The sequence below is a fragment of the Cytobacillus praedii genome, from assembly GCF_001439605.1.
Taxonomy (GTDB): Bacteria; Bacillota; Bacilli; order Bacillales; family Cytobacillaceae; genus Cytobacillus; species Cytobacillus praedii.
In genome coordinates this window covers 1-54,582 of record NZ_LMBX01000033.1, presented here as the reverse complement: position 1 = coordinate 54,582, position 54,582 = coordinate 1, and the positions used below count along the sequence as shown (strand labels likewise).

At 37.2% G+C, this 54,582-nt stretch carries 47 protein-coding genes, 1 tRNA gene, 1 rRNA gene, 1 pseudogene and 1 other annotated feature; of the genes and pseudogenes, 18 read left to right on the top strand and 32 right to left on the bottom strand.

Features of this window, described 5'->3' with window-relative positions:
* The first annotated feature begins 355 nt into the window (after window positions 1-355).
* Window positions 356-733 (top strand): DUF488 domain-containing protein, encoded by a 378-nt coding sequence (locus ASU02_RS22985; protein ID WP_057767761.1) that lies wholly within the window; start codon window positions 356-358, stop codon window positions 731-733.
* 512 nt (window positions 734-1,245) lie between these two features.
* On the opposite strand, the gene ASU02_RS22980 is transcribed toward ASU02_RS22985, so the two are convergent.
* Both ASU02_RS22980 and ASU02_RS22975 read right to left on the bottom strand, forming a co-directional pair.
* The gene (locus ASU02_RS22980) at window positions 1,246-1,806 is read right to left on the bottom strand and encodes a GNAT family N-acetyltransferase (protein WP_082631914.1); all 561 of its coding nucleotides are present in this window, start codon (window positions 1,804-1,806) and stop codon (window positions 1,246-1,248) included.
* Window positions 1,796-2,722, bottom strand: a complete 927-nt coding sequence (locus tag ASU02_RS22975; protein WP_057767760.1) for a DMT family transporter — start codon at window positions 2,720-2,722, stop codon at window positions 1,796-1,798. The genes ASU02_RS22980 and ASU02_RS22975 overlap by 11 nt, the downstream gene beginning before the upstream one ends.
* 201 nt (window positions 2,723-2,923) lie before the next feature.
* On the opposite strand from ASU02_RS22975, the gene ASU02_RS22970 reads away from it, so the two are divergent.
* Window positions 2,924-3,619: an MgtC/SapB family protein gene (locus ASU02_RS22970; RefSeq protein ID WP_057767759.1), complete on the top strand. Its 696-nt coding sequence runs from the start codon at window positions 2,924-2,926 to the stop codon at window positions 3,617-3,619.
* 43 nt (window positions 3,620-3,662) lie between these two features.
* Here ASU02_RS22970 and ASU02_RS22965 read toward each other — a convergent pair whose 3' ends face one another.
* The 6 genes from ASU02_RS22965 to ASU02_RS22940 all read right to left on the bottom strand — a co-directional run bounded on the left by ASU02_RS22965 (window position 3,663) and on the right by ASU02_RS22940 (window position 10,932).
* A complete protein-coding gene (locus ASU02_RS22965; protein WP_057767758.1) occupies window positions 3,663-5,129 on the bottom strand; it encodes an alanine/glycine:cation symporter family protein in 1,467 nt (488 codons plus the stop codon).
* A 147-nt stretch (window positions 5,130-5,276) separates the two neighbouring features.
* A complete protein-coding gene (locus tag ASU02_RS22960) occupies window positions 5,277-6,761 on the bottom strand; it encodes an aldehyde dehydrogenase family protein (protein WP_057767757.1) in 1,485 nt (494 codons plus the stop codon).
* A 38-nt stretch (window positions 6,762-6,799) separates the two neighbouring features.
* The gene (gene dapA, locus ASU02_RS22955; protein ID WP_057767756.1) at window positions 6,800-7,696 is read right to left on the bottom strand and encodes a 4-hydroxy-tetrahydrodipicolinate synthase; all 897 of its coding nucleotides are present in this window, start codon (window positions 7,694-7,696) and stop codon (window positions 6,800-6,802) included.
* Window positions 7,697-7,781: 85 nt separating this feature from the next.
* Entirely contained in the window at window positions 7,782-8,723 is a 942-nt protein-coding gene (locus ASU02_RS22950; RefSeq protein ID WP_057767755.1) for a proline racemase family protein, read from the bottom strand.
* Window positions 8,720-9,760: a proline racemase family protein gene (locus ASU02_RS22945; RefSeq protein WP_057767754.1), complete on the bottom strand. Its 1,041-nt coding sequence runs from the start codon at window positions 9,758-9,760 to the stop codon at window positions 8,720-8,722. The genes ASU02_RS22950 and ASU02_RS22945 overlap by 4 nt, the downstream gene beginning before the upstream one ends.
* Window positions 9,757-10,932, bottom strand: coding sequence for an NAD(P)/FAD-dependent oxidoreductase (locus tag ASU02_RS22940; protein WP_057767753.1), 1,176 nt, complete (start codon window positions 10,930-10,932; stop codon window positions 9,757-9,759). The genes ASU02_RS22945 and ASU02_RS22940 overlap by 4 nt, the downstream gene beginning before the upstream one ends.
* 207 nt (window positions 10,933-11,139) lie before the next feature.
* Between ASU02_RS22940 and ASU02_RS22935 the strand changes: the two genes are divergently transcribed.
* From ASU02_RS22935 to ASU02_RS22920, 4 genes are all read left to right on the top strand, one after another.
* On the top strand, window positions 11,140-12,795 hold the full coding sequence (locus ASU02_RS22935) for a sigma-54 interaction domain-containing protein (protein WP_057767752.1): 1,656 nt from the start codon (window positions 11,140-11,142) through the stop codon (window positions 12,793-12,795).
* A gap of 70 nt (window positions 12,796-12,865) precedes the next feature.
* Window positions 12,866-13,141 carry a (2Fe-2S)-binding protein gene (locus ASU02_RS22930; protein WP_057767751.1) on the top strand — a complete coding sequence of 92 codons (276 nt, stop codon included), beginning with the start codon at window positions 12,866-12,868 and terminating at the stop codon, window positions 13,139-13,141.
* Window positions 13,134-13,466, top strand: a complete 333-nt coding sequence (locus ASU02_RS22925) for a (2Fe-2S)-binding protein (protein WP_057767750.1) — start codon at window positions 13,134-13,136, stop codon at window positions 13,464-13,466. Before ASU02_RS22930 ends, ASU02_RS22925 begins: the two co-directional genes overlap by 8 nt.
* Complete coding sequence (locus tag ASU02_RS22920) at window positions 13,463-14,707, top strand: NAD(P)/FAD-dependent oxidoreductase (protein ID WP_057767749.1); 1,245 nt, start codon at window positions 13,463-13,465, stop codon at window positions 14,705-14,707. Before ASU02_RS22925 ends, ASU02_RS22920 begins: the two co-directional genes overlap by 4 nt.
* Window positions 14,708-14,842: 135 nt before the next feature.
* Here ASU02_RS22920 and ASU02_RS22915 read toward each other — a convergent pair whose 3' ends face one another.
* The 4 genes from ASU02_RS22915 to ASU02_RS22900 all read right to left on the bottom strand — a co-directional run bounded on the left by ASU02_RS22915 (window position 14,843) and on the right by ASU02_RS22900 (window position 18,488).
* Complete coding sequence (locus ASU02_RS22915; RefSeq protein WP_057767748.1) at window positions 14,843-15,328, bottom strand: tetratricopeptide repeat protein; 486 nt, start codon at window positions 15,326-15,328, stop codon at window positions 14,843-14,845.
* Between the two features lie 519 nt (window positions 15,329-15,847).
* Window positions 15,848-17,293: a serine hydrolase domain-containing protein gene (locus ASU02_RS22910; protein WP_057767747.1), complete on the bottom strand. Its 1,446-nt coding sequence runs from the start codon at window positions 17,291-17,293 to the stop codon at window positions 15,848-15,850.
* Window positions 17,294-17,363: 70 nt separating this feature from the next.
* Window positions 17,364-17,918, bottom strand: coding sequence for a TetR/AcrR family transcriptional regulator (locus tag ASU02_RS22905; RefSeq protein WP_057767746.1), 555 nt, complete (start codon window positions 17,916-17,918; stop codon window positions 17,364-17,366).
* 162 nt (window positions 17,919-18,080) lie between these two features.
* On the bottom strand, window positions 18,081-18,488 hold the full coding sequence (locus ASU02_RS22900; protein ID WP_057767745.1) for a carboxymuconolactone decarboxylase family protein: 408 nt from the start codon (window positions 18,486-18,488) through the stop codon (window positions 18,081-18,083).
* A gap of 121 nt (window positions 18,489-18,609) precedes the next feature.
* On the opposite strand from ASU02_RS22900, the gene ASU02_RS22895 reads away from it, so the two are divergent.
* Window positions 18,610-19,050, top strand: coding sequence for an Lrp/AsnC family transcriptional regulator (locus ASU02_RS22895; protein WP_057767744.1), 441 nt, complete (start codon window positions 18,610-18,612; stop codon window positions 19,048-19,050).
* Window positions 19,051-19,182: 132 nt separating this feature from the next.
* Here the strand turns inward: ASU02_RS22895 and ASU02_RS22890 are convergent, their stop codons facing one another.
* Together ASU02_RS22890 and ASU02_RS22885 are read right to left on the bottom strand one after the other, a co-directional pair.
* A complete protein-coding gene (locus ASU02_RS22890) occupies window positions 19,183-20,205 on the bottom strand; it encodes a DUF3231 family protein (RefSeq protein WP_057767743.1) in 1,023 nt (340 codons plus the stop codon).
* A 149-nt stretch (window positions 20,206-20,354) separates the two neighbouring features.
* Window positions 20,355-21,461 carry a M24 family metallopeptidase gene (locus ASU02_RS22885; RefSeq protein WP_057767742.1) on the bottom strand — a complete coding sequence of 369 codons (1,107 nt, stop codon included), beginning with the start codon at window positions 21,459-21,461 and terminating at the stop codon, window positions 20,355-20,357.
* 200 nt (window positions 21,462-21,661) lie between these two features.
* Here ASU02_RS22885 and ASU02_RS22880 point away from each other — a divergent pair.
* A tRNA-Ala gene (locus ASU02_RS22880) sits at window positions 21,662-21,734 on the top strand.
* Window positions 21,735-22,002: 268 nt separating this feature from the next.
* Here the strand turns inward: ASU02_RS22880 and ASU02_RS22875 are convergent.
* The gene (locus ASU02_RS22875; protein WP_057767741.1) at window positions 22,003-23,127 is read right to left on the bottom strand and encodes a hypothetical protein; all 1,125 of its coding nucleotides are present in this window, start codon (window positions 23,125-23,127) and stop codon (window positions 22,003-22,005) included.
* Window positions 23,128-23,319: 192 nt separating this feature from the next.
* On the opposite strand from ASU02_RS22875, the gene ASU02_RS22870 reads away from it, so the two are divergent.
* Window positions 23,320-23,802, top strand: coding sequence for a hypothetical protein (locus ASU02_RS22870; RefSeq protein ID WP_057767740.1), 483 nt, complete (start codon window positions 23,320-23,322; stop codon window positions 23,800-23,802).
* A 552-nt stretch (window positions 23,803-24,354) separates the two neighbouring features.
* On the opposite strand, the gene ASU02_RS22865 is transcribed toward ASU02_RS22870, so the two are convergent.
* The 6 genes and pseudogenes from ASU02_RS22865 to ASU02_RS22845 all read right to left on the bottom strand — a co-directional run bounded on the left by ASU02_RS22865 (window position 24,355) and on the right by ASU02_RS22845 (window position 32,591).
* Window positions 24,355-25,932 carry a SagB family peptide dehydrogenase gene (locus tag ASU02_RS22865; RefSeq protein WP_057767739.1) on the bottom strand — a complete coding sequence of 526 codons (1,578 nt, stop codon included), beginning with the start codon at window positions 25,930-25,932 and terminating at the stop codon, window positions 24,355-24,357.
* Window positions 25,933-25,953: 21 nt separating this feature from the next.
* Window positions 25,954-27,900, bottom strand: a complete 1,947-nt coding sequence (locus tag ASU02_RS22860) for a TOMM precursor leader peptide-binding protein (RefSeq protein WP_057767738.1) — start codon at window positions 27,898-27,900, stop codon at window positions 25,954-25,956.
* The gene (locus tag ASU02_RS22855; protein ID WP_057767737.1) at window positions 27,897-29,852 is read right to left on the bottom strand and encodes a putative thiazole-containing bacteriocin maturation protein; all 1,956 of its coding nucleotides are present in this window, start codon (window positions 29,850-29,852) and stop codon (window positions 27,897-27,899) included. The genes ASU02_RS22860 and ASU02_RS22855 overlap by 4 nt, the downstream gene beginning before the upstream one ends.
* Before the next feature lie 90 nt (window positions 29,853-29,942).
* Window positions 29,943-30,188, bottom strand: a complete 246-nt coding sequence (locus ASU02_RS27450; RefSeq protein ID WP_408607308.1) for a hypothetical protein — start codon at window positions 30,186-30,188, stop codon at window positions 29,943-29,945.
* A pseudogene (locus tag ASU02_RS27445) lies at window positions 30,115-30,270 on the bottom strand (heterocycloanthracin/sonorensin family bacteriocin); the annotation flags it as partial. The gene ASU02_RS27450 and the pseudogene ASU02_RS27445, both read right to left, overlap by 74 nt.
* A gap of 587 nt (window positions 30,271-30,857) precedes the next feature.
* Entirely contained in the window at window positions 30,858-32,591 is a 1,734-nt protein-coding gene (locus tag ASU02_RS22845; protein WP_057767735.1) for a methyl-accepting chemotaxis protein, read from the bottom strand.
* 474 nt (window positions 32,592-33,065) lie between these two features.
* On the opposite strand from ASU02_RS22845, the gene ASU02_RS22840 reads away from it, so the two are divergent.
* From ASU02_RS22840 to ASU02_RS26565, 4 genes are all read left to right on the top strand, one after another.
* Window positions 33,066-33,578: a MarR family winged helix-turn-helix transcriptional regulator gene (locus tag ASU02_RS22840; protein WP_232426327.1), complete on the top strand. Its 513-nt coding sequence runs from the start codon at window positions 33,066-33,068 to the stop codon at window positions 33,576-33,578.
* A gap of 14 nt (window positions 33,579-33,592) precedes the next feature.
* Entirely contained in the window at window positions 33,593-34,279 is a 687-nt protein-coding gene (locus ASU02_RS22835) for an SDR family NAD(P)-dependent oxidoreductase (RefSeq protein ID WP_057767734.1), read from the top strand.
* Window positions 34,280-34,588: 309 nt separating this feature from the next.
* Window positions 34,589-34,741 (top strand): hypothetical protein, encoded by a 153-nt coding sequence (locus ASU02_RS26755; RefSeq protein ID WP_165571620.1) that lies wholly within the window; start codon window positions 34,589-34,591, stop codon window positions 34,739-34,741.
* Between the two features lie 1,061 nt (window positions 34,742-35,802).
* Complete coding sequence (locus tag ASU02_RS26565; RefSeq protein ID WP_157684559.1) at window positions 35,803-35,964, top strand: hypothetical protein; 162 nt, start codon at window positions 35,803-35,805, stop codon at window positions 35,962-35,964.
* Window positions 35,965-36,256: 292 nt separating this feature from the next.
* Here the strand turns inward: ASU02_RS26565 and ASU02_RS22825 are convergent, their stop codons facing one another.
* Window positions 36,257-40,678, bottom strand: coding sequence for a S8 family peptidase (locus ASU02_RS22825; protein WP_057767732.1), 4,422 nt, complete (start codon window positions 40,676-40,678; stop codon window positions 36,257-36,259).
* Window positions 40,679-41,531: 853 nt separating this feature from the next.
* Between ASU02_RS22825 and ASU02_RS22820 the strand changes: the two genes are divergently transcribed.
* Window positions 41,532-42,059, top strand: a complete 528-nt coding sequence (locus ASU02_RS22820; RefSeq protein WP_057767731.1) for an RNA polymerase sigma factor — start codon at window positions 41,532-41,534, stop codon at window positions 42,057-42,059.
* Complete coding sequence (locus tag ASU02_RS22815; protein ID WP_057767730.1) at window positions 42,043-42,654, top strand: hypothetical protein; 612 nt, start codon at window positions 42,043-42,045, stop codon at window positions 42,652-42,654. The genes ASU02_RS22820 and ASU02_RS22815 overlap by 17 nt, the downstream gene beginning before the upstream one ends.
* Window positions 42,655-42,704: 50 nt before the next feature.
* Here ASU02_RS22815 and ASU02_RS22810 read toward each other — a convergent pair whose 3' ends face one another.
* Both ASU02_RS22810 and ASU02_RS22805 read right to left on the bottom strand, forming a co-directional pair.
* Window positions 42,705-43,058 carry a hypothetical protein gene (locus ASU02_RS22810; RefSeq protein WP_057767729.1) on the bottom strand — a complete coding sequence of 118 codons (354 nt, stop codon included), beginning with the start codon at window positions 43,056-43,058 and terminating at the stop codon, window positions 42,705-42,707.
* 362 nt (window positions 43,059-43,420) lie between these two features.
* A complete protein-coding gene (locus ASU02_RS22805; protein WP_057767728.1) occupies window positions 43,421-44,224 on the bottom strand; it encodes a hypothetical protein in 804 nt (267 codons plus the stop codon).
* A 303-nt stretch (window positions 44,225-44,527) separates the two neighbouring features.
* On the opposite strand from ASU02_RS22805, the gene ASU02_RS22800 reads away from it, so the two are divergent.
* The gene (locus tag ASU02_RS22800; protein ID WP_095396756.1) at window positions 44,528-44,746 is read left to right on the top strand and encodes a hypothetical protein; all 219 of its coding nucleotides are present in this window, start codon (window positions 44,528-44,530) and stop codon (window positions 44,744-44,746) included.
* Between the two features lie 416 nt (window positions 44,747-45,162).
* Here ASU02_RS22800 and ASU02_RS26560 read toward each other — a convergent pair whose 3' ends face one another.
* Together ASU02_RS26560 and ASU02_RS22795 are read right to left on the bottom strand one after the other, a co-directional pair.
* Window positions 45,163-45,321 carry a hypothetical protein gene (locus ASU02_RS26560; RefSeq protein WP_157684558.1) on the bottom strand — a complete coding sequence of 53 codons (159 nt, stop codon included), beginning with the start codon at window positions 45,319-45,321 and terminating at the stop codon, window positions 45,163-45,165.
* A 42-nt stretch (window positions 45,322-45,363) separates the two neighbouring features.
* Complete coding sequence (locus tag ASU02_RS22795) at window positions 45,364-46,245, bottom strand: helix-turn-helix domain-containing protein (RefSeq protein ID WP_057767727.1); 882 nt, start codon at window positions 46,243-46,245, stop codon at window positions 45,364-45,366.
* A gap of 325 nt (window positions 46,246-46,570) precedes the next feature.
* Window positions 46,571-46,825 (top strand) — a binding site (T-box leader).
* 55 nt (window positions 46,826-46,880) lie between these two features.
* On the opposite strand from ASU02_RS22795, the gene ASU02_RS22790 reads away from it, so the two are divergent.
* Complete coding sequence (locus ASU02_RS22790) at window positions 46,881-48,233, top strand: amino acid permease (protein WP_057767726.1); 1,353 nt, start codon at window positions 46,881-46,883, stop codon at window positions 48,231-48,233.
* A 109-nt stretch (window positions 48,234-48,342) separates the two neighbouring features.
* Here ASU02_RS22790 and ASU02_RS22785 read toward each other — a convergent pair whose 3' ends face one another.
* Window positions 48,343-49,809 carry a methyl-accepting chemotaxis protein gene (locus ASU02_RS22785; RefSeq protein WP_057767725.1) on the bottom strand — a complete coding sequence of 489 codons (1,467 nt, stop codon included), beginning with the start codon at window positions 49,807-49,809 and terminating at the stop codon, window positions 48,343-48,345.
* Between the two features lie 262 nt (window positions 49,810-50,071).
* Here ASU02_RS22785 and ASU02_RS22780 point away from each other — a divergent pair, with 262 nt between their 5' ends.
* Window positions 50,072-51,391: a short-chain fatty acid transporter gene (locus ASU02_RS22780; RefSeq protein ID WP_057767724.1), complete on the top strand. Its 1,320-nt coding sequence runs from the start codon at window positions 50,072-50,074 to the stop codon at window positions 51,389-51,391.
* 27 nt (window positions 51,392-51,418) lie between these two features.
* Here ASU02_RS22780 and ASU02_RS22775 read toward each other — a convergent pair whose 3' ends face one another.
* From ASU02_RS22775 to rrf, 5 genes are all read right to left on the bottom strand, one after another.
* Window positions 51,419-52,318 (bottom strand): acetamidase/formamidase family protein, encoded by a 900-nt coding sequence (locus tag ASU02_RS22775; RefSeq protein ID WP_057767723.1) that lies wholly within the window; start codon window positions 52,316-52,318, stop codon window positions 51,419-51,421.
* Between the two features lie 203 nt (window positions 52,319-52,521).
* Window positions 52,522-52,944, bottom strand: a complete 423-nt coding sequence (locus tag ASU02_RS22770) for a hypothetical protein (RefSeq protein ID WP_057767722.1) — start codon at window positions 52,942-52,944, stop codon at window positions 52,522-52,524.
* A gap of 107 nt (window positions 52,945-53,051) precedes the next feature.
* Window positions 53,052-53,198 (bottom strand): hypothetical protein, encoded by a 147-nt coding sequence (locus ASU02_RS26555; RefSeq protein WP_157684557.1) that lies wholly within the window; start codon window positions 53,196-53,198, stop codon window positions 53,052-53,054.
* 228 nt (window positions 53,199-53,426) lie between these two features.
* Complete coding sequence (locus ASU02_RS22765; RefSeq protein ID WP_057767721.1) at window positions 53,427-53,732, bottom strand: aspartyl-phosphate phosphatase Spo0E family protein; 306 nt, start codon at window positions 53,730-53,732, stop codon at window positions 53,427-53,429.
* 773 nt (window positions 53,733-54,505) lie between these two features.
* Window positions 54,506-54,582: ribosomal RNA gene (gene rrf, locus ASU02_RS27460) — 5S ribosomal RNA — on the bottom strand; the annotation flags it as partial.

The window sequence follows — 54,582 nt, the reverse complement described above, 5'->3', positions numbered from 1 at the left end:
TAAGATTAGCTCTTAAGTTTTAAAACTTGTTTTAAACGTTGACGTTTTTTGTTCGTTCAGTTTTCAAAGAGCAATAATATTACATTAACCCGTCGCCCAAAAGCGACTTTATTAATATAACACACATCCTTGTTTTTAGTCAATAACTTTTTTGCAGTTATTCATTTGTTAATCTTGTTGTTTTTATAAGGACGAGTCCTAATATAACATGGATAAAAAATGTTTGCAATATAATTTTCCTCTTTTTCTCCCCCTTTTAATAAAAAAGCGGGCTGTAACCTTCTTTTCCAGGTTCAAGTTTATGGAATATACTATAAAAACAAGCTCCCATGTTCTATCAATTCAGGAGGTAAGTATGGTGGAGATCAAATTAAAAAGAATTTATGAACCGTATGATCAAATGGATGACTGTCGTATCTTAGTCGATCGTCTATGGCCAAGAGGGATATCTAAAGAGAAGGCAAAATTAACAATGTGGGCAAAAGAATTAGCCCCAAGCCATGAACTTCGAAAATGGTTCGGTCACAGAGCTGCATTATATGAAGAATTCCGTATCAAGTATCTCCAGGAGCTTAAAACAGATCCTATCAAGTCTAAATCCTTTGAAGAAATATATCAGATGGCTTTAACAAGAAAAATCACTCTACTATACGCTGCAAAGGACCCGTTTTATAACAATGCGTATATTTTAAAAGAAGAATTTCTCAAGATGGATGAAAACCGATTCAAGTAAATATTAATTAACCATAACAGATTTCATTTACCGAGGGGATAATTACTCCCATATCTCAAAACACTTATATTCACAAACTTATTAACAATTAAAATATGAAAAGAAAAGTAATCCACTGTTTTATTCACAGGTTGTGGATATCATTATCCTACTTATCCACAAAAAAAAAGATAAATACACTAAAGCTATCATACTTTTCCACTTAAACAAGATAGGTATAGGAATACAAGTTCTAGCATATGCTCTACTAACTCTATCTTTGGAAAGGTGTGATTCCTACTGGAAACAGCAGCATTATATATGTCTGTAATAATGGCAGTCTTCTTATTCTCCTATTCATATATAGAGGGAATGAAAATAGCTAACTCAGAAGGAAAGGTATATGGAGGAACTTTCATACTGTCAGTAACTGCTGCATGTATATTTACAGGTCTTTCTCATGTTTTTATATAATGAATTCAAAAAAGCTTGAGGGTACGGAGCACCCTCAAGCTTTACTAATTTCCAATAATTTAACGAAGATTTTCATTTAATATTGCAGAAATAGCAGCATCAACAAATTTTCCATTTTCAAAATATCGCTTCTTTAATACTCCCTCAACCTCAAAGCCATTTTTCTCAAGAACTCTTCTAGACGATTCGTTCCTGGGATCATAGAAGGCTTCAATTCTATTAAGCTGCATATGATTGAATCCATATTGGATGATTGCTTCAATTACTTCAGTCATAATCCCTTGCCTCCAAAAATCAGGATGCAGTTCATAACCTATTTCAACTTTGCGATGCTTTTCTTCAACTGCATGAAAGCCACACGTCCCTATTAACTGATCTTTTTCCTTTAAGGTAATTCCCCAGCGGATCTGTTTCCGTTCTGAATATCTTTGATGAAATCGATGAATAAGATCCTCTGCTTGCTTTTCAGAAGTAAACGATTCTAAATTATAGTATTTTGTCACTTCTTCTTTTGAAAAATAACTGTACATATTGGGTGCATCACTCAAACGAATTTCACGTAGTAATAGTCTATCGGTTTCTAGCAGAGGAAAGTCTATAAAAGCCATTTCAACTCCCATCCTTTACTCCCCCAATCATGTTTTTCTTCATTTCCTTCAATCGGATTCTGCGTTCATCTAATAAAAATAATGAAACTCCACCAATAACAATGGCTCCTCCAAGGGCTTGTGTCCAAACGACTGCTTCCTGTAGTAAGTAATAAGCTAATATCGCTGCACCAACCGGTTCGAATAATATGGCCATTGAAATTGTTGATGTACTAAGCCACTTTAACGACCAATTAAATAAGGTATGGCCAAGTAAATTTGGTATAAGTGCTAGAAGAATAAAGTAAACCCAATCACTAGTACCATAAGGAACTAAAGGTTCTTGCCTAATTAGTACATAGATAAAGAGTGTAATTGCGCTAATGCTGTATACGACAAATGTATAAGTGACTAATGATAATCTTTTTCTTACAGATTGGCCAAACATTAAATAGGCTGTTACTAACGCACAGGCGATTAAAGCCAGCATATCTCCAAAAAGGGCAGATCCGCTTATTTTGAAATCACCCCAGCTTATAATGACACTGCCAATAACTGCAACTAGCCCGCTCAATATTGCTTTCCAAGAAAACTTTTCTTTAAAGAAAAAGTAAGTCCCAATAAAAGCAAACAACGGCTGCAATGTCACCAGGACAGTCGAGCTTGCAACAGATGTGTAATTTAATGATTCAAACCATAGGATAAAGTGAAATGCTAAGAAAACGCCAGCTGCGATTGAGAAGATCCAATCCCGTCTTGTAATAAGCCGCAGCTCGGGAACATATTTTATTAGGAATACCGGTAACATAAATAGAACAGAAAAAAACATCCGATAAAACGCAATCACTCCAGATGGAGCAGTTGAAACTTTGACGAGGATAGCTGAAGTAGAAACGGAAATGACACCTATGGCCAAAACCGCATATGGATTTACTTTTGTGCCTGACATTCTGTATTCTCCTTGTTTCATTTAAGCTGTAAATTTTATTCTATTGTATATCTTTCAACTACTTTTTTCTATGATTTAATAAAATCCTATATATTTAATGTTATTTTCATAAAACAAATTAATATTTGGGTATACAATGGAATGTATCACTGCAGACAGGCCATTAATACCTTTTCAAAAAATTTATAAAGCGGGGATGTCATGAGCAATTTAGAATTGGAAATTTTAATAAAATTAGGGATATCCGCTTTTCTTGGTCTCGTTATTGGTATAGAACGCGAGCTAAAGAGAAAGCCTGTTGGATTAAAAACAAGCCTTGTTATCTCTATTGTAAGCTGTTTATTAACGATTGTATCAATCGAGTCAGCATATGCGTTTCCTGGAAAAGAAGGAATTAACATTACGATGGATCCGTTGCGGCTTGCTGCTCAAATCGTATCAGGTATCGGATTTTTAGGAGCCGGGGTGATTTTAAGAAGAGGAAATGACAGCATTTCTGGCCTTACCACGGCTGCATTAATTTGGGGAGCGGCAGGAATTGGCATTGCTGTCGGTGCTGGCTTCTATATAGAAGCCATGGCAGGGGTTGCCTTGTTAATTATTAGTGTTGAATTTATTCCATTTGTCATCACACTTGTTGGTCCAAGAAAATTAAGAGAAAAAGAAATTACTCTCCAACTTAAAGTAACGGAAAAAGAAAATATTAAGGATATCCTTTCTGCAATCAAAGAATTAAAAATATCGATTAAACGTGTCCGTATTAAAGATTTAGAAGAAAAAAAGCAGCTCATCCAGCTTATTGTGACTGTTAATCAGAAGAAAAGCATTACTGATGTTTATTACAGTGTTTCACAACTAAAAGGAGTTAAAAGTGTAGAAGTAGAGAGTATGAGCTGAACTTGTAAAGCCCGTCCTGATGGCTGGACGGGCTTTTAGCTATTTATCCTGCAGATTTATTATTGAGATCGCTCTCTTCTTTACATTTCTCTTCCCAGAAATCTGCCCCTTTAATTCCAACTTTAATTGGATCAAAAACCGGATCTAAGCCTGCTTTTTTCTGAGCTTCATAGTCCTTAAATACTTTGATTGCAGGCTTCGTTAGAAGCAAAATTGCAATGAGGTTGAGCCAAGCCATGCTCCCAAATCCTAGATCGCCAAGTGCCCATAATAATGATGCTGATTCAACACTTCCAAAGTAGACCATTCCTAGAAATACAATTTTCAAAATTGTTTTTAGCCAATTCATTTGCAGTTTTTTATCAAGAAAAACAAGAGTTGTTTCAGCAATATAGTAGTAAGCCATTAAGGTAGTAAAGGCAAAGAAGAAGATTGCAATAGAAACAAATAATGAGCCAACTCCTGGTAAAATACTTTCAACTGCCTCCTGTGTCCAAATCGGACCTGCTTCAATGCCCGCCATTTTATCAACGATTGGTTCTTGACCTTCCGGGGTAATGCTATACATACCTGTAATAAGAATCATTAGGGCAGTTGCTGTACAAACAACAATCGTATCAATATAAACAGAAAATCCTTGTACAAGCCCTTGCTTGGCTGGATGGGAAACTTCTGCAGCTGCAGAACTATAAGTTCCTTCACCGACCCCAGCTACATTGGAAAATACCGCTCTTTTGACTCCCCAGGCAATCGCTGCACCGATAATTCCACCAAATAGCTCGTTTGTTCCAAAAGCGCTCGTGATAATGAGAGCAAACATTGCCGGAACCTCAGTCACATTCGCAAATAAAATAATAAAGGTTACAACGACATACCCTAATGCCATAAAAGGAACTACTTTTTCTGCCACAGTTGCAATTCTTTTTACTCCTCCGAAAATGATTATTCCAAGTAAAAGGACTAAAACGATTCCAGTAATACTTTTATGAATGCCTGCTGTATTTTCAAATCCTGCCGCTATTGTATTTGCCTGTATACCAGGTACTAATATTCCATAGCAGAGAGTTACAACAATCGCAACCAATGCAGCAAACCACTTTATCTTTAACCCTTTTTCAATAAAATAAGGTGTACCCCCACGATATTGATTTCCTTCTTTGATTTTATAAACCTGGGCTAAGGTTGATTCGATAAAAGCACTCGCTCCTCCTAACAAAGCCATAATCCACATCCAAAATACAGCTCCAGGCCCGCCAAAAGCAATAGCCGTGGCAACCCCTGCTATATTTCCAATTCCCACTCGGCCGGCAAGGGCCATACAAAATGCCTGAAAGGAGGATACGCCTGTTTCTGAACTCTTTCCTTCAAATAACAATTTAATCATTTCTTTAAAATATCTTATTTGCACAAAACGTGTGGCTATCGAGAAAAACAATCCTGCTCCGAGTGCAAAAACGACTAACCCAAGACTCCATACTTGTCCAACTGCCCAATCTACTATTTTTTCCATCGAATGCCGTCCTTTCGATTAATTGAATCATGTGAATTTTCAGACTTATAAAACCAAAAAAAATTAGCTCATTTAAGAGGGTACGGATAGCCTCGTAAAGGAAGCTGCCCGCTCCTCATTTGTTAAGTTAAGAAGGACCGATACCTATTACTTCAATTTAACCCATACACATTTCACTTCTGTATAATTATCAAGTGCATAGGAGCCCATTTCACGTCCGATGCCTGATTGCTTATATCCGCCAAACGGAGCAGCTGCATCTTCAAGATTGTAATCATTGATCCATACGGTTCCCGCCTTTAATTTGTTGGCTACATAATGAGCGGTTTTAACATTCTCTGTCCATACGCCTGCAGCAAGCCCATATGGCGTATTATTTGCTCTTTCAATGACTTCCTCTACCGTATCAAATGGAAGCACGGCAACAACTGGCCCAAAGATTTCTTCCTTCGCAATCGTCATTTCATCTGTAACATCAGCAAAGATTGTCGGCTTAACAAAATAGCCTTTATCAAATGCCTTTTCCCCACCTGCAGCTACTCTTGCTCCTTCTGCTTTTCCTTTCTCAATATACCCTAGTACACGCTCTAGCTGTCTTTCAGAAACAAGAGGGCCCATTTCGGCTCCAGTTTCCATCCCTGCCCCTAGCTTTATACTGTTTGCCATTTCTGCAAGTTGGTCCACAACCTGATCATAGTGTTTTCTATGTACGAATACTCGGGAGCCGGCACTACAATTTTGTCCATGATTATACATAATCCCGTTAAATGCACCTGGAATGGCTTCTGATAAATCAGCATCCTCCATAATTATGTTAGGAGATTTTCCTCCAAGCTCTAGTGTAATATTCTTAATCGTTTCAGCCGCCTGACGCATAATATATTTTCCAGTAACGGTAGAGCCTGTAAAGGCAACCTTATCGACATCAGGATGATTAACAATCGCTGCGCCGGCTGTTTGGCCAAATCCTGGTACAAAATTAACAACTCCATCCGGGAAGCCTGCTTCTTTATAGAGCTGAGCGGTGTATAAAAGAGATAATGGCGTCTGTTCTGCTGGTTTAATCACAATCGTACATCCTGTAGCAAGTGCAGCACCCATTTTCCAGGCTGACATGACTAAAGGATAATTCCATGGGATAATCTGACCGACAACCCCAATTGGTTCATGTCTTGTATAGTTTAAGTAATCCTTTGATATCGGAAATGTCTGGCCTAGTATTTTCGTAGCCCAGCCTGCATAATAACGGTAATGCTCAACCGTAGCTGGAATATCGTCCTGAAGGGCAATCTGATAAGGTTTTCCATTATCAAGCGCTTCCAATTGTGCTAATTCTTCTCTATTTTCCTCTATTAAATCCGCTAGTTTATAAATTAATCTAGCTCTTTCAGCTGCACTTAGATCCGGCCAAGGTCCGAGCTCAAATGCCTGGCGTGCAGCTTTCACAGCTAAATCAACATCCTCTTCCTGTGCCTCGCTTACTAAAGCAAGAACCTCTTCTGTTGCTGGGTTAAACGTTTCAAACTTCTTTCCGCTTACTGACGGTACAGTTTTGCCATTAATATAAAGGTCAATATTTCCTTCAAGAAAAGCTTTCACCTTTGGTTTTAATTCGATTTGTGCAGTTAACAATTGATACGCCTCCTTTTAAGATAGACTCATTTAAACTGCTACACTCTTGTGGCAACAGCCAGGCTTGACAATATATCTTTAAGCTTTTGATCCTCTTCTGGGGATAGTCCTAATCGAGGGTGACGAGATGGTCCTCCTGCTTGACCAGTTAATTCCATTGCTCTTTTTACGATTTGTACATATTTCCCTGATCCTTCCAGGAAAGCGCAAAGTGGCAGAATGCGGTCATTGATTGCCCATGCTTCTTCAAGCTCTCCATTTTGAAAATGATTAAACATGTCCGTTACAAGCTTTGGCACAATATTCCCTGCAACTGAAATCCAACCTGTTGCACCAACAAAATAAGACTCCATAACAAGCTCTTCTGCCCCGCAGAAAACTTCAAAGTCCCCTTTTCCTTTTCTTGCTAAGTCTCTTACTTTCGTAATCTCTCCACTTGATTCTTTAATGTGTGTTACTCTTTCACACTCTTTTCCAATTTGCAGCATAAGGTCTGTACTCATATTGACTCCCGATGTAAATGGATTATTATAGAGCATAATTGGAAGGTTTACTGCATTTGAAATTTCTTTAAAGTGGAAGTAAATTTCATTTTCCTTTGGTTTACAATAATAAGAATTGATGATTAAGGCACAGTCTGCTCCTTGTGCTTCTGCCTGTTTCGTGTATTCTATTGTTTCTTTCGTTGTTTCGGCAGCAGTTCCAACAATGACAGGAATACGACCATTTACCTCCTTTAAAACCGTTTCAACGATTTGAAATTTTTCTTCTTTTGATAAACTGACAAACTCCCCTGTGCTTCCATTAATAACAATTCCTGCCACACCTTGATCTGCGAAGTAATTCACATTATTTTTTACTCCGCCCCAATCAATCTCCTGTGCATCTGTCATTGGTGTAATTAATACGGGGTAAGCGCCTCTAATTGCTGTCATTTCCTTTTTCCTCCTAGTTATATGTTATTTTTAGCAGCAGCCTATATTTTATCTGCCTATTTGAATGGATTATCAGCCAGTCAGTTTACTTTAATAAAAAACCTGCAGCCAGCGGATCTGTTGGATCTAAAACAAATGTCTGCATCCCAGTAATAAAACCACGGCTTGTTAAAGAAAACTGGTAACCGCTCTCTGATTGATTAGCTAATTGAACGGTTATGAAGCTATTAAAAATACTTTCATTTTTAAACGGTTGATTCATGGAGAATTCTCTGTCATCAAGTAAACTGGTGTAGCAGGCAGCGGTTGTTCCAAAGCCAGGGGAGCGCACAATGAAATTGTCTTTTCGGAAGGTAAGCGTTTTGATTCGTCCATTTGGCAAGAACGAATCATCCATTAAAACAGCCTCTTTAATCGATTGGTCTGAATTAAGGGCCTTATTCACTTCCTGCCCCCATTTTTGCACTTCAGCTAAATCCTCCATTCGGAGCTCGAAAGAGACATCTGATTTTTTAAAAATGGCATATAATTGGTCTGCTTGCACAAGGGTATAATGGGTATTTTTATATGGTATATTTGTTTGAACCACTTGACAGGGCTCACTTATTAATTCAACTGAAATAACCTCATCATTTTCTACCATTGCCCGTACAGAAATGATGCCGCTTACTGTTTCCAGTTTATATTCATTGGACTTTTTTGGAGGCAAATGACCACACTCCAGTAGAGCGGTAATTACTGCAACTGCACCGCCATATTGGAAAGGAACTGTTCCTTCATGAGTAAAAAATACAACAGCTGCATCCGCTTCACGACTAAATGGGGGAACAACTAAACAGCCATTTAAACCTGCAAACCCACGCGGTTCATTCAGTAAGAGCTTAATCATATCCGCATATATATGAGGAAATTCTTCATCTAATTGAGGCAAGCTTTGATAATAAATAAATGGTGCATCTTTAATAATACGAAACGCCTCTCCTGCTACATGGACATCTGTTGAGGTAAACGCCTTCTGAATTTTCATTTCACGTCCTCCATTTCATGTTCCTCCATTGGGGGAATGAGGAGAAACCCTTCTTTAAGCGGATCATCTTCGTTATAAAAGAATTTATGCATACCCATGAGCCAGGCTGATCCAGCAATTCGCGTCACAACTGCTGACACTCCGCTGACGTCTGATTCCTTAAGAACACAGCCTCGGAATAGTGAGCCAACAATGCTTTCATGGACAAAGTCTTCTCCGATACTAATTTCTTTCTTAGAGTAAAGCGCTGCCAATTTAGCCGAGGTTCCCGTCCCACATGGCGAGCGGTCGATTCCTCCTGGAGGAACAATGACTGTATTTTTCACATCTGCTTCTTCATGTGCCGGATCAGTGAAAAATTCTATATGTGTCAATCCACGTATAAATGGATGTTCTGGATGAACAATCTCTGTTGCTTCGTTAATCGTATTTCGAATGGTGATTGCTTTTTCAATAATTGCTGATGCATTCTCTGGCATTAATTCTAATCCGACCGATTTTGCATCGATTATGGCATAGAAATTACCTCCATATGCAATATCAGCATCAACGCGACCAATCCCTTCTACATCAACAGAAACACTTTTTAATAAAAAAGCTGGGATATTACAGAATGACACCTCTTTCGCTTTGCCGCTTTCAACAGTGATCTCTACTTCTACGAGACCAGCAGGTGTATCCAAGTTGATTGAAGTGATGGGCTCTTGAACAGGAATTAGCCCTGATTCTACTAAAGCTGTGCACACACCTATTGTGTCGTGCCCGCACATTGGCAAATATCCGCCTGTTTCAATATAGATCACACCGATATCAGCATCGGGATGACATGGATCGGTCAATAACGCTCCCGACATGACATCATGGCCCCTTGGTTCATTCATTAATAACTTGCGAATCCAATCAAACTCTCTTTTCACGTGGAGCATTTTTTCGGACATTGTTTCTCCCTTTAGTTCTGGAAGACCGCTAATCACGGTTCTCGTTGGATTGCCCCCTGTATGTGTATCGATGGTTGTAAAGACTCTATCTGCTCTCATCTCGCTAACACCCTTTCTGTAAAACGGTTAAATCTTAGCGGTTCGACTGGAATACATGTTTCTTTCCCATTAATAAGCTCTTCTATCACTTTCCCTGTAACAGCGGCAAGGCTAATACCATCCCCCTCATGACCAGCAGCAATATAATAGTTAGGAATATGATCCACCCTTGAAACAATCGGCAAATGGTCTTCTGTCCACGGGCGCAAGCCTGCATACGAACGAATCACCATCATATCGACCATTTTTGGATAAAATCGTATGGCTCGATTAGCAATGCATTTCAGTACCTCGTTATTCACTTTTGTATTAAATCCAACGAACTCCCTGCTGCTGCCTATAAGAAAGTTTTGACTTTCCGTTGGTTCAAAAACAAGTGCGACCCCATACTTTTCGGTTAAAGGATCCACATGGCGCTTCCCGCCAAATTTAGAAATTAAGTAACCAAACTCCATTACCTTTCTAGAACCCACATGCTGCTGCCTGGATGCTACAATAATATGGCCTTTTCTTGGCTGTATCGGAATGGACAGGTCTAGCATCTCTCCTAAATACGGAGCCCATATTCCTGCTGCATTCACAACATGATTTGCTGTAAAAACTCCTTTTGATGTTTCTACAGTGAAGGACCCCTTGTCCTCCTTTTTCATTGCTTGAACTTCAGTTTGCTTATACGCTTTAGCCCCGAATTTCTTGGCTGCATCGAGCAGTGAAAAGGCAAGAAGATAGGGGTTAACCGTAGAGTCCGTTGCACATTCGAGTCCGCCCAATAAATCATCCGCAAAAAACTTTGATTCCTGACGGATGTCCTGTCTGTCAAGCATGCGGAATGGAAGACCCGCGGCTTTTTGGCGGTCCACCCATTTCTGAGCTGCCTCCATCTCTTCATCTGTCTCACAAACAAGAATGCTTCCTGGTGCACGATATTCAAATGTATGAGCTAATTCCTTACTTAAATCATCAACTAATTTCTGACTGACTAGAGACATTTGACTATCAAAGCCTGGATCTTTATCAATAGCGAGAATGTTTCCGTCACACCTGGATGAGGTTCCGCTGACAAATTCTCCTTTCTCGAGTATCGCTACATCCATACCCGATTTAGAAGTATAATAGGCAATTGAACAGCCTATGATTCCACCGCCAATGATTAATACATCACAATGATTCACATCTACAATCTCCCTTCACTTGGCTGCTTAATGTATCTAATGCAAATAATGTGCCAACAGGCTTTTTTCAAAACATCCTACTCCTATATTAAAAATCCTCAGAAAATAGCCTTTCATTCTCTAGTAATTTTCTAAAAATTTGATAAACTAATGTACAATATTTTATACAGTGTATATTTTCTTTTACACTTCAAGGAGGAGATCTGTATGTTTTCTTTGCCAGCGATCAAAGAAATCATCGAAAATAAATTAATCGACTGGTCTTTCAAAGAATGTTTAACAGAGAAAAACGGAGAATTCTTTGTAGGAAAATCTGAAACACCAAGCCCGCATGTTTATATAGATGACCCTTTTGAAGCTTTAGTACAATCCGCTAAACACGGCTCCACGATAATTATTTTGGATTCAAGCAAGAGGCCAATAGGCCGAATTTCTGCGCTGCAAATGATCCATTTCCTACATAATTCTTATAATCAATTAAAAGCATTCTATGAGACTGTTATTCGTACGATGGATGCTTCAGTCACCGTTATTGATGACAATGAACATGTACAGACATGGACAGAAGGGGCCGAAAGGATTTTTTCAGTTAAACAAAGGGAAATCATCGGCAAACCTATCACTGATTTCTTTGAACCTAAAGATCTTGAGATTTTACACTCCCTATATAAAGGAAAAAAAATCACTGCTCAGCATCATCAGCCGCGTTCAGACTTATTTGTCTTAATCAATTCCAATCCAGTTTATTTTAATAATCAAATTATCGGGGCAGTTGTTTCGGAGACTGATATAACGAATCAAGTGGTATTAAACGAGAAGCTGTTTAATATGTCGACCGAGGTCCATCGTCTAGAGCAAGAGGTTGCTAAGTATAAGCATTCAACTGATCCCTTTAATTTAATTAAAGGGAATAGTCCGGCATTGCAAAGAACAGTTCAGCTCGCGAAAAAAGTATGCTCTGTGAAATCAACCGTTTTAATACTAGGGGAAAGCGGGGTTGGCAAAGAGGTCTTCGCAAAGGCTATACACGAAGCAAGCGAAAAGGATAATGCCCCTTTTATTTCGATAAATTGCGGAGCGATCCCAGCATCCTTATTTGAAAGTGAATTCTTTGGCTATGAACGGGGAGCCTTCTCCGGGGCAGATCAAAAAGGAAAGAAAGGAAAAATTGAACTAGCTAAAGGCGGCACCCTATTTCTTGATGAAATTGGCGAATTGCCTGTTGACATGCAGGTAAAGCTGCTGCGAGTACTTCAAGAAAGGAAATTTTACCGGGTTGGCGGGGAAAAGGAAATTGATACTAATTTCCGTGTAATTGCTGCTACAAACAGAAACTTAAGGGATTTGATGAATGAAGGACTATTTCGGGAAGATTTATATTATCGCCTCAACGTCGTGAGTATTCATATTCCTTCGTTAAGAGAAAGACGGGAAGATATTATTGAATTAACGCACTATTTTCTAAACGATTTCTCCATGCTCTATCAGCGCCCCATTCATCAGTTCTCACAAGAGGTCATGCAGGAACTGCTTCGTCATGACTGGCCAGGTAATATACGGGAGCTTCGCAATGTTGTTGAACGTCTTGTTGTCTTTGCGACAGATGGAGTGATTAGAAAGGAGTACTTGCCTTTCCATTCATTGCCTAGTTATAACGAAATAGCTAAAGAACCTGAACAATACCATTCAACCGATATAGACAACACCATTTTCCCATTGCAGGAGGAAATGGACCAGCATGAAAAAAAAGTGCTTGAAAAAGCGCTGCAAGTGGCAAATGGCAATAAATTAGAATGCGCCAAAAAGCTCGGCATCACTAGAGCAACTTTATATAATCGTTTAAAGCGCCTAGGAATTAATTAATCTATCTCCTCTATTTTGGTACGTTTTTTGCATAGTATTTTTATAGCAAGAAAATAGAGGAGGGTTTCGAATGAACAGCAATGAAGCAATTGTCGTCTGCCGGTGCGAAGAAGTTACTTATGGACAGCTCCGGACTACAGCGGAAGAACATCAATGCACAGCAAGGGAAATAAAATTACGAACAAGAGCAGGGATGGGTTTTTGCGGTGGACGAACTTGCAGAATCCCATTGGATCGAATCATTGAAGATGTCCTTCCAAATGTCTCCCAAGGGGATATTCCGCTAAAATACCAGCCGCCGATTCGCCCAGTATCATTTGGAACAGTAGGTGAAAAAAATGACTAGAATAATGGATCACCCGATATTAGGGAAATTAAACGATAGAAAAGCGATTCCATTTACGTTCGATGGAAAAACTTATGAAGCCCTAGAAAACGAAACCGTTGCAGCTGCCCTTTTAGCTAATGGCATCAGGACTTTAAGGATTCACGAGGAGAGCGGTACACCACGCGGAGTTTATTGCAATATTGGTCATTGTATGGAATGCCGTGTAACAGTGAATGACCAAGCAAATGTACGAGCTTGCTTAACTGTTGTCGAACAACACATGGTGATTGAAAGCGGCAAGCAGCATCCTACTATCGTAAAAAGGATGGTGGAGCAGCAATGATGGATGTAATTGTCATTGGCGCAGGACCAGCAGGCTTAGCTGGAGCCATCGCTTCCGCAAACTCTGGCTTAAAAGTAATAGTGATTGATGAATTTATAAAGCCTGGCGGCAGACTAATTGGACAGCTTCATCAGGAGCGGTCAGGTGAATGGTGGAACGGCATCGAAGAATCAGAGCGGCTTCATCAAGAGGCGATTACACTTTCGGTTGACATCCGCTGTGGTGTTTCCGTCTATAACTTAGAAAAAGACGGCGATCTTTGGAATGTGCATACAAGCATCGGGACAATAACCGTACCATTTGTCTTAATCGCAACAGGAGCAGCTGAATATCCCATTCCTCTACCGGGATGGACCTTGCCGGGCGTGATGTCCATTGGCGCGGCGCAAGTAATGACAAATGTTCACCGGGTTCAAGTTGGAAAAAAAGGGATCATTGTTGGAGCAAATATATTAGCCTTTGCCATTCTAAATGAGCTGCAACTGGCTGGCATTCATGTGGATCGGATTGTTCTGCCAGAAAAAGGCCCATTAAGCGGGAAAGCAGGAGAACCAGAGGAAGTCATGAAGTCGCTTCTACATGCTGCCCATCTGGCTCCCTCCCCCCTCTTACGAATAGGCAGCCGCTTCATGAAAAATGATTGGTTCCGTAAAACAGGTATGAAATTTTTCCCTAAAAACGGAGTTAAGGTAAATGGCACTCCCTTGCTTCTTCGCAAAGCTGCTATAGAAGTTATTGGAATGAAACAAGTAGAAGGTGTACGTGTAGCTGATACGGATGCGAATGGAACTATTATTCCCGGTACGGAAACTGTATATGAAGCTGATTTCGTTTGTATCGCAGGTGGTTTGTATCCCCTCGCCGAGCTTGCAGCCGTTGCAGGCTGCCCATTCCAATTTATTCATGAACTTGGCGGCCATGTACCTCACCATTCAGAAACAATGGAAACCCCGCTTGAAGGCCTGTTTGTTGCGGGCAATATTACTGGAATTGAAAGCGGAAAAATCGCCATAGCCCAAGGAACAACAGCTGGCTACTCGATTGCAAAACATGCTGGCAAATGCGGAGCTGTCATTGACGAGCAGCTAAATCAGGCCATACAAAATGTCCGTTTGATTCGAATGCAAGCAGCAATTCAATTTAATCCAGACATTGAAAGCGGGAGAAGGAAAATGTCTGAGCTGTGGGAAAAGCTCTATGAAAAGCCTGCAAATTTGCACTCCACGCAAAAGCTTGGATGAAAAAACGGATGCTTTTAATTAATGAAAAAAACATGAAGTTTATTTACAAAAGATTATATTTTATGTCAATCTTAATTAGAAAAAGGATAGGTGAACAGATAAAATTATCTGTTCACCTATCCTTTAATTCACAACCTACTTCCAAATTTCATCTAATTTATCCGAATAGAAATCAATGGCCGTTTTATTATCTATAATTTCAGCGTCGCTTGTCGTATCTATTAGACATTTTAGTAACAGCTCCATCGCTTTACTATGTTGATTTAAATTATATAATGTCATCGAATAAAATGTTTGAATGGCTCTATTATTAGGAAATAATTCGATTCCTTTTAGAAAGGTGATTTGTGATTTTTCATATTCTCCTAATGTTCGATAGGTACTTCCTAATCCCAGTAAGGCTCCTTCCAGCTCCTTAGAAGATAGCCCTAACTTGATTGCATTCTCGTAGAATGGAACTGCTTTCGCTTCTTCTCCCAACAAGTCAAAACTCCAAGCACATTGATAGTTAACTGACGCATTCTCTGGAAATGCCTCTACTAATTTTACTAGTATGTGATTAGACTCTGCATAATTCTTATTCTTACGTAAATTCATAGCATTCTCTAACTCTTTCTCCATTCCTCTCATCACCATTCCTTTATGTAATTATACCCCTTCTTCAAAGGAATTCTCACATATTATAGAACTCGCCTGCAGTTTAAGCAGATATTTATTTATACTTTAACACCTTGTACTAAACCTGCATTTTGTCTAATAGTTCCTAAGTCTTCTGTTTCATGTTCAATTTCTTTGTTTTCCTTATCAAAGCAGACTTTATATGCCTTAGCGTTTGATCTCGAGATTACTATTTTGCTAACCTCTTCCCCTGTATAATGAATGGCTACTCCATCATCTTCTGCTATTCCAGGTTTTATATTTTATTAGCTGCCAATAGTCTTTGATAGGAAGGTCTTCTATCCGGTTCCCATCGTAATACAGGCAATTACTGCCTTTTAAAAAACATAAGCATGTTAAAGATACAAGCTTATCCCCAAAGGAATCAGTAACGCCTTCTTCAAACCAGCAGATGGGGCCTGCACTAATACCAGCTTAAACAATTCCTTGCTCCCGTCCCTTTCTCAATATCTTATTGGAACCTTAAGGGCAGCAAGAATTAGTTAATTTTATTTCTTGTTTCTTCTTGTATGCCCATACAAGAATTAGGAATCCATAAATAGCAAGAATTCCAACGAAGCTTAAAATAAAAATTGCCGTTATGAATGAATAATGATAAATGGAGTGCCATGGAGCACCAAATATATAGGTTATTATTGGTATGAAAACGAATGAGCAAAGAAGAAGAAAAAATCCAGCTATATTCCATGACATATAATGAAAGCTCGTTTTCTTTTTCAAACGGTACAAGCTCAAACTTCCGCAAAAGGCAAATAGAATCGTTAATAATAAAGGAATCCATTGCATTTGATAATTCATCTTAATTAATTCCGGCATTTGTCCCCTTTCCATTATTGTTTTAATTCCTTCCCTCATTGAAAGAGTAGACATCGTTTCAGACATATCATTCTTATTCGTCAGCAAAATAAATCCATAATCATTCTTATGATTCATATACAATTCAGCTCTTGAATCAGGTGTTTCTCCCCCATGAAAAATATAAGGGTCCTCATTGTCAGTAGAAATTCTCCATCCTAGACCATAATACATCTCATCTTTTCTATGAACTTGAGGAGAAATATACTCCTTAAATAATTCATCTGATAATAAATCCTTACTATCTAACAAGAATAATAGATACTTAGCCATATCATTAGCTGAAGATGCAATATATCCATACGGGACACCGCTGTCATCGAAGATCATTTTACTTTTAATTGGCTTTCCAAAGAATGAATGATAGCCCGGTTGATAACCAAGTTTTGAAGCTTCTTCAAAACTTGATACGGTACGATTCATCCCGAGACTGGTATAGATTTCAGTATCCATGAAATCAGAAAATGTCTCACCTGTAATTTTTTCTATAATTCTTCCTAAAAGCAGATAATTTGCTGCACTATATTGATGAACTGAACCGGGTTCATAAGTAAGTTTTACATGATTTAGTTTCTTTACCGCTTCACTTATTGCTTTTTCCCCTCTTAAATTTTGATCTGCTATTTTCAAGCCTTCATAAGAGCTAATTCCACTCGTATGGGTAAGTAAATTTCTGATAGTAATTTTTTTATCAAAGCCTTTTACATTGTATTGAAAGGATGGAAGATAATAATCAATTTCCTGATCAAGCTCAATCATTCCTTTCTCAACTAATTTCATAATAGCAAGACTTGTTAAAGGTTTACTAACTGAACCTATCGTAAACAGCGTGTCTTCCGTTACAGGATCACCATTTCCCTGTATCCCCCAACTTTTTTGAAACCAAAGTTGTCCTTCTCGAACAATTGCGAGAGAAGCCCCTGGAATTTGATACTTATCTAATGCTGTTTCCATATACTTTTCAATTAATTCAATTTGTTTTTGACTGTCTGCATTCGTATGCAATGGAAAAATAAGAATGAAACATACAAATGTGAATAGGTATCTTTTCATTTTCCATTTCCTCTCTATTTGATAATTATTTGTTTGGTCAACCAACCAATAAAATCTTAAAATTTGAAGTCTATTTCTTCAAATAGACTTCAAATAAATCTTTTAGTAATTGATATGCTTTATCTGAATCAAATGTTGGATCAATAATCTTTTGAAGAGCCAGACCATCAAAACAAGCTAAAAGTATGCTTGCAAATATTTCAGGATCTCCATTGCTTTCACCAAGTTTTTTTATCGGTAGAGATAAACTATCTCTCCCATCTTTCAAAATCTTTGCTGCTTCTAATTGCAAATCATTACTCTTTAGTCCAAGTGAATAAATTTCGTACCGCCACCGATACCAATCTGGGTCTGTTTCTGCCCTTGTTTTTATCTCTTCTAAAGCATTATGCAGGGATAATGAATTTACCTCTTTATTTTTATACAGTTGATGGTACTGTTCTTGAACGTGTTTCTGAACAGAGAGCAGCACTTCTAACTTATTTTCAAAATAATAATGCACTAATCCTGGAGCTACGTTTGCTTCATTAGCAATATCTTTAATTGAAGCATTTATATAGCCCTTCTTTGCAAAAACGATATAAGCTGCTTCAATTATACGTTTTTTCTTATCTTCCTTACTCATAAGCCACCTCTTTTAATTGGTTAACCAACCAAATTATATAATTCAGTTATTTAATAGTCAATTTTCTTTTCAGTTTTCAAAAATCAAGTGCAACTAACAACCTCAATTAAAGAAGGGACTGCCTTAGTCAGTCCCTTCTTTAATTGTTATAAAAGCAGTCTATTAAGCTTCCAATTTCATCAATGCACCAAAATACTGTGAAGCACTGCTAAAGGTAATAAAAGCGCATAGTTCACTTATTTCCTCTTCACTGAAACATTCCTTCAGTATTTTAAACATTGAGTCCCCAATTTCTCCCCTCATTTTTAAAAATACTTCAGCAAAACCTACTGCCATAGATATTCTTTCATTAAACTTATCTGGCTCTGGTCTGCCTTTCGCTTTACAATACTCACATCCGTTACTTTGTGCTAAAGTTCGTCTGACTTGCTCCTTTAATGCAGCAGAGAGCAGTCCATCTTTTTCTAACACATCTCCTAAGGTTCCCCATGCATCCATTACCTCTTTATTATGTCCTAACAATCTTTGAAATGGTGTTTTCCCAAAATTTGATTCTACAATCCTTGCCATAAAAGCACCTCCTCTTTATATTAATTATAGAAAATAAAAATACTATTTTTAATTAAGCTTTTAACATAAAAGAAGAAATTACATATGAATTTTAACGAATTACGGGGGATTTACAATAAAAATGAAAATTGATGATACTGATAAAAAAATATTAGATGAATTACAAAATAATAGCCGCTTATCAATGAGTGAGCTTGGAAGGAGGATTAATCTATCTTCGCCGTCTGCAACTGAGCGAGTCCGACAGATGGAATCATTTGGATTAATAAAAAAATACACATTAGAAATTGATTACGAGACATTAGGTCTGCCTATCCAATGCATAATAGAGGCAACTGTTAAAAATGGTGATTATCAATCCTTTAAAAGATATATTGAAAAACTTTCAAATGTAGAATTTTGTTATCGTATTGCTGGAAATGCTTGTTATATGTTAAAAATGCATTTTGAAACATTTGCTAAAGCAGAGGAATTCATTGATCATATAAGCCCATTTGCACAAACTGTAACACATTTTATCTTTTCAAAAGTTTCAACAAATCTAAGATTCTCTCCAGACTAATTATTTTATACCTATTATCTTTCAATAAAAAAGCACAATTAGATGCATTTCATAACAAGGAACTTCCTATAATTCCATTAAAAAAGGCGATCTATTTATTAAGATGCGCCTTCTTACAATAGGAGTTTACGTTTATTTTTCCGGACCCTGTGCAAGGGATGTTCTATCAATTGCTTCTGGCTGTTTCTCCATCCACCCATGTTTAACCATAATTTTGTAGCACATCATACCTGCTTCCATGGCATGATTAAATACGGTATAGTAATTTAAAATAATATCCGAGCGAAAGCTTGAACCTAATGCCGCACCATAGTAAGAAAGAGCCGCATTTACTAAAAATGCTGCGTGAAACATTAGCAATTTGTCTGAAAACGGACTTACTGTTGCATCTGTAATTTCAGCATCCCATCTCTCAGGTATAGGCAAATGTTCTTGTTGTAATAGTGAGTCAAAGCTTTGTACATCTTTCTCTGCTAATTTTACGTTTTTCAGCATAAAATTGCGTACTTCTTCCAGCTTCGCCACCTGACTAAAAGCGAGACTTAGCGACATAATAAATCCTGTTTTCTTTGAATTAAAGAAAATAGTACTAAGTTCTGAACTATTGAGTGGTCTTTTATCTCCAATTAAGTTAGAAATGATTCCTATAGATTCAATCAATTCCCCCCCAGCAGAAGGTGGTATAGCAGGAACACTTGAGAAATTAGGGAAAGTTTTCGACAGCGTCACTATTTGCTGAAATAATTCTTTAGATGTTGCTGTACATTCAAAGAAATAATCTTGGATATCTTTTCGTTCTGTATTTGTAGTCGCTAAGCTATAAGCAGTTAAGCCATGTATCGTCATAATATATGAGTAAAACAATAGATATTGATCAGAAAACAGACGTGGAGCTTTAAGGTTCACATCCTTTTCCGTAAATCCTTGTGGAGCTTGGAAATTTGCACTTTGCAAGAATTTTGGTATTTTGGTGATATGACCCTCGGCTAACACCAATGAACGCTCTATAATTTGTTTTATCTCTTCATTCTCTACAATTTTAAGAAAGTATTTATACACACAGATTGCCATACTGTCACCCAAGTACTGGAGCCATAAAGCAGATACTTCTGCAGCAGTTAATGAGTTTTTCTTTGTATCCCTAAAAAAACCCAAGAAAATCCCCCCAAATATGTATTACTTTGAAGTTATTTTATGGTATTAGTTAGGAAGTATACTCTTAAATAAAAAGAACTCCCTATTAGAACTATACAAAAATTCTAATAGGGAGCTTCACTGCAATCATATCTGGAAAAGCATCATTCCTAGCCGATTCGCTTGAACTCAGTCGGAAAGGAAGTCAGTAGCTTTCCATGTCCATTTTCATCAATATATACATTTTCCTCAATGCGCACACCTCCATAGCCAGGAATATAAATACCAGGTTCAATTGTAAACAAGAATCCCCTCTCTACTAATAAATCATTGTTTTCATGAACAGAAGGCTCTTCATGTACATCGATTCCAAGCCCGTGCCCTACACGATTATTAAAATATTGTCCATATCCCGCATCTTTAATGACGTTTCGTGCTGCAATATCAAGCTGCCCAATTGCAATCCCCGCTTTTGCCGCTTCTACACCTGCTTGAGTCGCCTTGCGAACAATATCGTAAATTTCTCGTTGCTTCACTGTTTCTTCTCCCACTACGAACGTTCTTGTAATATCTGAACAATATCCATCAACAATAACCCCCATATCAATTAGTAAAAAATCACCTCTATTTATCGTCTTACTATCAGGACGCCCATGTGGCAACGCAGCTTTCGCACCTGATAGTACAATAGATGAAAAGGAGGGGCCATCAGCGCCAAACTTTCTCATTAAATATTCAAGCTCCGCAGTTAACTCCTGCTCTGCCATACCCACCTTCGCCTTTTTAATTCCCTCTTCCATTACTTTTTCAATCACATGAATAGCATGCTCGACCTTACTGCATTCTTCTTTTGTTTTTCTCATTCTTTGTGAAGCAATGAAATCACCAATATTTACGTATCGGAAGTTTTGAAAACTATTATGTAACTGTTCCTGCTGGAATAATGAAATCACTTTTGTCTCTAAACCAATCGTTTTAACTCCTTCACCTATCGTATCCTTTAATACTTTGTAGGGATTGACCTCATCTGAAATAGGCACAATTCGTTTAATATATGAATCACCCTCAGCTATTTCCAGATCTAGGGATGGTACGAATAAATATTGGCTTTGCTTGTTACGATCAATAACCAAGGCCATAAATCTCTCATGTGGATCAGAATTAAAGCCTGTATAATAGAAAACGTTTTTCGGGTCTTTTATAATTGCTAAATCTACATCTAGAGTATCCAAAAAATTGGTTAACGCTGTTAATCTGCTCTGATATTGTTCCTTCATATGATCATCCCCTGACTTTTATTTTTAGCATATGAATCTTCCTAATATTCATAATTTAATTATGCAATATTTATGCCAAAACATATATCATCAAATTGTTGCAGCAATTATTTAATGTCAGACGAACTGGCGTTTTGCATTAAAATTCTCCTTGCCAAAATCCTTGGTTGTCGTTATAATTTTTCTTGTATCCATTATCTGGGGCATTAGCTCAGCTGGGAGAGCGCTACGCTGGCAGCGTAGAGGTCAGGGGTTCGAGCCCCCTATGCTCCATATTGATATAAAGCCATTTCTCAAAAATGAGAAATGGCTTTATATATTCACTGGGAACAATGCTCCTATTTTTCATCTGACTTCTAACAGCTTTAAAAGAATACTGATATTCCATCTTAAACCCATTAAAATAGACGCTAATGTCGTATCAGTTTCTGAAGACGATAAAAAAAGCCAACATTATAATGTTGACTTCATTTTTTCCTCCAAAGCACCCTATGTTAAGCAATATTTTTAAGCCATGTCATTATACGAATAACTTGGGAAATTATAATACACCTTTAGCTTTTAAATCATCTCTATTTATATATACATTTTTATTTACTTTCTTAAATCTAATTCCATTAAAAGTATCTTCTGAGTCATTTTCAACATTAAAATAACCTAATGGCATATCTGGAACATGATAAAGAACCTTTGTAACAACACCTTTAAAACCTTTCAAAAAAGTCATTTTCAGCTCTGTCTCATTTCCAATTTTCATAGGATGAGCTACTAATTCTATATCATCACCATTTACAGACATTTCTTCACTTGAAATCCAAATAGATAGATCTATAGCATCCTCATAATCTTCCAGAGGATTATTTTCAAAAAGATCATCTACTTGATTTGGATTTTCTTTAAAATTCAAATACTTTTCTACAATACTAGTTGCCTCTGAAGAATATTGTAATTGCAATAACCAATCTTTGTAAGTATCGCCAAATGTCTGTAACAGCCAATCTTGATTTATTATCCCATTACTTTGTCCTAATAAGTTTTCCAATTTAATAATATCCGAAAAGAAACTATAGAGTTGGCTTCTGGTATGAGTATATTTTTTTCCGTTATATTTCCATGTTATTTTCTCTTTTAAATTCTTAGGGTATAAATCTTCATAGGTTACATGAAATGATTGAAAATTACCGCTATAGTATATCGCATATTTATCATCATCTGGATAACCTTTCAATCTTTTATATCCCTTGTACTCACCAGTTCCTTTAACTTCATAAATTTTAGTAAAATCGATGCCATCTATTGTACTTAGTCCATTAGCTTCTCTTTCTAATTCAGCAAGTTTTTTCTTAGAAGGTGTCTCATATTTTACACTCGCAGATTTTTTTACAAACAATCCTCCACCCAAACCATAGTAACTACTATCTCCCAGTACTCTATAACTATATATTCTGTACTCATCGCCTTTTTTAAGTCTCTTATCCTGTGTTAACGTGTTCCCATTAATCTTGGCAGCATTAACATTAGATAATATTGTTACCTTTCCGATCTGTCCTTTTTTTAGCTCCGTTTTCCCCCACATTACTTTTGCAGATGCGTCACTAGTTTGAAATATAAATATAAATATAAACAAACTTAGAAAACTTAAAACTAGTATTTTCTTTAGATTCACAATTATCCCCTCCTATTGTATTATTCGGTATCATTATACTATAATCGAAATGTGAAAATTATCCTATATTTACAATATTTTTAAGCAAGGAGATGGATTGACGAACTTAATTCAAAAAATATACTAATTTCAATGAAAATCAAATGAAGCCAGGAATAATGTAGCAGATTATAAGATAAAGGAGGGATAAAATTGAAAAAGATTCTTATTAGTTTATTTTCCGTTTTAATTTTATTAACTGCTTGTAGTAACCCAATACAGGATGATTTGTTATCTTACATAAATGATGATATTACGCCTCTAGCTGATTTAGAATTAGAAGCAATGAATGCTTTTGACAATGTTACTGGTGCTAATTACACAGATGATGAGACTACATATAATACCTTGATAGATGAGGTAGTTCCAATATACAGTGAGTTCATTGATGAATTAGAAACAATTATGCCAGATACAGACGAAGTATCAAAATTGCATGAGCAATACATCGATGCTGCTAATCTTCAACACTCTGCATTCGTAAATATATTAGATGCATTAGAAATAGGAGATACTGAACTTATAACAGACGCAAACCAAAAACTTGCCGAAGCTAGACAAGAAATTCGTACTTATGAACAGAACATTATAAAGCTTGCAGAAGAAAATAATGTTGAACTTGATATGAATGAATAGAACAAGAGCCCCTCTCAAGTGAGATGGGCTCTTTCAATTACTTATATACTTATTCAGCCTGCATGAAAAATGATTTAAAAGATGTCTCATCCTATATATATCCATCCATTTTAGCTATCTAATAATTTGAATTCAACATCCTACTGCCCACCATGCTCAGGTTTAAAGCCATTCACTCTAAACCCCTCTCCTTGTTGTAAAACAAGTAACATCTATAATTTTCCACTTTTATCTTCTGTCCCTATCTTAATTGGTTCAAGAATAGTTATTCTACCAATTTTCCTTTTCTTAAACTCTGTCATTCTCTACATTAGTTTTTCGGGAGGGTATTATAAATTCAGGTGTTTGGAAAATATAAAAGACATGAGTCCCCCACATGAATGTGATGTGGATCGATCCTATATGTCCATATCGAAGTCTATAGAAACATGCCTTCCATCACGAATATATTTGACCATTGCAAGTACTGAAAATCAAGCCATTCGATTTTTTCAAGTTGGTAGAAGTTGAGTACGAAAAGTACGGGAAAAGGGTTGAAACATATAAAGTGAATTAGCTGTGCAAACTTCCCCTCAGCCAAGGACGAGAGCGGTAGGGACCAATTGGAATTTGGATGAGGCTGGTCTTTCCTTGCTGATCCATTTTATAGAGTTCATCACTCAAGTTCGCGTCAAATCCAAGAAGCGGGTGCCCTCCCATCCCAAGAGCTGATGCAGCCAAAAGCAATCGCTGCACGAGCATGCCTGCTTCCATCTGTTGGATTCGGTAGCCTCTGTATCCTAGTTCTGTTTTATAGAATTCCTTGTCACCAGCCACATGCAGGCAAAGTGGTACCTGTAGCAAATTCACATTATCCAGAGACATTCCAGTCTGCAAATGGAGTCGATGGTCTCCTGGGCATATTTCTCTTAGCATGTGTTCTGTACTGTCATAATAGTACGCCCCATTTGAAATCCCTTCAATATTATATAAACAGTTGTAAATTGTTACACGAGGGAAGCAGCTCCGATATGCTTCATCTAAATCATTACGGTATGGAAAAGAAGCCATTGCTTCTAGAAGCAATGTGGCCAGTTGTTGTTGACTCACCATCCCCAAAACGAAATCTATGTCGGGAGAAAATCGGTTTTTGCAGGCCTCGGCCAGATCATACGACAGGGGCTCTATATGAGGTAATGCCACTCCGGAATCCACACCTTCCGCAATCCCCCTCCCCTCGATCACCCGAAATGTCCATGTGGAATCCAGCTTAGAAGCTTCGTTCATCGCAGTTATCATCGGATATTCTCTGACACTAAGTGACCGGTCGAAATGTTCTGGGTGAATCGCTGGCAGCTCTTGTCTCAATTCCTCCGATAGAACATTTTCATAAAGGTCCCTTCCGTTAGTAGACCAGTTAGTGGTTTCTACCGATAGTGGGATTACACTATAGACGCTTTCCTCTTGTTCGGATAGTCCAAGCAAATGATTGATTGCCGTATCAAGAAATTGAAAGTATACACCTGAGGCGAAGCCAAACCGTTTCGCTACCTCCATTAACTGTCCAATCAGCACACCAGCATCCAACCCTTGAAGCCGGTAGGCAAAGTTGTTGTATTTAAAGAAATTTTTCCAGAACATTGTCGATACAAAGACAACGCCAAAACACGAGGAGATGTCACACCGATTGCCTAGAGCCCTTTCTATATAGGTATCAAAATTCCCTTCCCTAAGCAATATCAGGCTATGGTGTGCTGCATCATAATGATAGACTCCGTCACGGAGTCCCTCTACCTTCAAATACACGTACAATTCGTTAGGGTACAACGCTCCGCCAGAAGGAGCAAACCGCCGATACGACTGCAAAGGGTAGGAATCTTCCTCTGTGGAATCCATTGGAAAGACTGATTGGCTCAATTGAGTAAAACCGAATACATACCAGAGAAAATGACTGACTCTATCAAGGTCCAGTCTTACGGGAGATTCTCCTCCCGTAAGGGTAAGCGGTACTTCCGCAGACAATGGAACAACCGGTAATCCGCGATAGAGTTTATAAGCAAGCGGCGCATCCTCCCAATCAGCTTTCCAGTTCGGCTGATTTGCCTTATCAATATCAAATTGCAGATTGTGCAGAAATTTTTCCAGTCTCATTCTCTACCTCCTACTCACTGCTTAAGGAAACGGATGCGGATGTGAATTGAGTTGTTCTGGTGTCAATGGTTTATTTGTATACCCAAGCTCCATAGGGACGCGGAGTACCCTCTCAAGTCCTGTCAGACGGGTAAGGTGATGTCCGAATGTCATTGGTAGCATCCCCGGGATCAGTACTTTTACGCAATACAATCCATTTCGTCTCGTTTCCGGTGTCGTCTGGTCTACTATAATTACATCAAGGTTTATCTGACGGAACATCTGAAGGATGTCTTGCAAATCATCGGTAAGATCCGTATGATTCGACTTCCACTTAAACTCCTCCTTAAAAGTCCGCATTGGACCATTGTCATCAAGTAAAAAGCTTAAGCGTTCTTCTGCTTGTGGCAAACCGTATAACATGCCGTGGTCATCCATCTGGCGTACCAGGGAAGAATCATGCAGCATTCTTTCATACTCCTCGTAGTTCGCATCAAATTTTTCATCAAGGTTCAGCATCATGCCAGCAAGTTCGTGAACTGCGCTTTTCACTGCCCGTACCGGATCCAGATGTGCTCCGGCAGCACATATAAGATTCAATCCCTTTTCCTTTCTGTTTTTAGCCATTGCCCAAATACTTGGAATACCGTGTTCCATCGTGGAGTTATACAAATACAAATCATACCCAGCGACCGCTCGCATCCGTTCGACCATTAATTCCAACTCCTGGTCGCCAGCTGTAAAAGGATCGAGTCGTGGAAGGTTTAGCTTCGCGTACCAAGTCATAAGGAATGAGTCACGCTCGACCACTTCCATAATTCCGTAGAAAATGGCCTCCTCTAAACTTCCTCCTAGCGCACATCCATTGGAAGTTTCATAGATAAAACCTTGTGACCCGCATCCAACACTGTAATAGGCAAGGAGCTCTGGAACTAGAATTGGACGCTCTTCTAACAGCGAATAACCCCATACCCAATTTATAGAACGTGAAGGATCAAACGATTTAAACGGAAAACCAGACTGTGCATATTGTTCCCTTTCATGTACGCCTACCTTCAATGGATTGAGCGCTTGATGTTCCAGGTTACGAAAACTATCATGAATTACTGTCCGTTTGCCACGCGGCTCCAAACCGCAGCGCCGCTCCAATCCCTCTAAAATGGCTGTCAGCACACTTTCTGCGTATATATGAGTCCGGCCAGCTGTTCCCTCATCCCCGGTAAACATAGGCAGATTGACACTCGCATCAGCAAATGGAGTGACTAGGTCATACATTCTACTATTCAAAAGGCCCGTACGATTATCCAGATAGTCTTTGAGAATAACATTTTTCATCTCATCCAATGACCGGCAGCGGAAACTGTTTGAGCTGATTTTCGGACTTGGCTGGAGTGAAATTCGGGCTAATGTCTGGGAATCGTCGGGTAATCGACTACAGATCGTACACAACGGGTCTGGCAGAAAGGAATGCAATGAACTTCTCAGTGTTTTCAAGTCAATTAGATACACCCTGCCTTCCGAATTAGCCTTGTCACCTTGTAATAAATTCTGTACCTCATGAACAATCAGGTAAGCCATTTGCAATAGTCCCGTACTTGTAGCCCACGGGTCACTTTCCATTCCTCCGGCCACAGCCAGATTCTGTTGCACCTCCCACATTTCTGTCCGGTCACGTCCTCCCATAAGACGCCTCATATCCGCACATTGAGAGCAACCAGCTGCACCTGGGCGTACGAGCGGACCAACTACTCCCTCTCCAAATGAAATGAAGCCTCTTAGCCAGGGCGTACCAGTCTTTCGTAATACTTCTTCCGCCTTTCGATAAACAGAGGGTTCCCAACCATCATTCAAAACTAGGGCCAAATCAGTATTTTTGGGAACTCCTTCTTCAAAATTGGCTTTACGAATAACATGTTGGTGTGCTGATAGTTCCTCACTTACGAGGTCCGCCAGCACCCCTTCTCCGATAACCCAAACGAAGGAATTCAATGTGATTCCTCCTCTAGCAGCAAAACACCAAACACGCCGTCTAGCTGCTCTTTAAAAACAGGTTCAAGCCCTAATTCGAATACTAAGATCCGTTTACCATTCCGTTCCAAAATCCCCATAGCTTCCTGCAGGGTGTCCGCTTGTATTCTCTCATCATACGCAGGAATGCCAAGACTAATAGGCATCTTCTCTTCCAAAAGTACGGATATTGTCTCACAGGCTAGTTCATTATAGGAATCCGGTTTATTTTGTACTTTGATAAGTGCCTGCTGTAATGCCTTCCGTAACGCCATTGTTATATTTAAATCTGCACTGCCATACCATCCATCTTTCGTACCTACCCATACTACAGGAAAACCAGATACTTCTTTTCCTGTTGCGATAATTGGTGCTCCCCGCATCGTAGTCAATGCCTCTAAATAAAACCGGCATCTCTCATCTTCTATAAAACTCAACTGTACTCTTGAAATACAATACTTCTGATTATACTGTTGCTTGCTAAGTTCCTCTGCCAAACACTTTTGCAGCCCACGGCCAACACCTTCCACAAACGAATCACCAGCACCAACACCAACAATTTCATCCGTTACGACTAAACGTCCTTCAACATTTTTATTTATTGGCAGAGTATTAACGATCAAACTGATCATTCGGGACATATACATTTCAATCCCAGTTAGTCCTGCTTCTCTTCGTGCCTCCTCATGAGTCAAACCTGAACAGACAATGTCTTGCATCAACTCAGCTGGACCCTCCGACAATGGGTCAACTGCCTGAACACGGCACTGAGCTAACGGAAGCTGCTTTAAATCTCCCTCCTCCCAAATATGGAGGATTCCAGATTCTTCTGATGTCAATTGGTTGAAATAAAGAAGTAATTTACCTGGCTCAACTTTCTTTAAGCCTATTTGCAGCCGGCTTTCGACATCTTCAACCCATTCAGCAGAAAGACCGCTTGTTACCAGTGGATGAGGCAAAAGTGAATGCCAGTTTCCCTCCAATGTATCCAAATCCAGAAGAAAAATCTTATTCCTCTGTTCCAATTCCATGACTCCTGTAACCTCTTTAAACATTTCAAATACGATCACATTGGCTAACAACGATCCCGGAATGGCAGAGAAAGGAGGGAGCTGCTTATTTTTGACTAAAACAGAATGGTGTAAACGACGCCATGCTGTCTCCCAACACACCTCGGAATTTGGATGTACTAATGGGCCTGCTAAACCTACCTGCTGCAGGCATATAGCAGAAAGAAACATTTTCTGCTCTTCCCTGCATACTGTATGAAGATGTCTAAGTTCCTCTACTTCTCCCTCCTGACTCACATACAAAATCGAATCAAAGGACTTCACTATTTCTCGCCACCCCTCCTTCTTTTGCGAAACCTCCTCTAAGTCAACCTCTGGGTCTATTTTTTGTACATGTTCCACGAGTTCATTTAACCTCTGTCTATTGGTCGGAACCTTGTCTGTGATCAGGACGCGGACCTTAGTCAAACCCGATTCAACCAACGAAGAAACCAGTGAATTTAAAATAGGACCCGAGCCAACTGCCAGCACTTTGGCCTGTCGGAAAGCTTGAAAACGTGCCGCCCCAGAACCAACTAAATTATCCACAAATTCAATTTGAGATGCATATTTCTTTATTTGATAATCCGACAATTGATGCGGAAGGTCCTGGCTTAAATCTCGGACATACCCGTTTGCATACAGCACTTCTGCAATTTTATATACTCGATCCCGGTATGGGCCAGGCAATCCGTTAGTCAATTGCTCTAACGTATACTCCCCATTGAACATCGGCAACAATTTCTCAACCCATTGATCGATCCCACTGCCTTCGATACGGAATGAACTTAAGTTGTTTCGAAAATAGACTCCTCTGTTTGGTTCAGGGAGATAAAACGTGTCTCTTTTCACTTTCATACGCATAGAAGGGTTCAAATTTGTCATTGCTCTCCTCCTTCCTCATTGTGAACATCAATATTCAATATCACTGTCACTAACATCGTATGTATTTCAATTTGTCCGTTATGTCTTATCTTATAGAGAAAGACCCCTGCAAAAATGCACGGGTCTTTCTCTAAAAAAAACTAAACGAATCAGCTTAGATGCCTCAACCGCCACAACGGCCGCCGCCGCATCTGGAGCAACTTGAGCAGCGAGAACAACTAAAGCAGTTAGAGCAACGGAAGCAACTAAAGCAGTTAAAACAATTAAAACAGTTAAAACATCTAAAGCAACTAAAGCAACTAAAGCATCTGCCAAAACCAAATCCCAAACCAACAAATTGGCGATCCTGATCGGTATAGTTCTGATATTGATCCCAAGGGACTGCTTGAGTCGCTTGGAAATCACCAACATTCAGCATTTGAAGTTCATTTTGGAAATTATTCACTTTTTTTCCTCCTCAAACAAAATAATAAAAGATGCCAGCAACTTGAAGCGGGAACAACCGAGGTAAAACGAAAAAGAACTGTATGCCAGATTAATACATTAAAAATTTTGAATATTCCTCAACAGATTATGTACAATAGATGGGTATTGTTACTGATACAAAAGCCTAATTTAACGGAACTGGAAAAGACCATTAAAAAAACAAAACAGGATGAATTTTTTTAAATCCCTTGACCGGCGAATTATTACAAACTAGTTTTAATCTCCTGAATTTGCACTGGTGGCAGCGAAAAGATTGCAATTCCTTTATTCCATGCGTGCCTATGAGCTCTTAACGGAGCATGAAAATGGCTTTGGTCTTAAGTAACATATTGGAGACATCCTTTATAGCATCAAGACAATTAATAAATTACTCCTTTGTTTTCCTATATGAAACTACTCAGTGTCAGTAAGACTTTTATAGAAAATGCAAAAAAGCGAAAAATCCTATGAAGCTTAGGATTTTTCGCTTTTTTTCTTTGATAAGTTATTATCGCGGTAATATTAAAACTTTCGTATAGTTTAAAGAACAAATTTGTCTATAGCTTGCTTTAGATCATTAATTTCATCTGACAATTTTGTTGCAGACTGAGTTACCACTTGAATGGCTTTTTGCTGTTCATCAACAGAAGAAGTGACTTGCTCTGCTGAAGCAGCGGTTTCCTCACTAATAGCTGCAATACTTTCAACCGATTTAGCAATCAGATCCTTTGCATCCATGAGAGCTTCTACACCTGAAGCTGTTTCAGAAATCGCAGTTATAATATTATATACCGAAGATTCGATATGATTGAAAGCAGTTTCCGTACTATCCACCGCTTGATTTTGTTCATTTACGATTAATAATGTTTTATCCATTTCATCGTTTACTACATGCGTTTCATTTTCAATCCCATTCAAAGATTCTCTTACTTTAAGCGTCGCTTCTGATGTTTGTTCTGCCAGCTTTCTAACTTCTTCAGCAACAACTGCAAATCCTTTTCCATGCTCTCCTGCTCTAGCTGCTTCAATACTAGCATTGAGGGCTAATAAATTGGTTTGGTTAGAAATATCATTTATGGCTCCTACAATATTTTCGATTTCTTTCACTTTATTAATTAAGCTGCTGATGACTCGTTGAACATGATTGATTAACTCTGATGTTTGTCCAGATTTTTCTTTAAGGAACTGGATATTCTCTAGTCCTTTTTCATTGGCAAGTTGCATCTCTTGAGAGGACTCTAACATATGGTTATTTTTTTCATGCACAACTACGATTTGATTCGCAAATTTAGCAGTCATTTGATTCGTATCATCTGCATCAGAAGCCTGCTGAACAGAACCACGTGAAACCTCATCTATCGCTCTAGCAATTTCGTCTCCTGCAGCTGTCGTTTCTTCGGCAACCGCTGTTAAATTTAAGGAGGTCGCTTGAATTTCGGTAATCGAATTTTCTACATTCCCAATTAAACTTTTTAATTGTAAAACCATTTCATTAAAACTTTTGTTTAGCGAGCCTATTTCATCTTTTCGCTTCAACTCATCTAATGAAACAGCTAAATTTCCAGCTGCCACATCGTTGACCTTTTTTGATAGCTTTGTAAGAGGTGTTCCCAAGTGCTTAGCGAATAATAAAGCAATAATCGTTCCAATTATTAAAGCTAAACTAAGTGTAATGGATAAAACATATAATAATTCATTCGCCGGTTTATTAAAGTCCATCTTATACGCTCCTGCTGAAACAGCCCATCCCCAATGTGGTTCCAATTTAGAGTATGATATTTTTTCAGCAACTTGATCTTTATTATTTGGGAGCACAAAATAAAATGTTGTAAATCCGCCACCTGACTTAGCTTTCTTTATCTTCTCCTGAATAAATAGCTTCCCATTCTTATCTTTATTTTCCCAATTGTTTTGACCTTCAACAGATGGACTAGCGACCTGTACGCCATTCATATCAATAGCATACAAATACCCATATTCTCCTATATCTACTGGGTTTACAACCTCCCTAGTCCCATCACTTCTTTTCGGTCCGATTAGTATTTCCTTAGCCTTTTCTTGAGCTTCCTCCAAAGTTAAGCTCCCATGCTCAACTTCTTCATTTAATTCATTAATTAATTGAATAGCAGATTCAACACTATTTTTTAGAACTGTTTTTCCTGACGCTTCTAAACTCTCTTTTGAACTTTGATAGCTAACTAAGCTAATGATTAAGCTTGGTATAGCAAGTAACAAAAGTGAAATGCTAATAAGCTTAAACTTGATTGATTTCATGCTACTTTCTCCTCTTTTAATTTTCTATCTGATTCTAAATATACAATGATTTGGGGTCATCATAATTTTCTTATCGGAAAAAGGTCCCCATCTTTTAGGTAAATTATTGTATAAAACAAAAATTTTTCCATTACTAAAAGCAGAAAAAACCCATTCGTAATCAAATAAACAATGGGTTAAGTTCAAAAATCATCATGTCAAATAGGTATAGGAAGTCATGCCAGGGCAGTTTAACTCCTTGTTCTAAACACACTACATGTCATCATTCAACATAAAGTTGTTGATGTTATCTTGTCTTTTCCCCATCCTAATGATTTTTTACAGAAGAATGACTGATACTCACGAGAGGTTGATGTTGATTGGACAAATGCAAATTTGTTTACAATACAGGCATAAAATAATAAACTAAATACAGCAACTCGTTTGTATATACAAATGTAATGGGTATCTATCAAAAAATGAGGAAGAAATTCGTTGAAAGAAAGAAACTGTATGGATACAAGAGTAAATTTGGAAGAACTTCATATGGAAGGGTTGAATGTAATGCAGACACCTAATTCTGATTATCTACTGAGTAACTGCCTTTATTTTACCGTTTCAAGATTCGCAAGACAGATGGAAAAGCTGGCTGGAGAAGCATTTGCACAAATAGATATTCCTCCTTCCTATGCTTATTTGATCATTACACTTAATGATCATCCTGCAATTACACAAAAAGAACTATGTGAAAGGCTGACAATCGCGCCTTCAACAAGCACTAGATTTATTGATAAGCTTGTGAAACGTAATTTGGTGGAAAGAAAGCCTGACGGTAAACAGGTTTTGATTTCCTTAACAGAAGAGGGAAAATCTTTGTGTAAAGATATTTATGAGGGTTTGAATAAAATTTATTTGCTGCACTCAGAACTATTGGAAAAGGATCATAGCCAGCAGTTAATTCTCTTACTACATGAAGCAAGTGAAATAATGGAAAAAGGCAACAAATAAAGGAGTGATAAATTATGGGATTATTGACGAACCAAGTTGTCCTAGTGACAGGTGCAGGAACTGGTTTAGGAAGACAAACCGCGATTCAATTGGCTGCCGAAGGAGCAGAGGTTGTACTTACAGGAAGACGCCAGGAAAAATTGCAGGAAGTAGCTAAGGTTATTGAGCAATCAGGTGGACGATCAATTGTGTTTCCCGTGGATGTGACGAATTCAGAAGAAGTTAACGGGATGCGAGATCATTTAATTGCTCAATTGGGTCGCATTGATGTGTTAATCAATAATGTGGGAGGGACTGGTGATTACAGCCCAGTGCATGACATGACGATTTCTCTATGGGACCATACGATTCGTCTCAACTTATATAGCTCCTTCATTGTAACTAATGCATTTCTCCCGATAATGAGAAAACAGCAATATGGCCGGATTGTATCGATTACCTCAGCAATGGCTAATTATGTTTACGAAGGTTTAGGGGCGTATTCGGCTGCTAAAGCAGGATTGGAAGGGTTAATGCGAACTGTTGCACTAGAAGAAGAGAAACATGGAATACTAGTGAATATGTTCGATCCAGGGAATTTGAAAACAGAGCAAAACCCTTATGGAGAAGGCGATCCAGCTACAGTAGTGGACGGGATTGTGAAAATGGCGACTATGCCTAAGGATGGGATCAATGGTCAGGTTATCAGAGCAAATCAATAAAATAATATCGTCTTCTTCACTCAAGACTTTAGTTTTTAGATAAAGATATTGTCATGCAAAAATATTTATTGATATTAAATAAAAATATGTGTATTAAACAACTTTTTAACACCGTTCAAAAATGCGAACGGTGTTTTACTATGGGGACTATTCTTGGATTTTTCAATTTAATATTACAATAAAAATACGCTCATTTGAGAAGGGCTTTTATTAATAATTTTAAAATTACACCAATTCAATTTTAATGAGTACACTATTTTTAACATAAGAAAAACCCATTTTTAATTTTAGGTGGAGGTACTAAATATAATGAACAATACTTCATCGAGGGAAATTGAAGAAGCCCGGTATACTTTTATTGGAAGGTTATTTACTTTAGGCGGTTCCGTATTATTTTTAATTGGTTCTTCTATTGCCGCTTTTTTAGGTTATCAAGCATATATTCGATTATTAAACGATTAAGCCCCTCCAGCTGGAAGGGCTCTTTATTTGGCTTATAGAAACCGTTTAGTTGATTAATCGTCATTAGCCTTATTCAATAATCGGACCATTTAATGGAGGAAGAATATCAAGAAAGTAAATACCTATGGTAAAAGCAGTATGGTATTTTTGAAGAATTGTACATAAACTATCAGAGCAGTTTAGCTTACTCGTCCATAAAGTAAATTTTACTTATGTAAAAGGTGATCAATAGATTCTTTTTGTTGCTCAATTTCATGCTGTTGATGCTCAACTTCGTATATTAAAATTCCACTCCTTCTGTGAATCTACTTGAAAAATCCCTACATGTAATCTCCCCTCCAGCATTTTGTTTACAAGTGTATAATCCTGAAGAAATTTCAAACACTAATAGAAAAATCGAGGTGAATAACATGCCCGCCAATTTTTTTAGAATATTTAATGCAATCGTTTTATGGCTAATTGTTTTAATCTTCCTGCCTAAACAATCTTTTAAAAGATTTTTACCAGTTACTTTTTTTTGCTCTTTTCTTCTACTTATTATAGAAATGTTAAGTCCGATATTTAATTGGTGGAAAGTAGAGGGTGGGTACAAATATATGGTATTTGACGCATTGGCTTTTATCTTAGGTCCCTTTTTTACAATTAATTTATGGGTATTTCATTTAACTTTTGGAAAATTTTCATTATATGCTATTTCAAATCTCGTGATTGACTTTATTTTTGCCTATCTTTTATGTCCAATTTTCCAGAAAATTGGACACTTTAAATTCAAGAAATTCACATCAACTAAAATTTTTTTCCTTTACTATTTCCTTGCTCTATTCAATTATGGATTTCAAAAATATATCGAGAAACCAACTGAAAGCATACAAAGATAGTCACAGTATCAGCTAATATTACACCCTTCCAAGCTCTTTAGGATAACCAAAAGAGTTTTAGTTATTTCATCATTTTGATTCTTTTTAATAATCAGATGTATATTAGTAGGTATCTTTTTACGCTCCTTGAATAATTCTACAAATACTCAGCAACCTAAATATATGTTTAGGAGGTGAAGTGAAATGTCAAATCCAACTGATAACAATAAGAAGCAGCAAAATAAATCGCTTAATAATAATCAAGAATCTGGATCAGATTATCATAGAAAGCATGCGGGCCATGTTGAGGGATACGGCGAAATATACCCAAATGCGAAAATTATGTCTGATTCGACTGAACAATAATTACAAATTATCAGTGTGAATTAGATTGTAGTTTATTTCTTTATTCCACATATTATTAAAAATTCCACTTATTAAATTGCTACATAAAAGGATTATTTTCTCTAAGCGGAACAAACAATATACCAACACTTTGTCATCATTGCCTAACTCAAAATTTGCAGGACTCACAAAGAGTCATTTTTTTAGCCCCCAAAAAGTGTGCACTTCATTTTTTATCTGGTGCAGAAGGTTCTAGATTTCTTTAACACATAAAACAGGCCCATCACAGATGAATGGGCCTGACGAAGATTACTTAGTTACGTGCATCCCCGTTTTCTTCTTCATTTTTTTCTGGATCTTTTTCATCCTTGCTGTCGTCGTTTTTATCTTCTTCTTTCTTCTTTTTCTCATTAATATACAGCTTGCCATCAGCAACTTTACGTGTTTCGTTGCCAAATTCATCCGTAACTTTCACTTCAATTTCAGCACCAGGGGCTTTTACATTCGAAGTGGCTGTATAATAACCTACATAATGTCCTGGAGCAGTTTCCATCATAGGAAGCTCAGTGGCATTAGCAATATCGCCAGCATTTGTTAAAGGCATTCTGATGGCAAAGGTTGCTTTAAGTCCAGGTGCACTATCAAATTCAATTTTAACTGACTCACCCTTCTTCAATTCTTTATCATCGGTTGGAAGAAGATTTTCAATGGCAGGAGCAGTGTAAACGGCATGAATAGTTACTGTTTTCTCAGTTTTGTTTCCAGCTTTATCCTGCGCTGCAACAGTAATAATGTTTTCTCCTTCATTTAACAGAATGCGAAGAGAGAATTTTCCGTCCGTTATTTTCGCATCTTGCCCATTTACTTTAACAGATTCTAAATGCTCATCAGAAACTGTTCCTTCCACTGTGACAGTTTCTTTGTTTGTTTGCGACTTGTCTTCTGGTGAGATAATTTCCAGTTCAGGACTTGTTTGATCAAAAATGATTTTTACAGGATTAGAAGCATCAGTTGATCCTAGGTCTGTTGTTACTTTTGCAGTTAGGATATTCTCGCCTTCTGTCAATGAAACCTCTGCAGAGAAGGTTCCTGATGCTGTTGCTTCTGTTGTGGCAATTTCTTCATCATTATTGAAGATCTTAACAGTTGCAGCTGGTGAAGTTGTACCTTCAACTTTCACTGTACCTTCTTTTGTATAGTCTCCGTCTTTAGGAGAGGTAATAACTGGTGCTGTTACTTCATAATTGACAGTGGAACGGATCATATAATTTCCTTCCTCTGCTGGAGAAGGAGTCCATGCTCCACCGACCAGCTGCCAGCTTCGCTTCGCATTTGGTCCATTTTCATCTGTTGCTAAGCCAGGAGAACTTGTATTAATTGCACTTTGGATGTAAACCATGTAGAAATCACCGTTAACCATGATTCCATGCTCGCTTAAATCCACATGTGTCCATTCACCGTTTCTTAGAGCAGTTGCATCAAATGGCCCCGCTAATTTTTTACCAGGAGCTCCATCCGGACCGCTTGCATCATAGACTTCAACCTTGAATCCAGTACCTCCTGGAACTGGCCACTCAGTATCCCAGAAACGGAATAACCCACCAGTAACCATGGCACTTTTTTGTCCTTCTGCTAGACTCATTTTAACCGCCCAGCCATTTCCTGCATCGTAGAATGCACGTGCATTTTCTGCTGTTCCGTCATCATAGCCAATTTCACCAGGGTATCCGATAAATGGCTTTAACTGTACGTTTTGTTCAATTGTGCCTTCGCTAATAGTAACTGCGATTTCTTGACTATAGTAGGAAGGTGCCATCACTTTCAATGTATAGGTACCTTCATATGCTGTTAATGAATATTCACCGTTTGTATTTGTTTCAACTGGCTGAACAGCTGCATCTTCAACTAAAAGAAGCGTTGCATTCGAAATTGGCTCCCCAGTTGCTTCGTTTGTAACAGTTCCAGTCACCGTTCCTTGAGGGATTTCTTCAAGGACAAAGTTTGCAGTTGCTTCCCCATCTTGCGGAACATTTACAGTCTGAGATTGTGAGCGATAGCCATATGCTTCCGCCTGAACAGTAAAGCTGCCAGATGCATGTGTAAATTCATACGTTCCATCTTGAGGATTTGTAAACACAGATCTGCCTGATTCTAAAATACTTACCTCAGCTGTTATTGGAAGAAGTGCAGGTGCAGGCTGTTTTTGGCTGCCTTCATCCTTCACGAGCGCATCCTTCTTAGGTGCAATTTTATTTGGTTCGACTTTTTCATCCTTTAATGCAGCTTTGGAGTCATTTTTAGCAGTATCTGATTTTGTCGTGCCAAGCTGTGCTTTATTAGAAGCCTGAAGTGGTGTGTTAGCAAGCTGAACATCATCAATGTACCAGCCTGGTCTAACAACAGAACCATCTGTTGTTACGTTAAAACCGACATAGATTCTTTGGCCCGCATATTCGCTTAAATCTACTTCACCGTTAACCCAATCAGCAGTGATATCATTCACGCGAAGCTTTTGCGTCCAGTTTTCCATATCAGTAGAGACAAAAACATGGCCATAATCATAGTTTCTTTCGAGGTTATGCCATTGTTTAAATTGCAGGAATGCGTTACCTTCTGGAAGATCGATTGGCGGCATAACTAAAGTCATGTTTGCACTGGTATCATAGTTTCCTGCGAGGTTAGTAGCAAACACCTTTTCACCAGAAGCGGCCTTGCTTGGTCCAGAAGTTGGCACTCCCCATTGCCAGCTGTTTTTTACTCCGTATGATGTCCAGCCAATAGGTTCTGATTCAAAATCTTGGGAATAGCCAACAGTGATTCCAGGCTTAACGGAAACTTGGTACGTATCTGTTCCAACTTCGTTTCCACCAAAATCATTGACTTTCCATTTGTAAGATACAGAAGGAACGGCGATGTCATCACCAGGAATGGCTGCCGAATATGTTCCATCTTGGTAATCTCCAGAAACTCTGCTTGCTTGGACAGTCGCCCAGCTTCCATCCGATTTTAAGTATTCGAGGACAACATTCAATACACTAACATTGTCAGTTGCCTTCAGTTCTAGAGGCAGGTCCATTCCTGCGTATGTTTCCTGAGGTGCATTATGTTCTACTTGTGGCGCTTCATCATCATTGCCTTCTTTTGCAACTTGGCCTTTGATTTTTCCAAGACCGGAAATAACAGAGGAAACCGCATCGAAAGCATTAACAAGACCTGATCCGAAACCGTTATTTGGTGATGTCGGATATGTTCCATTCGTTAACGGTGTAGCTGTTGTCATTAAAATCTCTTCGATTTCTTCCACGGTTAGGCTTGAATCAACTTGTCGAAGCAATGCCGCAACTGCTGAAACATGCGGTCCTGCCATAGAAGTTCCATTCCAGCCGCCTTCATAGTTGCTTCCAGGGACAGATGAGCGAATATTTACACCTGGTGCAGCAATATCAGGCTTGATTTCTCCATATGGAGATGGGCCTTGAAGCGAGAAGCTTCCTAGTCCATTATTTATGTCAGTTGCACCTGTAGCATATGATTCTGGATAGTTAGCTGGGTTGGCAATAGAGCCCGGTCCACCAGGATTTCCTGCTCTAGTATTTCCTGCTGAGAATTCTGGGAAGATTTCCGCTGCACGCCAAGCTTGAACCATTGGACGGTACCATTCATCTAGCCCTGGACCTCCACCCCATGAGTTATTAACAACATCGGGCGCTTTTTCAGGATGTGGATTTCCCGCAGCATCCTTTGGTGCTAAAATCCATTCGCCTGCAGCTAGTAGATCACTATCTGATCCGCCACTCGCCGTAAATGCCTTAACAGCAATCCATTTCGCACCAGGAGCGACCCCGATTTGATTCGCACCATTTGGCTCACTTCCCACCATTGTACCCGTTACATGTGTTCCATGACCTTGATCATCATATGCTGCTGCTCTTCCTGCAGTAGCATCAAACCAGTTGAATTCATGTGTTGGAGAATTTGGATTGGCTGGATTATAGCCGCGATATTTTTCTTTTAATGCTGGATGATCCCACTGTACACCTGTATCAATGGAAGCAACAACTGTGCCTGAACCATCAATACCCATTTCCCAAACAGCTGGTGCACCAACACGTTCGATATTCCATTCAATTGCATTTGTATTCGCTTTCGGTTCTTTTCCAAGCTGCATAGATGGTTTTTCTGCAACTTTTTCTGGGATATGAAGTTGTCTCATTTCGTTTGGAAGAACTTTTTCTACTTCTGGGAAGGCAGCAACTTGTTCCATAACATCTTTTGTTGCTGTAACTGCGATAGCATTGACAATATAGAAGGATTGAATTTCTTTAGCTTTGCCTTCTTTTTCTTGCTTTTGGAGGAAATCTGCTACAGATCCTTGAGTTTCAATAGCTGTTGATCTAAGTGCTGAAAGGACTGCTGATCGCTTCATGTATTTAGCTTTTGCAGGAGTAAGATTTTGATTTAATGCATTCTTTTCTGCCTTTTTTGCTGCAGCTGCAGGATCAGATTGTTCTTTAAATTTTATTAAGAATGTAACTTGATCCTGTTTATCGAATTCATCTTGTAATCGGCTGCTAATCTTGCTTTTGGTCGATTCTAGGGATGATTTCTTTAGTGAAGTGTGCGGTGAACTATTAGCTTCTGCATGCCCCATATTAGGAAACATGAGGGGGAGAACCAAAAACGCGATCGACAGGATGGACAGCAAACGGAATCGTACTTTTCTTTTTTTCCCCACAAAAAATTCCTCCTCATCAATTTGTTTAATTACACCTAATAAACACTTTTTCCTGTTAGAAAATAACCACCTCCAGTTTGGGGAAAAGACCCCTGTTACAGAAACTTTAGCTAATAAAAAAAAAGAAAGTTGTCGAATACTCCCGAAGGAAAAGTGTACCAGATTAAAATGATAGGAAGGTATTAAGAGTAAAAAAGACATTTAGTCTAAAAGATTCAGTTATATATCATTCTGCTTAGCTGAAAATGCTCCTTTTTTGTTAGAAAATTATCATTTGAGTTTTGTCTCATGAAAAAATGAGAAGAAGGAATGTGGAGGTATTTTTTCATAAAAGTCTCATGGTTATTACGAAAGGGAGCTTTAGACACCAAGTCTTTTGACCTATCAAAATATTTATTAGAAAAAATGTAATTGAAATAGTTAATAAGATGTGTAACTTTTTTGAAAATAAACAATAATGAGTTTGAAATATAAAAGTAACAGACTTAAAGATTTAGTTACAAAATTTAAAGAAAAAAGATTCCAAATGCCTACATTCTCCACGTGAATAGGAAATTGGAAATAGATTCACTTTCCCTTCGTGAATATAAGGAAAAAAGATACTAGGAAATATTTCTAACGATTGGTATGGTAGACAATATTACATACAAAATGTGGAACCTTCTTGTTCCCCCTTATGCATAGAATTAGACGAGTCTCATAAGAAAGGATATTCTTTGCCGTTTTTGAAAGAGGCTGCATGTGCATTCGAGGGTCAGGGAGATCAACTGCTTTTGCTAAAAAAATCAGCTCATAATGTGTTTCCTTTTTCGATCTGATTCGTCTAACAATATGCTTGAGGGGAGCGGGTGAAATGGAAAAAGTCTCTGCAGATGCTTTTGAACATCTATATCTAGAATATAGTGATAAAATATTCAGCTATATTTACCTTCTTGTAAATGACAACGAGGTAGCTGAAGATTTAACACAGGACACCTTTATTAAGGCATATAGAAGTTTGGATCAATTTAATGGTGAATCTCATTTGTTTACATGGCTTTTCCGTATTTCCAGAAATGTGACGATCGATTATTTAAGGAAAAAGCGTTTATTCACTTTTTTTTCAATAGACAAGTTTCAATTTGAGTCCAATCAACAAACCCCATTAGAGATTGTAATGAAAGGTGAAAGAGTAACCATATTATACGAGGCAATCCGGGATTTAAAACTAAGTTATCAGGAAGTACTAATTCTAAGGAAAATAAAAGAGTTTTCTATAAAAGAAACAGCTGAAATATTAAATTGGAATGAAAACAGAGTAAAAATAACAACCTCAAGAGCTGTAGCAGCATTAAAAAAAGAATTGATGAAAAGGAGGGAAAACAGTGAAGAAGTTATCTGAAAGTGAGCTGTCATTTCAGGAATTAAATGACATTCCTCGTTCAAGCCGCCAAAAACAGCAGACCTTCCAAAGAATGATGTCCGAGATAAGCAGAAAATCAGATAATAAGAGGCGAGTACTTCCAAAAGTCTTAACAGGTATGGTCTCGCTCGCAGCATGTTTTCTATTTGTGTTTATAATATTTTCCGAAACGGAACTAAATAATGGTACTGACATACTGTCTAGTATTGATGGAAAAGAAATTGTCCAAATGGGACTAGCCACATCAAAGCTAGAAACTTCTTTCTTACCAGGAGAAGAGGAGAATCAGAAAGATACGTTCATTATAGATGATGACAATGGGAGTAAAATTGTATTTGAAATGCTAAAAAGTGCAGAAATAAGCACGTTTAAACCTGTAACTGATCCATCATATGATTTGTTGATTACACTTACAGGACCAGAAATACTAAAAATAAAGGTTTGGGAAGAAGAGGGAGAAGTGTATTTAAAAGAACTGAATAAAGATAAATATTATTATGTTCCAGAAGAAAAAAGCAATGTATTTTTTGAATATGCCAGTTCATTACCTCATTATATTAAAAAGCCTAGGTAACACCGGCAGTAAAAAAATCGGCTAAGCGAAAGCTAAGCCGATTTTTCCTTTTATTTAATCATACAATTTTTACTCCAATATCCATCAACACAAACATAGAACTTTGGATTATCATTATATACATATTTGGAACATACAAAGCAGAGTGTTTCGGCAGCTGACGAATTATCTTCATCAAGATTAATTGATAATTCCTCCATTTTATTCGGTTCTAGTTCTTCTCCAGGATCATTTGTTTGCTGTAAGTCCATTTCCATTGAATCTTCATTTACATCAGTAACTATCGTCTTTTCCGCAACTTCACCTTTCTCGCCTTTTGTTAGCATATAGTTATTCGATGATGCAAAGGCTTGTGTAGAGATTGCTAGCAGAAAAATCAACAATATTGCCATTTGCTTTTTCACTTCTATTCCCTCCATTTCCTTTTAATACTAGTAGAATAGCATAATTTACCAGTTAATTAATGGTACGAATTAGGTGAAATACTATAGATATTTCTTACTATTCTGAATATATCTTCCCTGCTTAAGAAATAAGATTTTTGATGGAGGAGTGAAGCTTGGAATTTTTTGAAAAATCAAATGAAGAATATCAATATACCGCTTTTTGGAAAACGATTAAAACGGCTAAATTTCTATATGAATGCTGCTGAGTTTTCAAAATAAAAAAAAGCCGCATAAATAGCGGCCACTTAACATTCTTTATTAACAATAAATATCTTAAAATTAACATAAATGAGTACAACCTATTAGAAGGTCAATAAAAATTAGAACTCCTGCCAAGATGTTAAAGTCCCATTATCAAAATACAGGTAAATAGCGCCACCATCTAGTATATCCCCATATATCCACTGTTCTATTGCAATATAATCTGAGTCATAGCTATTTAGATCATCTGGGTACCCCCAGGACAACAATACTTGATCCATATTCATACCTGTCTGTACTTCTTCATTTTTGATAAGATTCCATATGGTATCAGAAAATTTAAATGTTTTAAATGGGTTCTTTGTTAAATAACTTGCTTCAATAAACGATTCATCTACGTATTGATATGTAAAATATTTATCTTCGATTTTAATTTTAATATTTAAGCTGCTAAGCTCAGAATTCTTTTCCGAACTTATTAAAACTGCTTCTTGTAAATTTTTTAAGTCTACAATTTCTCCTTTGTTGTTTTCATAAAAATCAGGGTTTCTTAGCCAAATTCTTTCTTTTCCTACAAGTTCTTTCTTTTCTTTAGATGGGGTTTGGTATGTGAGCGATTTTGAGTCTTTTACAAATTGACTTGAACCTAGACCATATAAAATCCCGTGTGTTTTATCCGTTTTTTTAGAGTAGACTCCAAATTCCTCCCCCTTCTTTAAAGTACGTACACTGGTAAGTTTATTATCTTTATCCAATTTATACAGTTGAGTATCCTTGTTGATTATTACTTTTCCTATATGCCCTTCCTTGAGAGTAATTTTCCCCCATTTAACAATTATTTTTTCAGCATGGGCACTATCTAAGGGCGAAAATAGAACAGCAATCATAAGCAGTACTGGCAATAAGCTAAAAATCTTTTTCAAAACCTATACCCCCTAATATTTACATATAATGAAGATTTTACTACTTATATCTAAATATTTCTATACATTAATAGAAATACATTGTTAAATATTTGTATAAACCTGTCTTATAAATATCCTACACATGATTATTTTTTCTTCTCTTACCTGTGATTCCAGATTAAGCATATCTTCTTTTCATTATAGATAACCTCTTTATCATTAAATTTCATCTGCTTATCTCCGTACTTTCAAGAAATGTTGATGGAAATTCCTTCTAAATAGTAAACTATAAGAAATCTAAAAGGCGGGAGGTTATTACAAATGGAAATGTTTGTAATTTCGCTATTTTTCACCTTAATCTTCGGCACATTCTCATATATGCTGTTAAAGCATCCTGAAGGCGTTTTAAAAGTGAGCTCTTTTTCAAATAAATTCTCTGGCAAGCCATTTTTAAAAAAGTTCCTTATGTTTATGGGTTGGTGGTTTTTATTACTTGTGATAGGGGTATGGATCATATTCATTGTCACCTTATTTGAATGAGCTTTTGAACTATTTTACTTATAAGTTTCATCCGATGAAAAATCTAATCACTTGGTTACTGCGTTCATCTTTTCTGTACAGCATAGGAAACTTATATAGAAATCAGTCCGAAAGCTTTTTCCATCCTATTCTTAATCCTTATTTTTTGTTTTACTGATTTTTGTTTCTAGGGGTTATCATGGCTTTATCAGAGGCAGAAATTGCAGAAGGAATTCAAGTATAAAAAGAATAATAGAATATTTACACTGAAATTATTTTTAAGGTGAAACAAGCGGATTCCTAAGATAGAAATGAATATGACGATCTAATATTTCAACCTATATTTTATCTATTTATTTATCACAGCCAAAGGAAAAAAGATTCCCACTAAAGTTTAGCGGGAATCTTTTTGTTCGGGAATTATACTAATTCAAAGTTTAGTGCTGTGGGGGATAGCCATAAGGATTAATTACTGAATCAGCTGCTTCAATACCATGTTGTGGAGGATACCCAGCAAAAGCAGCTGCACCTGTGCTAAAAAATCCTACACTTAAGATTCCTAAAGTTAATAGGCTCTTTACAAGTATCTTTTTCATTATTTCACCACCCTTTTCTTTATTTTCTTACTAATACTAATATTAGCAATTTATTGATAATTTTTCCACTTCTTTCTCCATAATTTCTAATAATCTCTTTTTATTTTCTAATTTTAATAAGTGCAAACATTCCTCCAGATACTTTTTTCCTCTTTCAATTTCTCCTAATTTAATATAATTTTCACCCATTTGATAGTAAAACTCATTAAAACAGTACAATGACTCTTCATTAATACAAAGATCAATCCCTTTTCGGCAATATTTCAATGATTCTTCATAATGACCTAATTCCGTAAATACTTGAGATAAACCAAATAATACTCTTATTTTCACCTTTGAATTTAGAATATGCGGAAGTTTATCTAAATTAGTTTGAGCTTCTAAATAGATCGGAAGAGCACTATGAAAATCACAATTCTCATAATATAATATTCCGATACTATTCAGTATTTCTGTTTCTCTTTCCGTGAGGTTAATTCTATTTGGATTTGTAATTGAAATAGCTTCATTTAAAATACTTTCTGCTTTAATTAAATCTTTTTCAATATAAAAAACACAAATTCCTTCATGCCATTTAATGTACTGAGCAAGTAACGGAGGGCTAAACAAGGGGTTACGCATTTCTTGATGGACAATATTATCTATTGCATGATAATTACGTTCTCTTTTATACTTTTCTATTAGCTGTATGACTGCTGTTGAATAATTTATTCTAGTTTCAGAAACTACATTAAAAAAATATGAAACATCCACATTTAGTCTATCTGCTAATTTATAAACAGTATCAAGACGAGGGTATGCTTTATCTTTCTCAAAAGAAATAAGTTCATCTTCTGAACATATACCGTCAGATAGCTCTGAAATGGATATTTTTTTGTATTCACGGAAGGATTTAAGAATATCACCAATTAAGTAATTTACCATCTAACCGCCTCCTAAAACTAGTCATTTATTGTTAATTATACCATATATATCAAACCTGATTTATAATTCAAAAGTAACATTAAACAAATATTCAAACTATTTTTTATTTAAACCTTCTAATAGGGTTTCTTCTCAAATATCGTGATATTTTTTAAATGTTTCAAAGTAGATTTTACTATTCTCATACAACTAGATCGGGCAATAATAGAAGTTATTTTCCCACCCTATTTTATTAGAAAAATCATTATATTCATTGACAGGGAGTATTCCAGCTTGTATATTATAGCAATATATTATTTTATCAATAACATTACATAATGAAATAACAAACACTATGATTAGGAATAGTAGAAGATTGTTCATGATGAGCAGAGAGCTGCGGGTTGGTGGAACGCGGTCACATGACACTTTGAACTCGCCTGGGAGTGGTTGAGCCGAATACGATATGTTTATCTAGGTTCTAACGATTAACCTGCGTTACAAGGTTTCGCAAGATATACTTTGCGCTAAGCTGGACTCAATAATAAAAAGAGTCAATAAGAGTGGTACCGCGGTTGGCCTAAAGCCTATCGTCTCTTTATAGAGACGATAGGCTTTTTTATATGCTTCAACTAAATAGTAGGGGGTTTGAAAAGATGGATGGCAGTCAAGAGAATTTAAAGCGAACGATGACATCACGCCATATTATGATGATGGCATTGGGAGGAGCAATAGGTGCAGGATTATTTAAAGGAAGCAGTACAGCCATCGATATGGCAGGTCCAGCTGTAATTGTAGCTTATCTTATTGGAGGAATTATCTTGTTTTTTATTATGCGTGGACTTGCAGAAATGGCAATAAAAAACAAACAGGCCCGAACATTTCGTGATTTAATCCAACCCTTTTTAGGTAATTATGCAGCTCATTTTCTTGACTGGATTTATTGGAAAATGTGGGTGTTAAATATTGCAGCAGAATCAGTGGTAGCAGCTATATTTATACAGTACTGGTTCCCAGGTGTACCCGTTTGGATACTTGCTTTAATCGTTTCTGCAATTGTGACCATTGTAAACTTATTTTCAGTAAAGCTATTCGCTGAAACCGAGTATTGGCTTGCCCTATTAAAAATCAGTGCAATCGTATTATTTATCATTTTTGGCTTAATCATTTTATTTGTACCTTTTCAAGATCATGCCGCGATAGGATTTTCTAATCTGACCAAACACGATGGATTTTTCCCAAATGGCATGCACGGATTAATTATGGCAATGCTGGTAGTCATTTATTCATATGGCGGTACTGAAATGATAGGTGTTACTTTAGCAGAAGTAAAAAATCCAGAAAAGACGATACCGAAAGCTGTAAAAGGCACGTTAACACGGATTATTGCTTTTTATATTTTGCCATTCTTTGTAATCGTGAGCCTTATTCCTTGGCACCAAGTGAATGACGTTCCCGAGAGCCCGTTTGTGACGGTGTTTAATTTGATTGGAATTCCATATGCGGATCACATTATGAACGCCATTATCTTATTAGCTGTTATTTCTTCAATGAATTCTGGGCTATATTCCTCATCAAGGGTACTTTATACACAAGCAGTGGATGGAAATATTCCCAAACTATTTTCAAAGGTTTCTAAAAAAAAGGTCCCTGTTTATTCAATTTTAGCCTGTACATCTTCGCTATATATAGGAGTGCTCATTTCTCTATTTGCAGGGAGCAAGACTTTTAATTATTTAATGGGGTCTCTAGGATATACTGTCTTATGTATTTGGATCATTATTGCGATGGCACATTTGAAGTCTCGCATTAAACAGACACAAAAAGCTCCATATCCCGCTCGCTCTTTTCCTTTTACGACATTGATAGCTTTAATGGCACTGCTTGCTATTTTAATTGGGGTTATGGCTACAACTTCTATTAGTGTAACGATAACAACGATTGTCATCTATTTATTCATAACGGCAGCTTATTTTAGTGCCGGTAAGTTTTCTAATAAAGTTGCGTAATATTCAGGGGTCCGAGCCCTAATGCTCCTTTAGGTCAAAAAACCACGTCGTTATGACATGGTTTTTGACTTCTTTATATTTATGTGACGATAATAGCCTGTTACCGAGCTCACTTTAAAAGATTCGAAAGGTTTTGTGTAGCACGATTCGTTTCTTGAATTAAGCGTGCTAGTTGTTCTTTGTTATTGGTTTGGGATTGAACGGTTGCAGAAATTTCTTCCAGGGAGGAGGAAGCTTCTTCTAATATTGACGCAAATTCATTTACTGCTACTTCAATCGCATCTGTTTCTTGATCAATATTTTTGGCAACCCCGCTAAAGGATTGAACTTCTTGTTGAAGGTGTTGAATAGAATGCTGAATTGATTCAAAGATCGATTGATTCTTTACTGTTCCTTGAATATTTTCATCCATTTTACTTGATACGAGATTCATTTGGTTCTGTGTTTCTCGATTATTTGTATGAACTTGATTTAAAGTAGTCGAAATTTGAACAGCTGTTTTATCTGAGGTTTCCGCTAGCTTGCGGATTTCTTCAGCTACAACAGAAAAGCCTTTTCCTGCTTCTCCAGCTCTTGCAGCTTCAATCGATGCGTTCAAAGCAAGCAAATTCGTTTGTGCCGTTATTCCTTGTATGGCTTGAATAGAGCTCAGGGATGACTCAATATTTTCACTTAATTGATTCATATCCTTCTCCATCAATTCAATAAAACTTTTAAATTCCTGCATTTGATCATTCATTATTTGGGATTGTGAGCGGCCTTCTTCTATTTGACCTGTCATTTGATCAGTAGATTCATTAATTTGCAGCACACGGTCATTCATTGAATCTACTTGTTTAGCAGTACGTTCAATTGAATTCATAATATTGGTGATAGCGTTCCCTTGCGATTGTGTACCTGAAGCAATTTCTTGCAGCGCAACATTAAGTTCTATCGTCGCTTGTTTTTCTGATTCTGATTGTTCCTCTACCATCTGCATATTACTAGCTATGATTTGTGAGTTTTCCTCTAGAATTATGCGATGTTTAGATTCATTTTCCAGCCTTTCTTCCGCAGATGTCTGCATCTTACCAAGATCCGCTTCAAGTTTCCCCATAATTTTTTGTTGAAAAAACAACACAATGACAGCAAGAGAAAATAGTAATAAATAAGTGGAAATATCAGAGGAATAAAGCTCCCCATTTAAAGCAAAGGCAAAGACCAATAATCCAACGCCAAATGCTGTTCCCATTAGGTAAAGAACAATATTCATATACAGAGCCGAACATACTAATAAATAATAAATGAGGGATAGATTATTCTCAGAGGGACTAATTAATATGATCATTCCAAGAATAATAGTTAATCCGGCTATCGCTAAATATGCAATTTGTTTCGTTAATCGTTTGGTTAGATGTAAAAATGCGATAATGGAACAAAGAACTGCTCCACCTATAGCGATTGTCAAAATAAGCTGCAGTGTTTTTCCTAAACTTGCTTCAACAGCCACACCTAGAACAACTGAAATGATTAACATAATCAGTGTAATTCTATTCTTCTTTCTTAATGTTTCTATCTGTAACTCTTTTATTAACATCCTCATTCTCCTTCAATACTTTTCCACACATATTTTACTAGAAAAAAATCCCTTTGTATATAGTTTTATAAGTCGTAATACCTAGTAGAATTTCTTGTCTAGTTTTAACGAAAACATTACATTCCACACCACACGAAAAGCTCTCTTTTTCCTTATATTCATGTTGATTAAAGTTAGTATCTTAAAACAATTGAAGGAATATAAAGAATATTATAGAAATAATCAATAGCCATTATAAAAATGATTAGAAGGGAGAATACAAATGAAAGCACTTGTATCATTTTTTAATCGAGTCATGCAGCGGTACTTGCCTGATCCATTTCTATTTGTCATTATTTTAACGTTTGTGGTGTTTATTCTTGGGCTTATTTTCACTGATAGCGGACCTTATCAGATGGTCCAGCATTGGGGGAATGGATTTTGGGGACTGCTGGTCTTCACTATGCAAATGGTTCTTGTTTTAGTAACAGGGCATGTTCTTGCAAGCAGCAAGATTTTTAAAAAGGGATTAGGTGCATTAGCCTCTACTGCTAAATCACCGGGGCATGCTGTTATCATTGTAACGATTGTCTCATTAATTGCCAGCTGGATAAATTGGGGATTTGGTCTTGTCATAGGGGCTTTATTCGCAAAGGAATTAGCGAAGAAAGTAAAAAATGTTGATTACCGTCTTTTAATAGCAAGCGCTTACTCTGGTTTTGTAATATGGCATGGGGGAATTTCAGGGTCAACACCGTTAACCATTGCAACGGAGGGCCATTTTTCACAAGATTTAATTGGAATTATTCCAACAAGTGAAACGATTTTTTCTGGTTTTAATCTCGCCATTGTTATCGCATTATTCTTGGCTCTTCCGCTAGTTAATCGGCTAATGATGCCTTCTAAGGAAGAAACAGTAACTGTAGATCCCTCCTTATTAGTGGACGATATTCAAGCTGGTGCTATTGAAAAGGGGGCCATGACACCTGCAGAACGGCTAGAAAACAGCCGAATTCTTTCTCTGCTTATCGGATTATTCGGGATCATTTTTCTATTCTACTATTTCGCTCAAAACGGTTTTAAACTGAATCTTGATATTGTTAATTTCTTATTTCTATTCTTAGGCATTCTTTTCCATGAGACACCAAAGCATTTTTTAGAGGCTGTTATTAATGCAGTTAAAGGTGCAAGCGGGATTATCATCCAATTTCCTTTTTATGCTGGTATCATCGGAATGATGACAGCATCTGGATTAGCTGCAGTTATTGCCAATGGGTTTATATCGATATCTAATGAATTCACATTTCCGTTATTCACCTTCTTAAGTGCTGGTTTAATTAATATCTTTATCCCTTCTGGAGGAGGCCAATGGGCAGTTCAAGCACCGGTCGTACTGGATGCAGCTATTGCACTCGATGTTTCCATACCGAAAGCAGCAATGGCTGTTGCCTGGGGGGATGCTTGGACAAACTTGATTCAGCCATTTTGGGCTTTGCCTGCACTTGCAATTGCAGGACTAAAAGCAAAGGATATTATGGGGTACTGTGTCCTGACACTTATCGTGAGCGGTGTTATTATTTCTTTAGGTTTTTTATTTTTATAAAAAATATGGGACAGGATTCCTGTCCCACTAAATCAATTCAATATTTAGCTGCTGCAGCAGCCACTTAGGAACTACAAAGCGTGCTGTCATTAACGGGTCTACGATTTGACAGACTTCAGCTTGCCCAACCGCACTCATAAGCATAGTGACCTCATATATTGGCAGACCTGTTTTTTCTGCTATACGATCGATCATTTCCTCTGCTGCTTGTTTACAAGCTTGATCCAACGTTTCAGCCGAGACAATTTGTGTAAATACCTCGTTATTTTCAAGCATTGGATTCTTTAATGATACTCCCTTCAGCACTTCAAGTGTGATGATCACTTTTCCAGGTACCTCTATTCCAGATACACTTACTTCCCCGTCCCCCATTGCTGCATGAAAATCACCTATCCCAAAAAGAGCACCTTCTGTAAAGACTGGAAAGTATAGAGTTGCACCTTCTGTTACCATTTTATTATCCATGTTTCCTCCATGAGCACCTGGAGTTCCACAGCTCACTCCCTCACCCTCTGGTGCTACCCCAATCACGCCAATCATTGGATTTAATGGAATCTCAATCTCATTAAAAATCGCTTTTCCATTGCGAACAGGGATAATTTTTGCTTGCATTTCATTGATGCGATGGCCCATAACTCCAAGTTTCGGACCAACTACCATTACACCCTGCTCACCAATTTCTATCTTTTCAATTTTTACCTTTAACACATCTCCTGGATTGGCCCCTTGTACAAATATTGGACCTGTAGCTGGATTAATTTGATTCCAGTCAATTTCATCAACGACAGTATCATGTGATTGTATTTGATTTTGAAAGCAATCAAATGTTTCAATTTCGATCGTTGTACCAGATGCAACAGATTTGATAGGCTTGTGTGCTTTGTCAAAATTATAAATAATTCCCGCTTGGCATGATAAAGTCTCCATATGCAGCCCCTTTCTCGATCTCCTTGTTATCAAACTATTCTTACTTCTCCTAAGGACATTATATCAAAAATCAGCCTAAAATTTTGAAGAGAATGAATAAACAATCCTGTATTTTCCGCATATAAGATGAACTCACTCATTTAAATTTCTATTACTAATAAGTACAATCAAAAATAAGAGCCCAAAAAATTGGGCTCTTTCCATCACTTACCATACAACTCTTTATACGCAATAACCTTTAATGCTAATATTTCTTCTTCTGTTAACTTTCCTTCTATATTCTTAAGCACTTCTTCCTTAGACATGGATCCCTCTTGTACTTTCACACGTATATCATTAAGTTCAGAAATCCCAACTTTGCTTATAAGTGCTCTTGTTGCTTCTTCTTTTGTTGCAAATGGCAGATCTTCTGTATTTGCTGTTTTCGCTTCTTCTAAATAAGTTTTTAATTCAGGATCATTTTCTATTGTTTTCTTTATTTCTTCCAAGTCACCGCTGTTTTCTAACTCTGTCGTTACCGTTTCCATTATTTTTTCTGAAGCCATATTTGTTCCAAAATAATAGACTGCATAACCAATTCCACCTAGTATAATGATCGTTATCACTAAGAATTTAATGAATTTCATTATAGCCACTTCCCTTCATTCATAGAATTAATGATACTACAAATAGAAGAGAAGTTGAATTTTTTCGATGAATGTTAACATGCCTTGTAATATTTACATGCAGTAAGTTACTCTATTCTGCAGCCTTCAGCGATAAATGAAAGGAATGTTGCAGATGAAGTAATCTTCCTCCATGAAAGCTGACTGCCTTTCAGCATGCTCATATTCTTTCGCAAGCAAGGATCGTTCATAAGCGTATATGTTACCTCTTGCATGCTTGCGCCCTTGTTGTCCTATTATGAATCTAAGGGTAATATATTTCACACGATAAAACCTAATTAACTTCAGCCATCACTTCATTTAAATCCTGACTTCCCTTTGTACCTTACTAGTCATCTATACATGAAGTTATTCATCAGCCTTCCTTTGCCCTATAATTAAAAGAAAAAACTATTCTAGTAACATAGAATAGCCAAAGGAATTATTTGCACATTTTAACCAATTTATTTTAACTTCTGATATTTGATTATTAACTCATCAAGCTTTTCACTTGCCTCAATCGTATCAAGATGTCTAAATCCGTTTTCTCCCCAAATTTCAATTCGTTCATCTTTTGACAAACTGATTAGATTTAATGTTTTTTCTTCAAAATATTCTTTTATTAGTAGTTTCAATTTAATTGAAAGCGATATATATTCTGAACTAGCTGGTCCTTTTTGAATATAGAATTCTTTTAGACGGATTTTATGATCAAATATATCCATTAAGAGTTCCATATTTTCACAATGACAGCGGTCTATTGTATTCATAACGCACCTCTCCCGATTTTACTTTCTAATGGTTCGCATAGCAAGATTTACAAAACATTCTTGATGTTAACATAGACTACAATTCTTGTGAATATAAAAAACAATAGTAGCATAATTCAAAAAACCACTAAATAATATTGAAATACCAATAGTTATAATAAAATCATTTCCAAACCTATTAAACTCTATATTTAGAAAAAGGTATCCATAGAGAATTACTATAATTTGATAACAATATTATCAAAGTAAATATATTCTTAAGATTGCTTCAAATTTTTAAATTAAATCATTCAAAGATGTACGCACGCTTCGGACTGGATTTTTACCATTCAACTAGTTTTCTTTTTGCATGAGAATGTCAAATTAGACTAAATTTATGGTGTTCATAAAATACTATAGAAGAATTCTTATAAGCGGCTAGATGGATTTCAATTAAACTGCTGGGGGAAATATCATCACAGATTCAAATATTTATGTAAAGATTGCAGCAAGTATGAAGGGAAGCAATGAAGCCTCATTTTAAGGACAATTATTAGGATCAATCTTGGATAATCTTGGTGAAGAATAAAACTCAATTTGTTATATGTAAGAGACAATTGCTATTCTCTCCTGTTTAATCCTCTTATTTTGAAATAGTAGGTAGAGATTATAAGCAGAGCTTCTCCTCTTGAATGGGTTCTTCTTGTTAGTTAATCTGCAGTCAATTACTCTTAATTATAAAAATTAGACAATAAAAAAAGAGTATACCAAAATTGTTTTGGCATACCCTTTTTGCCTGGCGGCGTCCTACTCTCACAAGGGGACAGCCCCTAACTACCATTGGCGCTGAGAAGCTTAACTGCCGTGTTCG

What these genes read in the sequence shown, in the direction of transcription:
- ASU02_RS22985 (WP_057767761.1), top strand. Translation starts at nt 356, where the DNA reads ATGGTGGAGATCAAATTAAAAAGAATTTATGAACCGTATGATCAAATG.
- ASU02_RS22980 (WP_082631914.1), bottom strand. Translation starts at nt 1,806, where the DNA reads ATGGGAGTTGAAATGGCTTTTATAGACTTTCCTCTGCTAGAAACCGAT.
- ASU02_RS22975 (WP_057767760.1), bottom strand. Translation starts at nt 2,722, where the DNA reads ATGTCAGGCACAAAAGTAAATCCATATGCGGTTTTGGCCATAGGTGTC.
- ASU02_RS22970 (WP_057767759.1), top strand. Translation starts at nt 2,924, where the DNA reads ATGAGCAATTTAGAATTGGAAATTTTAATAAAATTAGGGATATCCGCT.
- ASU02_RS22965 (WP_057767758.1), bottom strand. Translation starts at nt 5,129, where the DNA reads ATGGAAAAAATAGTAGATTGGGCAGTTGGACAAGTATGGAGTCTTGGG.
- dapA (WP_057767756.1), bottom strand. Translation starts at nt 7,696, where the DNA reads ATGACAGCAATTAGAGGCGCTTACCCCGTATTAATTACACCAATGACA.
- ASU02_RS22950 (WP_057767755.1), bottom strand. Translation starts at nt 8,723, where the DNA reads ATGAAAATTCAGAAGGCGTTTACCTCAACAGATGTCCATGTAGCAGGA.
- ASU02_RS22945 (WP_057767754.1), bottom strand. Translation starts at nt 9,760, where the DNA reads ATGAGAGCAGATAGAGTCTTTACAACCATCGATACACATACAGGGGGC.
- ASU02_RS22935 (WP_057767752.1), top strand. Translation starts at nt 11,140, where the DNA reads ATGTTTTCTTTGCCAGCGATCAAAGAAATCATCGAAAATAAATTAATC.
- ASU02_RS22930 (WP_057767751.1), top strand. Translation starts at nt 12,866, where the DNA reads ATGAACAGCAATGAAGCAATTGTCGTCTGCCGGTGCGAAGAAGTTACT.
- ASU02_RS22925 (WP_057767750.1), top strand. Translation starts at nt 13,134, where the DNA reads ATGACTAGAATAATGGATCACCCGATATTAGGGAAATTAAACGATAGA.
- ASU02_RS22920 (WP_057767749.1), top strand. Translation starts at nt 13,463, where the DNA reads ATGATGGATGTAATTGTCATTGGCGCAGGACCAGCAGGCTTAGCTGGA.
- ASU02_RS22915 (WP_057767748.1), bottom strand. Translation starts at nt 15,328, where the DNA reads ATGGAGAAAGAGTTAGAGAATGCTATGAATTTACGTAAGAATAAGAAT.
- ASU02_RS22910 (WP_057767747.1), bottom strand. Translation starts at nt 17,293, where the DNA reads ATGAAAAGATACCTATTCACATTTGTATGTTTCATTCTTATTTTTCCA.
- ASU02_RS22905 (WP_057767746.1), bottom strand. Translation starts at nt 17,918, where the DNA reads ATGAGTAAGGAAGATAAGAAAAAACGTATAATTGAAGCAGCTTATATC.
- ASU02_RS22900 (WP_057767745.1), bottom strand. Translation starts at nt 18,488, where the DNA reads ATGGCAAGGATTGTAGAATCAAATTTTGGGAAAACACCATTTCAAAGA.
- ASU02_RS22895 (WP_057767744.1), top strand. Translation starts at nt 18,610, where the DNA reads ATGAAAATTGATGATACTGATAAAAAAATATTAGATGAATTACAAAAT.
- ASU02_RS22885 (WP_057767742.1), bottom strand. Translation starts at nt 21,461, where the DNA reads ATGAAGGAACAATATCAGAGCAGATTAACAGCGTTAACCAATTTTTTG.
- ASU02_RS22865 (WP_057767739.1), bottom strand. Translation starts at nt 25,932, where the DNA reads ATGAGACTGGAAAAATTTCTGCACAATCTGCAATTTGATATTGATAAG.
- ASU02_RS22855 (WP_057767737.1), bottom strand. Translation starts at nt 29,852, where the DNA reads ATGACAAATTTGAACCCTTCTATGCGTATGAAAGTGAAAAGAGACACG.
- ASU02_RS22845 (WP_057767735.1), bottom strand. Translation starts at nt 32,591, where the DNA reads ATGAAATCAATCAAGTTTAAGCTTATTAGCATTTCACTTTTGTTACTT.
- ASU02_RS22835 (WP_057767734.1), top strand. Translation starts at nt 33,593, where the DNA reads ATGGGATTATTGACGAACCAAGTTGTCCTAGTGACAGGTGCAGGAACT.
- ASU02_RS26755 (WP_165571620.1), top strand. Translation starts at nt 34,589, where the DNA reads ATGAACAATACTTCATCGAGGGAAATTGAAGAAGCCCGGTATACTTTT.
- ASU02_RS26565 (WP_157684559.1), top strand. Translation starts at nt 35,803, where the DNA reads ATGTCAAATCCAACTGATAACAATAAGAAGCAGCAAAATAAATCGCTT.
- ASU02_RS22820 (WP_057767731.1), top strand. Translation starts at nt 41,532, where the DNA reads ATGGAAAAAGTCTCTGCAGATGCTTTTGAACATCTATATCTAGAATAT.
- ASU02_RS22800 (WP_095396756.1), top strand. Translation starts at nt 44,528, where the DNA reads ATGGAAATGTTTGTAATTTCGCTATTTTTCACCTTAATCTTCGGCACA.
- ASU02_RS26560 (WP_157684558.1), bottom strand. Translation starts at nt 45,321, where the DNA reads ATGAAAAAGATACTTGTAAAGAGCCTATTAACTTTAGGAATCTTAAGT.
- ASU02_RS22795 (WP_057767727.1), bottom strand. Translation starts at nt 46,245, where the DNA reads ATGGTAAATTACTTAATTGGTGATATTCTTAAATCCTTCCGTGAATAC.
- ASU02_RS22790 (WP_057767726.1), top strand. Translation starts at nt 46,881, where the DNA reads ATGGATGGCAGTCAAGAGAATTTAAAGCGAACGATGACATCACGCCAT.
- ASU02_RS22785 (WP_057767725.1), bottom strand. Translation starts at nt 49,809, where the DNA reads ATGTTAATAAAAGAGTTACAGATAGAAACATTAAGAAAGAAGAATAGA.
- ASU02_RS22780 (WP_057767724.1), top strand. Translation starts at nt 50,072, where the DNA reads ATGAAAGCACTTGTATCATTTTTTAATCGAGTCATGCAGCGGTACTTG.
- ASU02_RS22775 (WP_057767723.1), bottom strand. Translation starts at nt 52,318, where the DNA reads ATGGAGACTTTATCATGCCAAGCGGGAATTATTTATAATTTTGACAAA.
- ASU02_RS22770 (WP_057767722.1), bottom strand. Translation starts at nt 52,944, where the DNA reads ATGAAATTCATTAAATTCTTAGTGATAACGATCATTATACTAGGTGGA.
- ASU02_RS26555 (WP_157684557.1), bottom strand. Translation starts at nt 53,198, where the DNA reads ATGCAAGAGGTAACATATACGCTTATGAACGATCCTTGCTTGCGAAAG.
- ASU02_RS22765 (WP_057767721.1), bottom strand. Translation starts at nt 53,732, where the DNA reads ATGAATACAATAGACCGCTGTCATTGTGAAAATATGGAACTCTTAATG.